The following is a 55,762-nucleotide window of genomic DNA, read 5'->3' on the forward strand; positions in this document are numbered from 1 at the left end:
ACCGTTCCGTCGCCCTGATGAGCGACTTCGCCATCGGCGCCAACATCGACGACAAGCACTACTTCGGCGTGAACTGGGAGCGCGACCTGCCGCTGCCGGAAGTCGCCGACCTGCGCAATGTGGTCGCCGGCGACCCGAGCCCGGACGGCAAGGGCACCCTGGTGATCAAGCGCGGCATCGAAGTGGGCCACATCTTCCAGCTGGGCACCAAGTACAGCGAAGCCATGAAGCTGAGCGTGCTGAGCGAGCAAGGCAAGCCGGTGACCCTGATCATGGGCTGCTACGGCATCGGCGTATCCCGCGTGGTGGCTGCAGCTATCGAGCAGAACTATGACGAGCGCGGCATCCTCTGGCCGGAAGCCCTGGCGCCCTTCCAGGTCGCCCTGGTGCCGCTCAAGTACGAGACCCCGGCCGTCAAGGAAGCGACCGACAAGCTCTACGCTGAACTGCGCGCTGCAGGCGTCGACGTGCTGCTGGATGACCGTGACAAGAAGACCAGCCCCGGCGTGAAGTTCGCCGACATGGAGCTGATCGGCATTCCGCACCGCATCGTGGTGAGCGAGCGTGGCCTGGCCGAAGGCAACCTGGAATACAAGAACCGCCGCGAGACCGACAACCAGGCTGTAGCGGTCACTGAGGTTCTGTCCTTCATCACTGCCCGCGTGAATCGCTGATCGAGAAAATGTCCAAGCGCAGTTCCCATTACCTGGCCGGCGCCGCCTTGTGCGGCGCCCTCTTCGTCAGCGGTTGTGCCAACCATTTGCCGCAACGCAGCGAGCACGAGGAGCGAGTCGAGCGCAAATTGCTCAATCACAGCCTGCAGATCGAGGTGGGTGATCCCCAGGTCCTGGAACTGCCGCAGCGACGCGTCCGCATCAACGAGCAGAAGACCTTCGAAGTCACCGAGTTCGAGGTCAGCCGTCACTACGACCGCTACACCCCCTACCAGCCCTGGCGGGAACTCTACGAGGTTCCGCTGGGTGCGGTAGCAGTGGTCGCTGGCGTCGGCGCCAATGTGCTCAATGTGGTACTGCTCGGCAGCCTGCCAGACACCGCCACCAAGGACTGGATCAGCTATGGCTTCGCCGGCCTCAACCCGGCAATGAACGTCGAGTCCAACGGCCGTTCCGAACAGAACCTGGCCAGCCTCGACGAGAAGCAGATGGACAAGCGCATGGAATACTCCAGCACGCCCTGGGCGGAGCGTCCGGTGCTGGTCAAGCTGGGCAACCATACCCATGAGCTGCTCACCGATCGCAATGGCATCCTGCGTCTCAATCTGCTGGACGGCCCCTTTGCCGATCAGGACGTCAGCCGCATCGGCAAGTTGCAGCTGAGCGTCGAGGATCCCACGGACAGCGCTCGAGCCGACGCCACCCTGGGCATCAGCCACACCCTGCGCGGAAAGCTGGCGGAAGCCCATTCGCTGATCTTCGAAGACCTGGAGGACGATGAAGTCCCGCAGTGGGTCCATCGCGTCAAGCGCCTGTCGGAACTAGGCCTGGAAGAAGAAGCCAGCGAACTGGAGCAGAGCCTGATCGAGCTGACCCGCAACGATCCGGAACTGCAGCAGGAGTTTCTCCAGTCGCTGATGAAGGATGCCGGGCGCCTGGCAGCCGACCCGGGCGATTCAGACTGAGTGGAGCCGGGAGCGAGCGCGTCTCGCTCCCACCTCGCGGCATCAGCGCCGCACGATGAAGCCGGTAATTCCCTGCAGCGGTTGCTCCTGAAGCTCAACGCCGGTCACCTTCGCCTCGGCAGGCCCCTGTTCAAGCCAGCCGGCCAATTCGCGCACAGCGTCTTCCTCGCCCTCCAGAAGTACCTCGACCCGGCCATCCGCCAGGTTGCGTACCCAGCCATCCAGATCCAGGCGGTCGGCCTGTTCCTGGGTTGACTGGCGGTAATAGACACCCTGGACCTTGCCACTCACGTAGCCGTGCAGACAGATTCTCGCCATACCCCTAGCCCCCCTTGCGCAGTTCTTCGAGGCGGGCGGTCAGGCCGGCGGCGGTTTGCTCACCCATCAGGCGCTCCCGCAGTTTCCCCTGGGCATCGATGATGTAAGTGACAGGCAATGCCTCGCTCCTGGGCAGGTCGTATCGCTTGGAGGGGTCCTCCGCCAGTACGGTGAACTGGATGCCCATCTTCTGCGTGGCCTGGCCAAGCTCATTGCCCTGCAGTCCGTCGAAATTGACGCCAAGCACTTTCACGCCCTTGCCCTTCTGTTGCTCTGCGAAGGCGTTCAGTTCAGGGATTTCCGTGCGGCAGGGCGCGCACCATTCGGCCCAGTAATTGATGACCAGCCACTGGCCTTCGAGGCGCTCAACCGTTACCTTCTGTCCATGCTGATCGACGCCCACGTCGTCCGAGCAGCTGGCCAGGAGCAGGCCGGCCCCCATCAGAGCGAACACCCCTATTACAGCCTGGAGTCGCGATCCCATGCATTCGGTCCTCGTGTACGCGGGGTTGATATGACGCTGGATGCCTTGCGCTTGGAAGTGCCGGACATCCTGGAAGAGAACAGCACTCCACTGGCAAGCGTGCCGACGCTCCTCGCACAAGCGCGCCAACTCCCTCAGGATAGTGCCCTGCAGCAGGTCCTGGCTCATGTGTTCAGGTTCAACCGCAGCGCTCTGACCTTACTCGAAAGGCAGCGCGTGCTGCAAAGTTTCAGCGAGGAGTTCCGCCACTACGCCCAGGCTGCTCAGGACCGGGCGGTGCCATCCGACCTCTTCGTCAAGCTCTGCGACGAACTGGCCTGCGGCTTCAAACGCCTGTTGCTGCAGATTCTCCAGGGTCACCAACCGTCACGCCCGCACCTGGCCTGGTGCCTGTACATGGCCCAGCACTTCCTCGCCCAGACCCAGTTGCGCCACTACCAGCTCTATCAGGAGCCAGACCCAGGGCTCTGGCGCGACAGCCATCTGCTGTACTGGATCGGCGAGCACCAGCAGTGCCTGGACGAACTGGTTGCCGCCGCCTTCCGCCCCACGCCGGCCAATACTCTGCGGGGGCTCTACCAGCAGATGCTGTTGCTTGCCCTGAGCAATCCCTTCCACCTGAGCGAAGGCGAATGCCCGCTTCTCTTCGGCGCCCTGGCGCCGATCGCCGGCCTTGCGCGGCTGCTGCCGTGGGACGAGGACGACGAGAACGGCAGCCCGACCGTCGACCTGACCGAGTCCCAGCCCTGTCTGCCGCTGGAGCAGCACCCCGATGGCGCCAATACCTACCTGCGCCGCTTTGAATTGGGTGCCCTGCTGATCGCCCTGCATGAACCCTCGCCCCTGCGCAGCGAGAGCGAGCACGAGCTCCTGGAGAGGGTCCGCCAACACTGGCTGGGACGACAGCAACGCCGCCACCCCCGTACCGAACAGTCCGGAAGCTGCCAGCTGGTGGTGGGCCTGAGCTCCATCCATGCTGACCTACTGACGCAACACCCAGGTCGCAGCGGCGCGCAGATGCTCGATGCCAGCCCGGGCGGCGCCCGCCTGCTCTGCCATGACAACCTCGCGAACCAGTTACCGGTGGGTCAACTGGTGCTGGTGCAGACCCAGAGCACGCCGGTCCTCGCGCTGGTGCGCTGGCGTTACCAGAACACCGAGGGCCTGCACCTCGGCGTGCGCTACCTCAAGGGCCTGCCCCGCCCGGTCTGGCTGCGCCGAGCCCCCAGCGCCCAGACACACCCCGGCGTCCTGCAAAGCACGCCCGAGCCCGGCAATGGCTGGCATCACGGTCTCTGGCTACCGGGCAAGCAGTTCGTTGAAGGGGAAAATCTCTGGCTGCAACTGGCCAGCGTCCACAATCAGGCCATCGTCCCGCTACCGGCCCCCAACCTCCGCACCTCATTGGTGGCTCGCTATCCCCTGCAGCTTGCCTGAGTGGTCAAACTGCGAGGCGGGTCACGCCAGCCGGCGGCCAAGGCGCACAGTTCGCATGGGATTGGCTGCTTATAATTGAATACCACCGGTACGAACGTACCCTTTCCAGCCTGGATGCCCCATGCAACAGCACGACAGCCTGATCGGCCCGGTTCCTGCCCGTGTCGTCGAAGTCGCCCGCTCCACCCTCACTGCCTTCGACGGTCGGGTGGCGGACTTCAATGTGGCGGCCTGGCTGCACCTGCCCGGCATGACGGATCTGCCCGTGTCACTGATGGTGGCCTACATGGATGGCAGCCAGCGCCGCGAGGTTGCGGTGGATCACGGCAAGCTCAACCCCAAGGGCAAGATCCTGCTGTCGGGCGTCGCCCGCTTGCCGTTCAAGCAAAAGATCGAACAAATGCAGGTGCGCCTGCGCTCTGCCGTTCCGATCAAGGGGCTGCTGGTGGAAGAACTCTTCGTGCAAGCGGTGGAGCTGGCCGAGCAGGCCAATCGCCAAGTCCGCGCCTGAAACCGGTTTCAGCCAGGTAGAGCGCGATTGCCCTCAAGGGCCGGCCGCTCGGATTCGTCCTGCTCTTCTTGCACAGTCAGCGGGGCCAGGGATTCTGGCCAGTGACGGAATTTCAGCCCGGTCACCCGGTTCAATCCCTCCAGCGCCCGTTGCGGTGCGCGCTCGTGCAAATGAATCAGCTTGTCTTTCGCGGTACCCATCGCTTCCATCCCCTGGCCATCGTTTTGATGGCCTCTTCCTTGTCAGTGCCATAAACATGCCAATCACTGCGGCCTGCCGTTGCATGGACCGCAGCAGGGTTCGCCTGGTTCACTCACCGGCTGACTGACAATTTTCGTCAGTCGTTTCCCGGCTTGAGCCATTGCGCCAGGCTGCCGCCGAACAAGGCTTGCTGCTCTTCCTGAAGCAACTCCAGCGCCTTGCGCAGTGGCGGATACCACGCTTCGTCCAGATGCTCGGGCAACTGCCCCAGCCGTGGCAGCGGCCAGGGCATATGGACGAGCAATTGATGGAAACTGTAGCCGCTCAGATCACGACAGAGCACCCAGGAACCTCCACTGGCACGGCAGACCAGGTGCTGGCTTTCCAGCAGTTCCAGCATTTCCAGCCACTCATCCTCCGGCAGGTGCCAGCCGGCCCGCTGCACGTCCAGGTGGCGCACCGGCATGCCGCGCATCTGGCGGTCGTGGAACACCCGTAGGATGCCCAGCAGCACCAGCAGGCGGGGCAGCGCGCGGCGACGCCAGTGCCAGGGTGTGGAAAGGTTGCACACCAGTTCGGCGCCGAACAGCACGATCACCCAGGACAGGTAGATCCACAGCAGAAACAGCGGCACCGTCGCGAAGGCGCCATAAATCAGCTGGTAGCCGGGGAAGAAGCTGACATAGAGGCCGAACAGTGCCTTGGCCGCCTCGAACAGCAATGCGGTGAAGACGCCACCTGCCAGGGCATGGCGCACCGGCACCCGCGCATTGGGCACCGCCGCATAGATCAGAGTGAAAGCCGCGATGCTGGAAAACAGAGGCGTGAAGCTGAGCAGGGTCTTGGCGCCAATCAGCGCATCCAGGCCGGAAATCAGCGATAGCGAGGTGATGTAGGTGCTGACGGCGAAACCGGCGCCCAAGAGCAGCGGACCGAGACTGAGGATCGCCCAGTAGAGCAGGAAGCTGGAGACGCCCCGGCGCGGCTGACGCACCCGCCAGATGGTGTTGAAGGCCTTTTCGATGGTCACCAGCATCATGAAGGCGGTCACCACCAGAAGGCCGACACCGACCCACGTCAGGTGCCGCGCCTGCACCGTGAAGCCACGCAGGTACTCCTGCAGGGTTTCCCCGGTGGACGGGACGAAGTTGTGGAAGATGAAGCTCTGGATCTGCTCGCCCGTGCCCTGGAAAGCCGGTATGGCCGAGAGCATAGTGAAGGTCACCGTCATCATCGGCACCACGGCGAACAGGCTGGTGTAGGTCAGGGCCGCAGCGCTATTGGTGCCACGATCGGCAATGAACCGCTGTAGCAGGAAGCGCCAGAATTCGACGACGTCGGTGAGGCGTTGGCGCATTCCATCTCCTTGATTCTGATCGACCCGGCCCGGCTCAGCAGACCGCAAGCGCGGCGCACGGTTCAGGCGGGCACCACGACGCGGTTAGAATAGCTGCCTCGACCAAGCCCATGCGACCCCCGACATGACTGAACTGACCCTCTACCACAACCCGCGCTGCTCCAAGTCCCGTGGTGCCCTGGAACTGCTGGAAGCCCGCGGCCTGGCCCCCACCATCGTGCGCTACCTTGAAACCCCGCCCAGTGCCGCCGAACTGCGGGACCTGCTGGCCAAGCTGGGGCTGACCGCCCGCCAGCTGCTGCGCACCGGCGAAGACGAGTACAAGGCCCTTGGCCTGGACGACGCCAGCCTCTCGGAAGAGCAACTGATCGCCGCCATGACCGCCCACCCCAAGCTGATCGAACGTCCCATCCTGATCGTCGGTGACAAGGCCGTGGTCGGTCGTCCGCCGGAGAAGGTACTGGAGATCCTGCCTTGAGCGCGCCCTACATCCTGGTCCTCTACTACAGCCGCCACGGCGCCACCGCCGAAATGGCCCGGCAGATCGCCCGTGGCGTCGAGCTGACCGGCCTTGAAGCGCGCCTGCGCACAGTGCCGGCGGTGTCGACCGAATGCGAAGCAGTCGCCCCGGACATCCCCGCCGATGGTGCCCTCTACGCGACCCTGGACGACCTGCGCCACTGCGCCGGCCTGGTCATGGGCAGCCCCACCCGCTTCGGCAACATGGCCGCGCCCCTGAAGTACTTCCTCGACGGCACCAGCAGCCTCTGGCTCACCGGCGAACTGGTGGGCAAGCCAGCCGCGGTATTCACCTCCACCGCCAGCCTGCATGGCGGCCAGGAGACCACCCTGCTGTCGATGCTGCTGCCGCTGATGCACCACGGCATGCTGGTCACCGGCCTGCCCTACAGCGAACCGGCACTGCTGGAAACCCGCGGCGGCGGCACGCCCTATGGCGCCAGCCACCACGCTGGCGCCGATGGCAAGCGTCCGCTGGACGAACACGAGATTGCCCTGTGCCGCGCACTGGGCCAGCGCCTGGCGCAAACCGCCCAACGCCTGGAGGCCCCGCGTGGCTAAAGAACCCAAGAAACTGCCGGAACTGGACTGGCTGGCGCCGCGCATGTCGGTCAGCCGGGTCGTCAGCCTGGCGAGCTTCATCGCCCTGGCCGTGCTGCTGACGGTAAATACCCTGTTCTTCGCCGACCTCCACGGCGCACGAACCTGGGTGGTCCTGGCCATCCTGCTGGTCCCCCTGGCGCTGCTCGCCCCCGGCATGATCCTCGGCAACGCCCGCGCGCACGCCTGGGCGTGCTTTGTGGTGAACCTCTACTTCATCCAGGGCGTCCTCGCCGCCATCGACCCCGCGCGTAGCCTGTTCGGCTGGCTGGAAGCCGGCCTCAGCCTGCTGCTGTTCTGCGCGGCGCTGCTCTATACGCGCTGGCGCTTCCAGTACAACCGCAAGCTCGCCGGGGAGTGATTCCCGCCCAGCAATGAAAAAGCCCGGACTTCGATCCGGGCTTTTTCATTGGGCGACTGACTGGAAATGCGGGCTACCAGCCGAAAATTTCCTTGAGGAACGGAATGGTCAGCTTGCGCTGAGCCTGGAGCGAGGCCTGATCGAGGATGTCCAGCAGGTCGAACAGCAGGTTCATGCTGCGCGGACCACGGGTGAGGATGAAGCGCCCCACTTCGTCGGTCAGGTGCAGGCCACGACGCGACGCACGCAGTTGCAGGGCGCGGAGCTTGTCCTCGTCGGACAGCGCGTGCAGCTGGAACACCAGCGCCAGGGTCAGGCGAGACTTCAGGTCAGGCAGCTTGATCCCGAGTTCGCGAGGCGACTTGCTGGCCGAAAGCAGCAGTTTGCGACCAGCATCGCGCAGGCGGTTGAACAGGTGGAACAGCCCTTCCTCCCACTCCGGGCGCCCTGCCAAGGCATGCAGGTCGTCCAGGCACACCAGCTCGCACTGCTCCAGGTTGTCGAAGACTTCCGGGCCGTAGTGCACCAGTTCGTCCATGGGCAGGTAGATGGCCTGCTCGTCGCGCTGCTCGAAACGCAGGCAAGCGGCCTGGAGCAGGTGGCTGCGTCCCGCACCCTCACCGCCCCAGAGGTAGATCAGGCTCTCGGTCCAGCCGGCATCGGGCTCGCACAGGCGCTCGACATAGCCGAGGGCCGCGGCGTTGGCGCCGGGATAGAAGTTGGCGAAGGTGGCGTCGTCACGCAGACGCACACTCAGGGGAAGCTGGATCGGTGTCATGCCGTACTGGGAGGGTCGTCGGGACCGCTACTCGACTGTCCGTAAAGGTCGGAAAGTTTATAGAAATCATGCGCATGGCGCAGCAAAACCATGATGATCGCTGCCACAGGCAAGGCCAACAGCACGCCGGTGAAGCCAAACAGCTGGCCGCCAGCAAGTATCGCAAAGATCACCGCCACTGGGTGAAGTCCAATGCGATCGCCCACCAGGAGCGGGGTGAGCAGCATGCCTTCGAGCAACTGCCCCGCACTGAACACGGCTACGACGCCGATCAGCGGATAGAGTTCGAAACCGCCGAACTGAAAGAGCGCAGCAACCAGTGCGGCACCAAAACCAACCACGAAGCCCATGTACGGCACGATGCTGGCCAGCCCCGCCAGCAGGCCGATCAGCAAGCCCAGGTCCAGCCCTACCAGCATCAGGCCAACGGCGTAGATCAACCCCAGCGCCAGCATCACCAGCAACTGGCCACGCAGGAAGGCGCCCAGCACTTCATGGCACTCCCCCACCAGCCCGACCACATAGGATTCGCGGTTGCGCGGCAGCAGGCCACGGAGTTTGGCCACCATCAGGTCCCAGTCACGCAGCAGGTAGAAGCCCACCACGGGGATCAGCAACAGGTTGCCCAACCAGCCCAGCAGCGCCAGGCCGGATGCTGTGACACTCGCCAGCAGGGTGCCGGCGATATCGGTGGTCTGGCCGAGATGGCCGGTGATCACCGCCTTGAGCCTGTCGACGCGCCAGAAGTCACCGGGTAGGCCAATTTGCGCCTGGGCCCAGGGCAGCGCGCTTTGCTGCAACCAGTCGAGCATCTGCGGCGCCACTTCGTAGAGGCGGAACAGTTGGCGGCCGAGCATGGGCAGCAGCACCAGCAGCAGCGCCAGGAGGATCAGGCCGAACAAACCGAATACCAGCACCACGCCCCAGGTGCGCGACAAGCCCAGCCGCTCCAGGCGGTCCACCAGGGGGTCGCCAAGGTAGGCGAGCAGCATACCCACCAGAAAGGGCGAGAGAACGGGATGCAGCTGATAGATCAGCCACCCCAGAAACAGGAAGCCGCCCAGCCAGAGCCAGCGGCGCGAATCGGTCATGTCAGGCCCTCATTCTTGCGTAGCGATATTTCCGTCCCCAATCCCAGACGTACTGGGCCCCACTGCACAACGTCACCACCATCACCAGCCAGCTCAGCGGCCAGCACAGCGACGCCAGGGCCGGCAACAGGCTCAGTTCCAGCAGCAGGCAGAGGACCAGCAGCATCTGCAGCAGCGTAGTCAACTTGCCCAGCCGGCTCGGTGAGAACTCCGCCGGTCCGGCCATCACGCGAAATAGTCCGGCTCCCAGCAGGATCACCAGGTCGCGCAGGAACACCACAAGCGTCAGCCACAGCGGCAGTACCTGGGTAATGGTCAGGCAGATGAAGCTGGTCACCAGCAAAAGCTTGTCAGCCAGGGGGTCGAACAGCGAACCGAAGCGGCTGATCCAGCCGAAACGCCGGGCAAGGAAACCGTCCAGGGCATCGGAGCCTCCTGCGATGGCAAACAGCACCAGCGCCTGGCCATACCGATCGGACAGCAGCAGCCCGGCAATGGGAAAAACCAGTGCCAGGCGCAGCAGAGTCAACAGGTTGGGCAACTGGTGCATGGCATCCCCGTTTCGGGTAGGCCGCCAGTTTACGCCCGCTACCAGCGGAAACGCAGCACGTTGTTGCGCGGCACTACCTGGGGCGCCGGAGCGGCCTGGGGATCAGCGGCAGGAGCCGGAGCGGCCGGGGCCTCGGGCGGCGCCTCCTGGAGCCCGGCCAGGGCCAGTTGGGCGCGCAGCTGTTCGGGGCTGGCGTTGACCTGGTACTCCAGGCGGTCACCCTCGACCTTGAGCAGGCGGGCACCGAAGGGTTCCAGCAGGCGCGACAGCTCGGCATAGCGGGCCAGATTGGCGCCCTGCACTTCCAGCTCCAGGTTCTGTCCAGCGCCGGGTGCCACCACGAAGCGCGTTGCCAGGCGCTGGCTCACCGCAGACATCACGGCATCAGCCAGCGCAGCGTTGTCTGCGCCTTCAGCGGTGCCCTGCTCGCGGCTGTCGCCCAGCCACAGGCGCCATTGCGCCTGCCACTTGCCGTCGGCCTCGCTGGCATCAACCGCCAGCAGGGCGTCAGCGCCGTAGCGCTCGGAAGCCTGGGTCAGCGCACCGGGTTGGGCGGACGTCAGTTGCTCGGGCGTCGCCAGCAACTGCTCATTGAGGTCCGCGATCGGCAGACGCAGCGGCAGGCCGCGGTTCTGTGCCGCCTGACGCAGAGGCGTCGCGGCTTCCTGGCCGTCGCCCACCAGATTGTTGCTGCCCTCACCGGAATGGTTCAGCCACCAGGCCAGGATGGCCGGGCGATTGGGGCTCCACAGCGGGATACCGGCCTGGCGCAGGGTGCGCTCGGTGGTGATGGGGTCGAAGTCCACCACCAGCACCTGCCCTTCATAGCCGTACTGGCTGATGAGCTGCTGCGGGTCCTTGCGCACCGCTTCCAGAGCTGGGCTCTGGGCGGCCTTGGCGTCCCCGGACAGGCGCAGCACCAGGGTTTCCAGGGCGCGCACCAGGGCCTGGCTGCGCTCCTCCGGCTGCTGCGAAGTGACAGGTTCACGAACCTGATAGAGGTTGTTGACCGTCTCGGCCTGGACCGAAAGGCCGAACAACGTCAGGCAGAGCAGTACAGCTTGAGCGAGCAGGCGCATGGCGGAATCTCTGTAAGAAAACAGGTGCAGCATAGGCCGCAATCGAAGGGCTATACCTTAATCAGCCGTCTGCCCCGGGGCAACGCGCGCGTTTTCTGGTTCTTTTCACCGGGGCCGACCGCTGCCGATGGCCGCTACCGGGCAAGCCTGATAAAATCGCGCGCCTTCGCAAACCGGCAGCCAGACTTGCCGGTCGATCCTCGAATTTCCCCCTATAGGCCTGGATTTATGAGCAAGCAACCCTCCCTGAGCTACAAGGACGCCGGTGTAGACATCGACGCTGGTGAAGCCCTGGTCGAACGCATCAAAGGCGTGGCCAAGCGCACCGCGCGCCCGGAAGTGATGGGCGGCCTGGGTGGCTTCGGCGCCCTCTGCGAGATCCCGGCCGGCTACAAGCAGCCGGTCCTGGTGTCCGGCACCGACGGCGTCGGCACCAAGCTGCGTCTGGCACTGAACCTGAACAAGCACGACAGCATCGGCCAGGATCTGGTCGCCATGTGCGTGAACGACCTGGTAGTCTGCGGCGCCGAGCCGCTGTTCTTCCTCGACTACTACGCCACCGGCAAGCTCAATGTTGACGTGGCCGCCACTGTGGTCACCGGCATCGGCGCCGGCTGCGAACTGGCCGGCTGCTCCCTGGTGGGCGGCGAGACTGCCGAAATGCCCGGCATGTACGAAGGCGAAGACTACGACCTGGCCGGCTTCTGTGTCGGCGTAGTGGAAAAAGCCGAGATCATCGACGGTTCCAAAGTTCGTACCGGCGACACCCTGATTGCCCTGCCCTCCTCCGGTCCGCACTCCAACGGCTACTCGCTGATCCGCAAGATCATCGAAGTCAGCGGCGTCGATATCGAGCAGGTCCAACTCGACGGCAAGCCCCTGGCCGATTTGCTGATGGCCCCGACCCGCATCTACGTCAAGCCGCTGCTGCAGCTGATCAAGGAAACCGGCGCGGTGAAGGCCATGGCCCACATCACTGGCGGCGGCCTGCTGGACAACATCCCGCGCGTCCTGCCGGACAACGCCCAGGCCGTGATCGATGTCGCCAGCTGGCAGCGTCCGGCGGTCTTCGACTGGCTGCAGGAACAAGGCAACGTCGACGAAACCGAAATGCACCGCGTACTGAACTGCGGCGTGGGCATGGTCATCTGCGTTGCACCTGAGCAGGCCGAAGCCGCGCTCAAGGTCCTGCGCGCCGCTGGCGAGCAGCCCTGGGTCATCGGTGAAATCGCCGCGGCCGCCGAAGGTGCCCAGCGCGTCGTACTGAACAATCTGAAGAGCCACTGATGGCTGCACGCTGTGATGTGGTGGTGCTGATCTCCGGCTCCGGCAGCAACCTGCAGGCGCTGATCGACAGCATCACCGGCGACGACCATCCGGCCCGTATCAGCGCGGTGATTTCCAACCGTGCTGATGCCTTCGGGCTGGAGCGGGCCCGGAAGGCTGGCATCGATACCCGCGTACTGGACCACAAGGCCTACGCCGATCGCGAGGCCTTCGACGCCGCCCTGATCGAAGTCATTGATGCCTACAAACCACAACTGGTGGTGTTGGCGGGATTCATGCGAATCCTCACGCCCGGCTTCGTGCGCCACTATCAGGGGCGCCTGCTGAACATTCATCCCTCGCTGTTGCCGAAGTACAAGGGCCTGCACACCCACCAGCGCGCGCTGGAAGCCGGCGATTCCGAGCATGGCTGCAGCGTGCACTTCGTCACCGAAGAACTCGATGGCGGCCCTCTGGTGGTACAGGCCTTGATCCCGGTAGAGTCGGACGACACGCCGGAAAGCCTGGCACAGCGGGTTCATGTACAGGAACACCGCATTTATCCGCTGGCCATGCGCTGGTTTGCCGAAGGCAGACTGCGTCTGGGCCAGAACGGCGCCGAACTGGATGGACAAGCGTTGCCCCCTTCGGGGCAACAACTGCGTAACTAGGAGATTCGCCAATGCGTCGTGCCTTGTTGTTGCTCCTCGCCCTTTTCACCCTGCCCACTGTCGCGGCCGAGCTGAAACCCTTCGAGGCCAGCTACACCGCCGACTGGAAACAGCTGCCCGTCAGCGGCACTGCCGGTCGCAGCCTCAAACAGCTCGACAATGGCCGTTGGGAACTGGACTTCGAAGCCTCCATGCTGGTGGCCAGCCTGAGCGAAGTGAGCACCTTCCGCGTCGAGAGCAATGCCTTCCTGCCCCTGACCTACCGCTTCAGCCGTAGCGGCCTGGGCAAGAGCAAGCAGGTGGAGTTCGATTTCGACTGGGCCCAGAAGCAGATCATCGGCAATGACCGCGGCAACCAGGTGCGTCTGCCCCTGAACCGCGGCATGCAAGACAAATCCACCTACCAGCTGGTGCTCCAGCATGACGTCGCTGACGGCAAGAAGAGCATGAGCTACCAGGTGATCGACGGCGACGAGGTCGAGACCTATGACTTCCGTGTGCTGGGCGAGGAGCGCGTGCGCACCAAGGCCGGCCTGGTGGATGCCATCAAGGTCGAGCGCGTGCGCGATCCCACCCAGAGCAGCCGCAAGACCGTGCTCTGGTTCGCCAAGGACTGGGACTTCCTGCTGGTCCGCCTGCACCAGGTGGAGAAGGACGGCAAGGAATACCAGATCATGCTCAAAGAGGGCTCGGTGAACGGCAAGCCAGTGCAGGGCCTGCCGGAGTAACACCTCCCCCCACGAAGAACCGGGCCCAGCGCCCGGTTTTTTGTGCCCGCAGGAAAGCCTGCCGAACCAAGGTGGGGCCCCGGATAGGCGAAACAGGCTGATACTTGAGAGAAGGCCAGGGCACGCCGACAACGCCTATGCTGAACATCCGACACGCCGCAGAGGAAACCGCCATGTCTGAGGAATACCTGCCGCTTTCCTGCGACCTCTACGACTACATCGAGATCGCCTGCCTGCATCGCTACCAACTGCATATCGAACTGGCCGGCGGCGCCCGCCTCGATGCCCGAGCCATGACCACCCTGACGACGCCGGACAAGGAGGAGTTCCTCATTGTGCAGAACGAGGGCGGCCAGGAGCGCCTGCGGCTGGACCAGATCACGGCTATCACGCCACTGACGGAAGGGGCCAGTTTCGGGCGGGTGCTGCTGGGAAATCAGATCTGCTGAGTGCCCGGAGTGCATCTGGGCTGTAGGGGCGAATTCATTCGCCATGCAGGACGAAGTCCTGCCATAGGCTGCTACAGGACTCTCAGGGACACCCAAAAGAAAACCGGGCCAAGGCCCGGTTTCTTTACATCACCACATCAGGTCGTCCGGCACCTTGTAGGCCGCGTACGGATCGTCGGCATCCGGCTCTTCCACCTGGGTATTGAGCAACACGACGCGACGGGGATCGCGCTCCTGGATGCGCAGGGCCGCATCACGCGGAATCACCTCGTAGCCGCCACCGTGGCGGACGATGGCGAGGGAGCCGCGGCTCAACTTGTCGCGCATCATGGCGTTGACGGCCAGGCGCTTGACCTTCTTCTCGTCGACGAAGTTGTAGTAGTCGTCCGTGGTCAGCTTCGGCAGACGGGAGCTTTCGATCAGTTGCTTGATCTGCGCAGCCCGGGCCTTCTGGTCAGCCTTTTCCTGCTGCTGACGGTTCAGCTCCTGGTCGCGGGAGGCCTTCTCGGCCTGGGCCTGCAAGGCTGCCTGACGCAGGCTGTCATCCTTCTCGACCTGGTTTTTCTTCTCCAGGCGCTGTTGTTTCTGCTGTTGCTTGCCGGCCTGCTTGACCTGCTTTTCGTTCACCAGCCCGGCTTTCAGCAGCTGGTCGCGGAGGGAAAGGCTCATAAAGGAATTCAGTCTCTCGAATTTTCAGGCTGTTGAACATCTACCTGCTAGCAGCCAAGGCTGAGTTTTTCTTGCTTCTTGGCTTCGCCCCAGAGGGCATCCAGTTCTTCCAGGGTGCAATCTTCAATGGGACGGCCCGCTTCGCGCAATGCCTGTTCGATAAAGCGGAAGCGCCGCTCGAACTTGCCATTGGCGCCGCGTAACGCGGTTTCCGGATCGACCTTGAGGTGGCGGGCCAGGTTGACCACCACGAACAGCAGGTCACCCACCTCATCGGCGATGGCCTGCGGGTCGTTCTCGCTCATGGCCTCCAGCACCTCGTCCAGCTCCTCGCGCAGCTTGTCGATCACAGGCAACGCCTCGGGCCAGTCGAAGCCCACCTGGGCGGCACGCTTCTGCAGCTTGGCGGCTCGGCTCAAGGCCGGCAGCGCCGTGGGCACGTCGTCCAGCAGGGAAAGCTGCTCGGGCGCGGCTGCCTTTTCGGCACGCTCCTCGGCCTTGATCTCCTCCCAGCGCTGCTTGATCGCGGCTTCTTCCAGGCGGGCCATGTCCGGGGCGCCGTAGAGGTCGCCGTCGGGAAAGACATGGGGATGGCGGCGGACCAGCTTGCGGGTGATGGCATCCACCACGCCGGCAAACTCGAAGCGCCCCTCCTCCTTCGCCAGCTGGCTGTAATACACCACCTGGAACAACAGGTCGCCGAGCTCACCGGGCAGATGGTCGAAGTCGCCCCGCTCGATGGCGTCGGCCACCTCGTAGGCTTCCTCGATCGTGTGCGGGACGATGCTGGCGTAGTCCTGCTTGAGATCCCAGGGGCAGCCGTACTGCGGGTCGCGCAAGCGGGCCATGAGGTGCAGCAGGTCGTTGAGTTGGTACATGACGGAATCCTGTAGGGATCATCAGTAGGTTGGTGCAGAGCGGAGCGAAGCCCAACATGGGCGTTGGGCCTCGCAGGCTCGGACCAACCTACATCAAGCAGCCCGGTTGCGGCGGGCTTCGATGATATTCGGCAGCTGGGAAATCCTGGCCAACAGGCGGCCCAGCGCATCCAGACCAGGGATTTCGATGGTCAGCAACATGGCGGCGGTGTTGTCTTCCTTGTTCGAGCGGGTGTTCACCGCCAGCACGTTGATGCGCTCGTTGAGCAGCACCTGGGAGACGTCACGCAGCAGGCCGGAACGGTCGTAGGCGCGGATGATGATGTCCACCGGATAGGTCTGCACCGGCACCGGCCCCCAGCTGACCTGGATCATCCGCTCCGGCTCGCGGCCGGCCAGTTGCAGCGCCGAAGGGCAGTCCTGGCGGTGGATGCTGACGCCACGGCCGAGGGTGATGTAACCCACGATAGGGTCTCCCGGCAGCGGTTGGCAGCAGCCGGCCATCTGCGTGAGCAGGTTGCCCACGCCCTGGATCTGCACGTCGCCGCGCTTGCCCGGCTTGTAGTGGGAGGCCTTGCGCGGGATCAGCTCCAACTGCTCGCTGTGACCGCGCTCCGGCTCCACCAGCGCCTGGGCGCAATTGACCACATGGGCCAGGCGCAGGTCGCCGGCGCCCAGAGCCGCGTGCATGTCTTCGGCAGTGCGCAGGTTGCACTTCTCGGCCAGTCTCTCGAAATCCACCGGCGGCAACGCCAGGCGCGACAGTTCGCGCTCGAGCATGGCCTTGCCGGCGGCGACGTTCTGGTCGCGGGCCTGCAGCTTGAACCAGTGGACGATCTTCGCCCGCGCCCTGGAGGTGGTGATGTAGCCCAGGTTCGGGTTGAGCCAGTCGCGGCTGGGCGCGCCCTGCTTGCCAGTGATGATCTCCACCTGCTCGCCGGTCTGCAGCCCATAGTTCAGCGGCACGATGCGGCCGTTGACCTTGGCGCCCCGGCAGTTGTGGCCGATCTCGGTATGCACGCGATAGGCGAAGTCCAGCGGCGTGGCGCCCTTGGGCAGGTCGATGGCGTGGCCATCGGGGGTGAAGACGTAGACCCGGTCGGGCTCGATATCCACCCGCAACTGCTCGGCCAGGCCGCCGATATCGCCCAGTTCCTCGTGCCATTCGAGCACCTGGCGCAGCCAGGCGATCTTTTCTTCGTAATGGTCGGAGCTCGACTTGACGTCGGTGCCCTTGTAGCGCCAGTGGGCGCAGACCCCGAGTTCGGCTTCCTCGTGCATGGCGTGGGTGCGGATCTGCACCTCCAGCACCTTGCCGTCCGGACCGATCACCGCCGTGTGCAGGGAGCGGTAGCCGTTCTCCTTGGGGTTGGCGATGTAGTCGTCGAATTCCTTGGGAATGTGCCGCCAGAGGGTGTGCACGATACCCAGCGCGGTATAGCAATCACGCAACTCGGGCACCAGCACCCGTACCGCGCGCACGTCGTAGATCTGGCTGAACTGCAGGCCCTTGCGCTGCATCTTCCGCCAGATGGAATAGATGTGCTTGGCGCGGCCGCTGATGTCGGCCTTGACGCCGGTTGCTGCCAGTTCCTCGCGCAGCTGCTTCATCACGTCGGCGATGTACTGCTCGCGGTCGAGGCGGCGCTCGTGGAGCAGCTTGGCGATCTGCTTGTACTGGTCCGGCTCCAGGTAGCGGAAGGACAGGTCCTCCAGCTCCCATTTGATATGACCGATACCGAGGCGGTGGGCGAGAGGCGCGTAGATGTCGAACACCTCGCGGGCCACGCGGTGGCGCTTCTCCTCGTCGGCGTTCTTCACTTCACGGATGGCGCAGGTACGCTCGGCCAGCTTGATCAGGGCGACGCGCACGTCGTCGACCATGGCCACCAGCATCTTGCGCAGGTTCTCCACCTGCGCCTGGGTGCCCAGGACCATGGAATGGCGGGGATTGAGACTGGCACTGATGGCGGCCATGCGCAGCACGCCTTCGATCAGCCTGGCCACCACCGCGCCGAAGCGCTGCTGCACGGCTTGCAGCTGGATCTTGCCCTCGCGCACGCCGCGGTAGATCACCGCGGCTACCAGGGATTCCTGATCCAGCTTCAGGTCCGCGAGGATCTCGGCGATCTCGAGGCCCGTCTGGAAACTGGAATTACCCTCGGCCCAGCTGTTCTTCGCAGCGATGGCCTGTTGCTCGGCGTCGCGGGCGAACTCGCATGCCTCTTTGAGTACCGCGCGATCGAGCACCGGGTCGAGGCTGATGACATGGTCCAGCCACGCCTCGAGGTTGATGCTGCCGTCTGTATTGACCGGCTGTTGCGCTCTCACCTGTACCATCTTGCCTACCTTCCCTACGACGTGAACCCCTCACGTCGAATTGTCGCCAGCCTCTGTCGTGCCGGTCGGATTACGCGGGCTTCCTAGCCCGCCTCGAATAACGCCATGGCCTCGACATGGGCCGTCTGAGGAAACATGTCGAGAATCCCGGCCTTCTTCAGCTGGTATCCCTGCTTGACCAGTTCGGCACTGTCACGCGCCAGGGTCGACGGGTTGCAGGATACATAGACCACTCGTTTTGCACCGGTTGCAGCAATCTGCCGAACGGCTTCGAATGCGCCGTCACGCGGCGGATCGAGCAACACGGCATCGAAACCCTGCCGGGCCCAGGGCGCATCGGCCAAGGGGTTCGACAGGTCGGCCTGGAAGAAGTGCACATTATCCAGGCCATTGGCGGCGGCATTGCCGCGCGCCCGTTGCACCATGGCCTCGACACCTTCCACCGCCACCACCTCGCGCACCTGGCGCGCCAGCGGCAGGGCGAAGTTGCCGAGCCCGCAGAACAGATCCAGCACCCGCTCGCCCGGCTGCGGTTTCATCCAGTCTAGCGCCTGCGCCACCATCGCCTCGTTGACCGCCTCATTCACCTGAACGAAGTCACCGGGGCGATATTCAAGCTCCAGACTCCACTGCTCCAGGCGAAAGCCGAGGCGCGCGCCCGGCTGATCCGGATGGGGTTCGCCTTCGCCGTGCAGCCAGAGCTGAGCCTGGTGCGCCGCGCAGAATTCGCGCAGGCGCTGCAGGTCGGCCTCGCCCAGGGGCTGGGTATGACGCAGCAGCAATGCCGACGCGGTGCCGTGGAACAACTCCACGTGGCCAACTACCTGCGGCTTTTCCATCCCCTTGAGCACGTGAGGCAACGCACGCATCAACGACTGCAAGGGCTGTACCAGCACCAGGCAATCCTTGATCCCCACAATCGCCTGGCTGGAAGCCGCGCGGAAGCCGACGTCCAGCTGACGCGCCTTGACGTCCCAGCGCACAGCGATGCGAGCACGGCGCCGATAACCGAAATCGGTCCCCACAAGTGGGGCCACCCATTCCTGCGGCTGGAGGTCGGCGACGCGCGCCAGCTGCTCGGCCAGGGTGCGCTGTTTCAGGGCAAGTTGCTCGACATGGGGCAGGTGCTGCAGGGTGCAGCCACCGCATTGGCCGGCATGGGCGCAGGGCGGCACCAGACGTATCGGGCTGGCACTCAGCACGCGCTCGGCACGGGCTTCCACCACCTGGCTGCGGGCGGCAAGAACACGGGCCTCCACCTCTTCCTCGGGCAGCGCCCCGGCAACGAACCAGGTGCGTCCTTCGATGAAAGCGATGCCGCGTCCGTCGTTGGCCAGGCGCTCGATGACCAGCCGCTGCTTCTTGCCTACGGGAACTTGCGGGGTCCGCGCTCCGCCGCTGGGCTGGAAGCGCAGACCGGTGTTACGCCGGGACATGGTGAACGCTCTGAAGAGATCGTGACGAGCGGCCCGAGAGCAAGGCGGACGGAGCGCAGCGACGAGACATATCGTTTGAATAGGCAAGGAGCGAGCACCGCCCAACGCAGCTATCGAGACGCACAGTAGATATCTTCACAGCCGTTCAGGGTCTTCGTAGATGCCGGTAGAGAGATAACGGTCGCCACGGTCGCAGATGATCGCCACCATCACAGCGTTCTCCACTTCGCGGGACAGGCGCAGCATGGCCGCGACCGCACCACCGGAGGAAACGCCGCAGAAGATGCCTTCTTCGCGGGCCAGGCGGCGCATGGTGTCCTCGGCTTCGATCTGGGCCATGTCGACCACGCGATCGACGCGCTCGGCCTGGTAGATCTTCGGCAGGTATTCCTGCGGCCAGCGGCGGATGCCGGGGATGGCCGATCCTTCCTGCGGTTGCAGGCCGACGATCTGGATCGCCGGGTTCTGCTCCTTGAGGTAGCGCGACACACCCATGATGGTGCCGGTGGTCCCCATGGAGCTGACGAAATGGGTGATGGTGCCCTGGGTCTGCTGCCAGATTTCCGGGCCGGTGCCGACGTAGTGGGCTTCGGGGTTGTCGCCGTTGGCGAACTGGTCCAGCACCTTGCCACGGCCGCCGCGCTGCAGGCTTTCAGCCAGGTCGCGAGCACCTTCCATGCCTTCTTCGCGGCTGACCAGAATCAGCTCGGCGCCGTAGGCGGTCATGGCGGCCTTGCGTTCGGCGCTCATGTTGTCCGGCATGATCAGCATCATCTTGTAGCCCTTGATGGCTGCTGCCATGGCCAGGGCGATGCCGGTGTTGCCGGAAGTGGCCTCGATCAGGGTGTCACCGGGCTGGATATCACCGCGCAGTTCGGCGCGAGTGATCATCGACAGGGCCGGGCGATCCTTGACCGAACCGGCGGGGTTGTTGCCTTCAAGCTTGACCAGGAGGGTGTTGCTGGTTTCGCCAGCCAGCCGCTGCAAACGCACCAGCGGGGTGTGGCCGATGCAATCGGCGATTGTGGGGTACTGCAGAGTCATGGCGGGTTTCGCAATCCAGACGCAGGGGGTGCATATGATAGCGGCAAACCGCGCAACACCATATGGCGCGAGCGTTTCGGCTTATGGCGTGCAGCTATAACGATGTAGCGGAAATGCATTTCCCCGCCACCTGCGCACCAGTCGGCCCTGGGAAGCTCCGAATCCTGGGGATAGGAATGAAGCCACCGCGATTCCGACGAGCCCGCCCGGCCGCTGCCGATGTACAGCGTTAATGGAAATAAATACTATTCGCCTCCACTCCACTCCAACCAACCCCGGTAGACCGCCATGCTCCTGCACATTCCCGGAATCTTCACGACGGAAGAGGCAACGCGAATCCGCGAAGCACTGGAGCAGGCCGAATGGGGGGACGGTAAGGTCACCGCCGGCTATCAGTCGGCCAAGACCAAGAACAACCAGCAACTGGCGGAAAGCGACCCACTGGCCCGCGAAATCAGTACCGCCATGCTGCAACGTCTGTGGAACAACCCGCTGTTCATCTCCGCGGTACTGCCGAACAAGGTCTACCCGCCCCTGTTCAACCGCTACAGCGGTGGCGGCGCGTTCGGTTACCACATCGACAATGCCGTGCGTGCCATCAAGGGCAGCCCCGAGCAGGTGCGCACCGATGTCTCCGCCACCCTGTTCTTCAGCGAACCGGAGTCGTACGACGGTGGCGACCTGGTGATCCAGGACACCTACGGCGAACACCGCGTGAAGCTGGCCGCCGGCGACCTGGTGGTCTATCCCGCCAGCAGCCTTCACCAGGTGGAACCGGTCACACGGGGCGCTCGCCTGGCGTCCTTCTTCTGGATCCAGAGCATGATCCGCGAAGACAGCCAGCGCGCCCTGCTGTTCGACATGGATCAGGCAATCCAGAGCCTGGCCCGCGACGTTCCGGACCACCCTGCCCTGGTCCGGCTCACTGGCAACTATCACAACCTGCTGCGACGCTGGGCCGAGGTCTAGGCAGCGCAGCTCCTGTTCAAGCCCCGGACGCGAGTCAGGCTCCTGGCCCGGGCCGCCAGGGCGGCAGGACGTCCATGAGAATCAGATCGAAGCCTTCCTCACGGAGCAGCCCCAGGCCTTCTTCGCCTTGCTGGCGCAGCGCGACGTCAAGACCGCCGCTCTGAAGACGCTCATGCTGATGGAAAGCCAGCAACGGCTCGTCCTCGACGGCAGGGATGCGCACGAGGGCCAAGGAAGTGGCCAGCATGGAAATCACCGGTAAATGAAAAGGATTGTCGAGTACGAACTTCGACAAAACTGCCGGAAGATTCCCATCCAATGAGCCGCTACACTGCGCGGAAAACCCATGGGGAGGACGGGCGTGTACAAGGATCTGGGCATCAAGGGCCGCGTGCTCATGCTGACGCTGCTGCCCACCAGCCTGCTGGCATTGGTACTGGGCGGCTATTTCACCTGGGTACAACAGGCCGATATGCAGGCTCAGCTGCTGCAGCGTGGCCAGATGATCGCCGAGCACCTGGCGCCACTCGCCGCCCCCGCCCTGATCCGCGGCGACGCGGTGCTGCTGGAGCGTATCGCCGACCACGCTCTGGACCAGGCCGACGTGCGCGCGGTGAGCTTCATCGGCGCCGACCACAAGCGTCTCGCCCACGCCGGGCCGCGCATGCTCAATGAAAGCCCCGATGGCGAGGGCAACAACCTGGCGCTCAAGAGCAACACCGAAGCCACCCGCTTCCTGCAACCGGTGTTCGAACGCCACCGGGTGCTTTCCGGCGACAAGGCGAAGCTGCCCAATGACGACCTGCTGGGCTGGGTGGAACTGGAGATGTCCCACCAGGGCACCTTGTTGCGCGGCTACCGTAGCCTGCTGGCCAGCCTGCTGCTGATCACCACCGGCCTGGGCGTCACGGCGCTGCTGGCCCTGCGCATGAGTCGGGCGATCAACGATCCGCTGCGGCGCATCAAGCAGGGCGTAGCGCTGCTCAAGGAAGGCCGCCTGGAAACCCGCCTGCCCCCGCTGGGCAGCCATGAACTGGACGAGCTGGCCTCGGGCATCAACCGCATGGCCGAAGCCCTGCAAACCGCCCAGGAAGAGTTGCAGCACAACATCGACCAGGCCACCGAGGACGTGCGCCAGAACCTCGAAACCATCGAGATCCAGAACATCGAACTGGACCTGGCGCGCAAGGAGGCCCTGGAGGCCAGCCGCATCAAGTCCGAATTCCTCGCCAACATGAGCCACGAGATCCGCACCCCGCTCAATGGAATCCTCGGCTTCACCAACCTGCTGAAGAAAAGCGACCTCACCACGCGCCAGCAGGACTACCTGAACACCATCGAGAAGTCCGCCGACAGCCTGCTCGGCATCATCAACGAGGTGCTCGACTTCTCGAAGATCGAGGCCGGCAAGCTGGTGCTGGAAAGCATCCCCTTCAACCTCCGCGACCTGATCCAGGACACCCTCACCATCCTCGCTCCGGCGGCCCACGAGAAGCGCCTGGAGCTGGTCAGCCTGGTCTACCGCGACACCCCGCTGCAGCTCATGGGCGACCCGATGCGCCTCAAGCAGGTACTGACCAACCTGGTGAGCAACGCCATCAAGTTCACCCGCGAAGGCACCATCGCCGTGCGCGCCATGCTCGAGGACGACAGCGACGACGAACTGGCGCAGCTGCGCATCAGCGTGCAGGACACCGGCATCGGCCTGACCGACGGCGATCTGCGCGCCCTGTTCCAGGCCTTCACCCAGGCCGACAACTCCCTCTCCCGCCAGGCGGGCGGAACCGGCCTCGGGCTGGTGATCTCCAAGCGCCTGATCGAACAGATGGGCGGCGAAATCGGCGTCAGCAGCACGCCAGGCGTCGGCTCGGAATTCTGGATCACCCTCAGCCTGCCGAAATCCCTGGACGAGATCGAAGACAGCGCGCAGCCCTACCTGGAAGGCCGCCGCGTGGCGGTGCTCGAACCCCAGGAGCTGACGCGGCAGGCCCTGCGCCACCAGTTGGAAGACAGTGGCCTGGAAGTGCTCGACTTCCCCAGCATCGGCAACCTGGTGGACGAAGTCGCCGCTCACCGCCTTGGCAATCGCCCCATCGGCCTCGCGGTCATTGGCGCGGACGTCCAGGCGCTCTCGCCGGAGCAGCTCAGCCAGCGCGTCTGGGAGCTGGAACAGCTTGGCTGCAAGAGCCTGGTGCTCTGCCCCACCACCGAACAGGCCCTTTACCACCGCGCCCTGCCAGAAGCCCACAGCCAGCTTCAGGCCAAGCCTGCTTGCACACGCAAACTGCAACAGGCGCTCGGCGGGCTGATCAGCCCACGTCCAATCCGCGTCGATCCGCCGCAAACACAAAGCAGCCGCGCGCCGCGCGTGCTCTGCGTCGACGACAACCCGGCGAACCTGCTGCTGGTGCAGACCCTGCTGACCGACATGGGCGCCGAGGTGCGTGCCGTCGACAGCGGCTTCGACGCCATCGAGGCGGTGCAGCGCGAGCGTTTCGACCTGGTGCTGATGGACGTGCAGATGCCCGGCATGGACGGCACCCAGGCCACCGAGGCGATACGCCGCTGGGAGAACGAGCAGCGCATCGACCCGGTTCCCATCGTCGCCCTCACCGCCCACGCCCTGGCGAACGAGAAGCGCGCCCTGCTCCAGGGCGGTATGGACGATTACCTGACCAAGCCCATCGGCGAACGCCAGTTGACCCAGGTGGTGCTCAAGTGGACCGGCCTCAGCCTCGGCGGCCAGCCGGTACAACGTCAGGGATCGGGATGGGAAAGCCGGGACGACAACGGCCTGGAAGTGCTAGACCCCGAAGAGGGGCTGCGCCTGGCAGCCGGCAAGGCTGACCTCGCCGCCGACATGCTGTCGATGCTGCTGGCTTCCCTCGACGCCGACCGCGAAGCCATCCGGTTTGCTGCCCGCAGCGGCGACCGAAGCACCCTGCTGGAACGGGTCCACCGCTTGCACGGAGCCACCCGCTACTGCGGCGTTCCGCAACTGCGCGCCGCCTGCCAGCGCAGTGAAACCTTGCTCAAGCAGAACGACCCGGCCGCCTCGCAGGCCCTCGAAGAACTGGATGCGGCCATCGCCCGCCTGTCCGAAGTGGCGCGGATGGAGGCCTGATCCGGGACAACGTGAAGTGGCCAGACGCCAGCTATGCTGCTGAACAACCAAGGAGAATCCATGCGCACCATTCTGTTCAGCAGCCAGGCCTATGACCGCGAGAGCTTCCTCGGCGCCAGTCCCACCTTCGAGCTGCACTTCCAACAGGCACGCCTGACCCTCGATACCACCGCCCTGGCCAATGGCTTCGACGTGGTTTGCGCCTTCATCAATGACGACCTGTCCGCCCCGGTGCTGGAGCGTCTGGCCAACGGCGGAACCCGATTGATCGCCCTGCGTTCGGCCGGCTACAACCATGTCGACCTGGCAGCAGCCAAGCGCCTTGGCCTGACCGTGGTGCGGGTTCCGGCCTACTCGCCCCATGCGGTGGCCGAACATGCGGTGGCCCTGATCCTGGCCCTCAACCGCCGCCTGCACCGCGCCTACAACCGCACCCGCGAAGGCGACTTCACCCTCCACGGCCTCACCGGTTTCGACCTGGTGGGCAAGACCGTGGGCGTAGTTGGTACCGGACAGATCGGCGCGACCTTCGCCCGCATCATGGCCGGCTTCGGCTGTGGCCTGCTGGCCTTCGACCCACAGCGTAACCCCAGTGTCGAAGCGCTGGGCGCGGTCTATGTCGACCTGCCGGAACTGCTGGCCGACAGCGACATCATCAGCCTGCACTGCCCGCTCAACGAAGCCACCCGCCATCTGATCAATACCCAGAGCCTGGAGCGAATGAAGCCCGGTTCCATGCTGATCAACACCGGGCGTGGCGCGCTGGTGGATACGCCAGCTCTGATCGACGCGCTCAAGTCCGGCCAGCTCGGCTACCTGGGCCTGGATGTCTATGAAGAAGAAGCCAACCTGTTCTTCGAAGACCGTTCCGATCTACCGCTACAGGACGACGTACTCGCTCGGCTACTGACCTTCCCCAACGTGATCATCACCGCCCACCAGGCCTTCCTCACTCGCGAGGCCCTGGCCGCCATCGCCCGCACCACCCTGGACAACATCGCCGCCTGGGCCGCCGGGCGGCCGTGCAATCAGGTGGATGCCTAGGCCATGTTAGGATGCGCGCCCTAGCCGGAGGACCTATGGCCGAACACGATTTTCGCTACAACCTGCTCAACCCCGCCCACACCCTGAACGAATGCCGCGCCCTCTCCCCGGGCCTCTATCAGGTCACGGGCACCGGCGGCTCGATTCAAACCGGCGACACCCTGCTGGTGACCCTCAAGGGCAGCCGCGACCTCAGCATGCGTCTCACCGTGGACAAGGTGCGCCACCTGATCAACCCGCCCGGCCAATGGCTGGCGGTGGCCAAGGGCCCGGCCTTCAAGGAACTCGCTATCCACAACTGGCACGTCGACTGCGACGCCTGCGGCAAGCGCCTGGACTTCGAATTCGCCGTCGACAGCGGCCTCGGCAAACAGGCCCAGGCACCGGCCGCCGAGGCGCGCATCGCGGAACTGGGATGGCGCAATCACGCAGGCAAGCACTTCTGCCCGAATTGTCGTCAGGAGGACACCCAATGACCCGGAACACCCTGCTGCTGGCCGTTCTGGCCGCCGCCATCACCGGCTGCGCCAGCGATCGTCCGCAACTGGAAACCGGCACGACCTACCAGGTGGAATGGATCGGCGAGCGCCCGCTGATTGATAACAGTCACCTGACCATCACCCTGGGCGATGACAACCGCGCCTATGGCAACGCCGGCTGCAACCACTGGTTCGCTTCCTACACGATGGAAGGCGACAAGCTGACCTTCGGCGCCGCCGGCAGCACGCGCAAGATGTGCGCGCCCGCGCTGATGGAACAGGAACAACGCTTCCTCGACGCCCTGGGCAAGGTGCAGCGCTGGGACATTTCCCCCATCGACCAGCTCCGACTGTGGCCGGCCGAGGGCAAGGCGATCCGGCTGTGGCCGGTGGAAGGCTGAAACAATCCGCCTTTCTCCTCTTTGTGGGAGCGAATTCATTCGCGAAACGAACCCACGGGCCGCTCCGCAGCCCTTCGCGAATGAATTCGCTCCTACAAAAAAGCAGGCCGTGCCTTAGAAGAGGTTGAGCTGCTCGACTGCGCCACGCAGGTCCTGCAAACGCACCCCTACCCCGATCAACCGCACCGGCTTGTCGCCACGGGCGAACGCCGCGCTGAGCAATTGCCGGTAACTGTCCAGGTCGCGGCGGGCGCCGGCCTGTTCCAGGGTGGTCTGGGTGAAGTCGTGGAACTTCAGTTTCACGAAGGGCTTGTCTGACTTATAGCTGCTGTCCAGGCGCGCCATGCGCCCACGCAGCTCATCCAGTAGTGCCGGCAGTTGCTCCAGGCAGGCATCCAGATTGGGCAGGTCCTGGTCGTAGGTGTTTTCCACGCTGATGGACTGCCGCCTGCTGTCCACCTGCACGATACGGTCATCCTGGCCACGAGCCAGGTTATAGAGCCGCTCGCCGAAACTGCCGAACTCCCGCGCCAGCGCCAGCTTGTTCCAGTCGCGCAGGTCGGCGCAGGTACGTATGCCGAGGCGCGCCATCTTCTCCGCCGTCACCTTGCCCACGCCGTGCAGCTTGCTCACCGGCAGTGCGGCGACGAACTCATCCACCTGGTCCGGCGTGACCACGAACATCCCGTCCGGCTTGCGCCAGTCGCTGGCGATCTTGGCGATGAACTTGTTCGGCGCCACCCCGGCAGACACCGTGATATGCAACTCGGAGGCGACGCGCCGACGAATTTCCTGGGCGATGCGCGTGGCGCTGCCGTTGAAATGCGGGCTGTCGGAAACGTCCAGGTAGGCCTCGTCGAGGGACAGCGGTTCGATGATCTCGGTGAAGTCGCGGAATATCTGATGGATCTGCCGCGACACCGCCTTGTACACATCCATGCGCGGCCGGACGATGGTCAGGTCCGGACACAGCTTGACCGCCGTCCGCATCGGCATCGCCGAGCGCACACCGTAGGCACGGGCATCGTAGTTGCAGGTCGCCACGACCCCACGCTTGTCCGGCGAGCCGCCAACCGCCAGGGGTTTACCCGCCAGCGACGGGTCGTCGCGCATCTCGATGGCGGCGTAGAAGCAGTCGCAGTCAATGTGGATGATCTTTCGTTGCGGCATGGTGATCGGTGGTGCGAGGGCGGTTCGGATAGCAGGCGATGATACCGCAGCCCGAGCCCTCTCCAGCCGCTCTAGCACACGTCCGGGCAGCGCCCCTTCACCTCACCCGATTGCTAAATATTTGAGGGAAAAAGAATTTTTCTGCGAAATCGTTTGACAGCCCCTCGCAGAACTGTAGAATTGCCGCCGCGGGATGGAGCAGTCTGGTAGCTCGTCGGGCTCATAACCCGAAGGTCGTTGGTTCAAATCCAGCTCCCGCAACCAACATTAGAAAAAGGCCACTCTTCGGAGTGGCCTTTTTCGTTTGGGTCGAAATAAGTATTTGATTTAAATGAAAGAAATCGTTTGACAGCCCTCCGCAGAACTGTAGAATTGCCGCCGCGGGATGGAGCAGTCTGGTAGCTCGTCGGGCTCATAACCCGAAGGTCGTTGGTTCAAATCCAGCTCCCGCAACCAGTTTCCAAAAAGGCCACTCTTCGGAGTGGCCTTTTTCGTTTCCGCCTCCCTCCTCCGTCCGTCAAGGCTGCTCGTCAGTCCCCCATCCGGAAAAGTCCCGACTTCTATACTTGAAGCGCACCTGTCCACCTGGTGGAGGTTCGACATGTCCGGTTACTGCGCCTCCAGTGAGGAAGTCGAATACCTGAACCGCGCGCTGCGTACGCTGAGCGGATGCAATCGAGCCCTGTTGCGCGCCGAAGACCCGTGCTTCCTGTTCAAGGAAATCTGCCGGGTGGTGGTGGAGGAAGGCGGCTATCGCATGGCCTGGGTGGGACGCGCCGAACATGACGAAGCACAATCGGTGACGCCCCTGGCTCACGTTGGACTCGACAAGGCGTATGTCGATTCGCTCAACATCACCTGGGCCGATCGCGAACGCGGACGCGGCACCACCGGTACCGCCATCCGCACCGGTGTCCCGACCATCACGCGCAATATCCTCACAGACCCCAGGCTCAGCCCCTGGCGGGAGAGCGCCATCACCCACGGCATTGCCTCGGTCCTGTCCCTGCCCCTGCGGGTAGACGGCGAGATCTTCGGCGCCCTGGCCATCTGCGCCAAGGAGCCCGATGCCTTCGGTGAACGGGAACTGGCACTGCTCAGTGAAGCCGCCGACGACATGGCCTTCGGCCTCCAGGCCCTACGCATCAAGGCCCGACGCCGGCAGGCCGAGCAGCAGGTGGAAGCCCTCAACCGCGCCCTGGCCACCCGGGTCGCGGTCAACCATGCAGTGATCCATGCCACCAGCGAAACACCGCTGCTGACGGAAATCTGCCGGGTCCTTGTGGATGAATGCGGCTATCGCCAGGCCTGGGTCGACTACCGCCAGGACGACCCGGTGCGCCCATACAAGGTGATGGCCTGCAACGCGGCCGATGGCATCTGCCAGGGGTGGGGCGCGGGCGGCCATGACGGCAGCTTCCATGGCCAGCTGGAAGCCGCCTTGCAGGCGGGCGACCCGCTGGTACTGCGTGACCTGCTCAACGACCCCGAAGCCGCGCTCCATGAAGAAGCCCGTGAATATGGCTTCGCGTCGGCGTTGGCCCTGCCCCTCAAGGTGGAAGACACGCTCATCGGTATGCTGGTGATCATGGCCGAGCGCGCCGATGCATTCGATGAGAAGGAAGTTGAACTGCTGCTGGCCACGGCCCATGACCTGGGCTTCGGCATCTCCACCCTGCGCACCCGCGCCCGTGCGGTGGAAGCCGAGTCGACCATCCGCCGCATGGCCTATGAAGACGCATTGACCGGCCTGCCCAACCGCGTACGCCTGCGCGAACTGCTCGATACCGCCATCGCCAATGCCCGCCAGGAGCGCCGCCCCTTCGGCCTGCTGCACCTGGAGATCGCCCGCAACCAGGAAATCAACGAAACCCTCGGCTATCGAGAAGGCGACCGTCTTCAGATCGAAATCGCCTCCCGCCTGAAGCAGGTGGTGGGGGCGGAACGCACGGTGGCGCGAATGGGCGAATGTGAATTCGCCGTGCTCATGCCCAACGGCGGCGCCGAGCACGCTTCGCAACTGGCCAAGCAAATACTCATGGCGCTCTACGACCCGGTCGAACTCTCCGGCCTCTATCTGGAAGCGCGGGCCAGTATCGGCATCGCCCTCTACCCCGGCCACGGCACGGCTCCGGAAGCCCTGATCCGTCGCTCCGGCAGCGCGATGGAACAGGCCAAGCGCTCCAATACCGGCTTCGCGGTGTTCCAGGGTGGTCTCGACCAGGAATGCGCCCAGCACCTGACGCTGATGGGCGACCTACGCCGAGCCATCGACCGCAACGAACTGCTGCTCTACTACCAACCCAAGGTAGAGATCGCCAGCAATCGCGTGTGCGGCACCGAGGCGCTGGTGCGCTGGCGCCATCCCCAACACGGCATGCTGCCGCCCGACGAGTTCGTGCGCCTGGCCGAGAACACCGGCCTTATAACCCCACTGACCCTCTGGGTGCTGGATACCGCGCTGGGCCAGCGTTATGCCTGGCATGAAGAGGGAGATGAGCGCCCCATTTCGGTCAATCTCTCGGCCCACGACCTGCGCGACCCGCGGCTGCTGGAACGCATCCAGGGTTCCTTCGCCACCTGGGGCGCCAAACCCCACTGGATCGAGTTCGAACTGACCGAAAGCGCGCTGATGGAAGATCCGGTGGCCTCGCAGCAGACCCTGTCGGCACTCAAGGACCTGGATGCCCACCTGACCATCGACGACTTCGGCACCGGCTATTCGTCCCTCGCATACCTGCAACGGCTGCCGGTGGACTCGCTGAAGATCGACCAGTCCTTCGTCAGCGGTATGACCACCAACGCGGGGTCGGCGAAGATCGTCCGCTCCATCATCGAACTGGCCCACAACCTGGACCTGACGGTGGTGGCCGAAGGGGTGGAGGACCAGTTGACCTTCAACCAGCTCGGCCAATACGGCTGCGACATCGCCCAGGGCTACAAGATCAGTCAGCCGATTCCAGCCGAACAGTTCCGCGATTGGGAGACCCGCTCGGTCTGGCACTGACCGGCGGGCCGTCGCGCGGCAAATTGCCGCCCTCCCCTGACGCTCCCCGACTTCCCGCAGCGGCGGGACTCCCTGCTCGCCTAGACTTGCCGGTGCACCCGGCCGTTTTACGCGCTAGACCATCGAAAGGCCGGCGAAGAAAAAGTTCTGCCAGACACTTGGAACTTGCTGTCGGCGCCCACACTCAGTGGCGCACATTGCCCAGAGGTGCTCGATGCGCGCCAACACCCCGCCAGTGGAAAAGCCGGCCAACGGCCAACTCAACGAAGAATCCGCCCAGATCCGCTGGCTCGACAGCCTTACAGCCTATCGGCAGTGGATCGTCATCGCCTTCACCCTGCTGGTGTTCATCCTCGGCCTGCTGGCGTGCTGGCACCTGTTGCGGGAACTCGACCCGGACGCACTGCGCTCCGCCATTGCCGATGTACCCGGCACCAGCCTGCTGCTGGCCCTGGGCGCCACCGCTGTCAGCTTCATCGCCTACGTAGGCTACGAGTGGTCCGGCTGCCGTTTCGCCGGTGTGCACCTGCCCTTGCAGCGCATGGCGCTGGGCAGCTTCTGCGCGTCGGGCGTGGGCAACGCCGTCGGCCTGTCGATGCTCACCGGCGGCTCTGTACGTTTTCGCCTGTACGGGCGCGACAACCTCGGCGCTGGCGACATCGCCCGCATCACCCTGTTCGCCAGCCTCTCCCTGGGCTCGGCGCTCCCGCCGCTGGCGGCGCTGGCCGCCCTGAGTGCCCCGGCCGCCGCCTCGATCGCCCTGGGCCTGCCGGAAAGCCTGGTGATCTTCATGGCCGTGGGCGTGCTGCTGGCCGGAGCCGCACTGGTCTTCTGGATCTCGCGCCAGCGCGCTCCCGAACCACCGGTGCCCGGCTGCATCGACATCCGCCTGGGCAACCGCAGCGTGCGCCTGCCCGGCCTGCGCCTGTCAGCGCTGCAACTGCTGATCACGGTAGTGGACGTCTGCGCCGCCGCCTGCGTGCTCTACGTACTGTTGCCAGACGCGCCGCCGCTCGGCGCCTTCCTGCTGGTCTACATGCTGGCCCTGGCCGCTGGCGTACTCAGCCACGTTCCAGGCGGGGTCGGCGTGTTCGAAGCCGTCCTGCTGGCGGCCTTCGCCGGCCAATTGGGCGCTGCCCCCCTGGCGGCCGCCCTGTTGCTCTACCGCCTGATCTACGTCGGCCTGCCACTGGTGCTGGCCTGCCTGCTGTTGCTGGCCAATGAGGCGCAGCGCCTGTTCCCCGCCGGCCGCCAGGCATTGCGCGCCGCCTCCGGCCTGGCCGCGCCGGTACTGTCGCTGCTGGTGTTCCTGTCCGGTGTGGTGCTGCTGTTCTCCGGCGTCACCCCGGCGGTGGACACCCGCCTGGAACACCTGAGTTTCCTGATCCCCCATCGCCTGATCGACGCCTCGCACCTGGCCGCCAGCCTGGTCGGGGTGCTCTGCCTGCTGCTGGCCCACGGGTTGCGCCATCGCCTGTCGGCGGCCTGGGCGCTGACCGTGGTGCTGCTGCTGACCGGCGCCGGCCTGTCCCTGCTCAAGGGCTTCGACTGGGAAGAAGCCAGCCTGCTGAGCATGACCGCCGTACTGCTGGCGATATTCCGTGCGGCGTTCTATCGCCCCAGCCGCCTGCTGGAGATGCCCTTCTCGCCGATCAACCTGGCGGCCAGCGCCTGCGTGCTGATCGCGGCCCTCTGGCTGATGTTCTTCGCCTTCCAGGACGTGCCCTACGACCATGAACTCTGGTGGCAATTCGCGGTGGACGGCGACGCGCCGCGCGCCCTGCGCGCCTCCCTGGCCAGCGGCCTGCTGCTGGCCGGCATCGCCCTGGCCTGGCTGCTGCGACCGGTGCCGCCGACCATCCACGAGCCGACCGATGAAGAGCTGGAGCGCGCCGCCGAGGTGATCCGCAGCTCCGACCAGCCCGATGGCGGCCTGGTGCTGACCGGCGACAAGGCCCTGCTCTTCCATCCCCAGGGCGACGCCTTCCTCATGTATGCCCGCCGTGGCCGCAGCCTGGTGGCGCTGTTCGACCCCATCGGCCCGTCCCACCGCCGCGCCGAGCTGATCTGGCAGTTCCGTGACCTCTGCGACCATCACCACGCCCGGCCGGTGTTCTACCAGGTACGTGCGGAGAACCTGCCCTATTACATGGACATCGGCCTGTCCGCCCTGAAGCTCGGCGAGGAAGCACGGGTCGACCTGCCCCGCTTCGACCTCGACGCCAAGAACAAGGCCATGAAGGACCTGCGCTACACCTTGAGCCGCGGCCAACGCGACGGGCTCAGCCTGCAGATCTATGAAGTCGGAACTGCGCCCCTGGAGCAGTTGCAGGCCATTTCCGACGCCTGGATGCAGGGCAAGCAGGCACGGGAGAAAGGCTTCTCCCTCGGCCGCTTCGACCCGGACTACCTGAAGCATTTCCGTATCGCCACCATCCAGTTCGAGGGCAAGCCGGTGGCCTTCGCCAACCTGCTGGAAACCGAAGGCAACACCCTGTCCAGCATCGATCTGATGCGCGTGCATCCTCACGCACCGAAGCTGACCATGGAATTCCTGATGCTCAGCCTGCTGCTGCACTACAAGGAACGTGGCCACGCCCGCTTCAGCCTGGGCATGGTGCCGCTCGCCGGCCTGCAACCCCGTCGTGGTGCGCCCTTGACCCAGCGCCTCGGCGCGCTGGTGTTCCGCCGCGGAGAGCAGTTCTATAACTTCCAGGGACTGCGCCGCTTCAAGGAGAAATTCCAGCCCGAGTGGGAGCCGCGCTACATGGCCGTGCCCGCCGGCCTCGACCCTCTGGTGGCGCTGGCCGACACCGCCGCGCTGATCGCCGGCGGCTTCACCGGCCTGGTCAAACGCTGAGGTGCACATGCTCAAACGCAACTGGCGACACCTGCTGCTGATCCTGATCGTCCTGCTGGTGGGCGCGATCCTGCTGTTCTGGAGCCGTCCCACGCCCCAGGCAAAGCTGGAAAGCCTGAAGGCTTCTGACGGCAGCCCCATGACCCTTGCCAACCCTGCCGGAGCCGTTCAACACCGTGTGCTCCTGCTGGCCAGCGGCGAGCAGCGCCTGGCCGACGCCGACCTGCTGGCCCTGGCCCGCAGCAGCAATGCCCGCCTGCTACAGCTGGACCTGCCGGCCTCGGACTGCACGGCGCAACAGGAACGCCTGCAACAAGCCCGCGAGACCCTGGACGGCGAACCGACGCTGGTGGCGGGTATCGGCGCTGGGGCCTCTTTCGCCTGGCGCTGGCTGGCCGGGCAAGGCAATGACAACGTCCAGGCCTTGTCCATCGACTTCAGCCTGGACACCCCGGACTGCCCCGCTGCCTTGCCGCAAAAGGCGCCCCACGGCCACTGGCTGGCCGCCTGGAACGACAACCCGGACGACCCCAGCGCTGCCTTCGCGCGCAATCAGTCCAATGCCGAAACCCTGATCAGCGACTACGACACCAGCCTCACGCAACTGCTGCAGCAACGCCTGCAAAGCCTGCTGCAAGGCCAGGGCGAGCCGCTGCCGGTGGTGGAAGTGCCCGCCACCCACTCCACCGGGACCGTCACCCTGTTCTATTCCGGCGATGGCGGCTGGCGCGATCTCGACCGCGCGGTGGCCGACGAGATGGCCAAGCGCGACTACCCGGTAGTGGGCATCGACGCGCTTCGCTACTTCTGGCAGCACAAGAACCCCGAACAGGGTGCCGCCGACCTCAGCCGTCTGATGAAGGAATACCGCGAAAAGTGGGGCGCCAAGCGTTTCGTGCTGGCGGGCTACTCCTTCGGCGCCGACGTGCTGCCGGCGTTCTACAACCGGCTACCCAAGGCCGACCAGGACCAGGTGGACGCCATTCTCCTGCTGGCGCTCGCCCGCAGTGGCAGCTTCGAGATCGAGGTACAGGGCTGGCTCGGCAAGGCCGGCCAGGAAGCCGCCACCGGTCCGGAATTGGCGAAGCTGCCGGCAAGCAAGGTGCTTTGCGTGTTCGGCAAGGAAGAAATCAGCGAGAGCGGCTGCACCCAGCCGGGCGCCGTCGGGGAAAATCTCGAACTGCCGGGAGGACACCATTACGACGAAAACTACCCGGCATTGGCGGAGAAACTGCTGGCAGCGGTTGCGAAACGCCAGGAGTCCATTGCAAAGGATTGATCCAGGTTCAGATTCGCTTAAGGCAACGCGGTTATCCTGCCCGACCGTTTCGCCTTAAGACGAGAAAGAGGTACCTGATGAGTCTCAAGAACGCGCCTTCCCGCTATGGGAGCCTGTCCATCGCCCTGCACTGGCTGATGCTGGTACTGATCGCAGCGGTTTACGCCTGCATCGAACTCAAGGGCAACTTTCCTAAAGGCAGCGAAACCCGCGACCTGCTCAAGCAATGGCACTTCATGCTCGGCATGGCAGTGTTCTTCCTGGTCTGGCTGCGCCTGATCGGCCGCATGATCTCCCCCACCCCGGCCATCCAGCCCGCCCCGACGAGCTTGCAGAACCTTGTGGCCAAGTTCATGCACCTGGCGCTCTACGCCCTGATGATCGGCACGCCCCTGGCCGGCTGGCTGATTCTCAGCGCCGCTGGCAAGACCGTTCCCTTCTTCGGCCTGGAACTGCCAGGGCTGATCGGCCCGAACAAGGAACTGGCCGGAGAAATCAAGGAACTCCACGAACTGGCGGGCACCGCCGGCTACTGGCTGATCGGTCTGCACGCCGTTGCAGCGCTGTTCCACCACTACGTGAGCCGCGACAACACCCTGGTGCGGATGCTGCCGGGCAAGAGCTGATAGCTGTTACCCCGTAGGGTGTGCCGCGCGCACTGGAACCACCACTCGGCGTTCCGGTGCGCATGGCGCACCCTACTTGTATATTCAGCCCCTAAATCTCCACCTGCGTCCCCAGTTCGATCACCCGGTTCAGCGGCAGGTTGAAGTATTTCAGGTTGCTGTTGGCGTTCTTCAGCAGGAAAGCGAATAGCGCCTCGCGCCAGCGCGCCATGCCAATGCGCTTGGTGGGGATCACCGTCTCGCGGCTGAGGAAGTAGGTGGTACTCATCGGGCTGAAGTCCAGCTCATTGAGGTGGCAGAGCTTCAGCGCTGCCGGCACGTCAGGCTCCTCGATGAAGCCGAAGTGCAGGATCACCCGGAAGAATCCATCCCCGTAGGCATCCACCTCGAAACGCCGTTCCGCCGGAATCCGCGGCGTGTCTTCACTCACCACCGTCAGTAGCACCACCTGCTCGTGCAGCACCTGGTTATGCAACAGGTTGTGCAACAGGGCATGGGGCACGGCGTCGGTACGGGCGGTAAGGAATACGGCCGTACCCTGCACCCGATGCGGCGGCTGCGAACGGATGCTGCTGATGAACAACGGCAGCGGCAGCGCGGTTTCGTCCAGGCGATCCACCACAATCTGCTTGCCACGCTTCCAGGTGGTCATCAGGACGAACAGCGCCGTACCGGCCACCACCGGGAAGGCACCACCCTGGAAGATCTTCGGCACGTTGGCGGTGAAGAACAGGCTATCGACGAAGAGAAACCCCAGCAGTACCGGCACGGCCAGCCACCATGGGGTTTTCCACAGCAGCAGCATGACCACCGACACCAGCAGGGTGGTGATCAACATGGTGCCGGTCACCGCCACCCCATAGGCCGATGCCAGCGCGCCGGACGACTCGAAGCCCAGTACCAGCAGCACCACGCCCACCATCAGCGCCCAGTTAACCGCACCGATGTAGATCTGCCCCTGCTCCTGCTGGGAGGTGTGCTGCACGAACATGCGCGGGATGTAGCCCAGCTGCATGGCCTGGTGGGTCAGCGAAAAAGCGCCGGAAATCACTGCCTGGGACGCGATTACCGTGGCCAGGGTGGCCAGCAGCACCATGGGCAGCAGCGCCCAGCCCGGTGACAGTAGATAGAAGGGGTTACGCGCGGCAGCGGGGTCGGCGAGGATGGCCGCCCCCTGACCGAAGTAGTTCAGCACCAGCCCCGGCAGCACCAGGAAGAACCAGGCACGGGCGATGGGTTTACGGCCGAAGTGGCCCATGTCGGCGTAGAGCGCCTCGGCACCGGTCAGGGCCAGCACAACCGCCCCGAGGATGACCACACCCACGGTCGGATGGGTGATGAAGAAGTGCACGCACCACCAGGGATTCATCGCCTTCAGCACCTCCGGCTGCTGGACGATGCCGTAGATCCCCAGGGCACCGAGCACGCTGAACCAGAGCACCATGATCGGCCCGAAGAGAATGCCGATACGCGCCGTGCCGTGCTTCTGGATCAAGAACAACCCCACCAGCACGATCAGCGACAACGGCACCACCCAGTGGCTGATGCCATCGAACGCAAGGTCCAGGCCTTCGACGGCGGAGAGCACCGAAATCGCCGGGGTGATCATGCTGTCGCCGTAGAACAGTGCCGTACCGAACAGGCCGAGCAGCACGACCACCGACCTCAGCTTCGGGTAGGACCTGGAAGCGCGCTGGGCCAGCGCGGTCAGTGCCATGGCGCCGCCTTCGCCTTCGTTGTCGGCACGCAACACGAACAGCATGTACTTGATCGACACCACCCAGATCAGCGACCAGAAGATCAGCGACAACACCCCCAGAACCCCGTCGTGGTTGACCTGGACGCCGTACTGGGGGGAGAAGACTTCCTTCAGGGTGTACAGCGGGCTGGTGCCGATATCGCCGTAGACCACCCCGGCGGCGGCTATCAGAAGGCCAAGCCCGGTGGTCGAATGCCCCTCATGCTGATGGGCGGAGTGGGTGACGCTTTCGCTCATCTGAACCTTCCTGCTCATGACTGTTGGTGCGCATCGTCTGATAAGCCATCCTGGCAACGAGAAGCATCCCGCATCCGCTCCGCCAGCTTCCTACAGGCTAGCTGCGAAATGACAACAGATGAGGGTGGAAATGGCTGACGCCTGCCGCTAGAATTGCGCACTTTTTGATCAGAGGCGCCCTCCCGAGCGCCCATCGAGGTTAGCCGCAATGTCCACCGCCACCCCCAAAGTCGGATTCGTCAGCCTGGGTTGCCCATAGGCCACATTCTCTATACAGATATTTCGGGCACAAAAAAAGGCCCGGTGCCACAGGGAGAACCCCATGGCACCGGGCCTTTACTCATTGGATTGCAGGGCGTTCGCGGATCTAGCGAGTCAGTCCTGAATCGTCAGAACCATTCCTGTCGCGACTACCTTGAACTCCCGCTGAGATAGCTTGTTTACAGCGCCGCCATACTGGAGCTGATAGCGCTTCATTCCCTCGATCCGCTCGCACGAACCGTCAAGATTCCTGATTTCGGTGACTTCCTGATACTCCTGGATCGCGTAATCCAAAAGGTCAGGCCCGACAATCACAAACTGCCGAACAAATACTTCTGCCATCAGTGACCCTCCTTGTGGTATCGGAGGAGCGTACTTGTTACCAGGTGGCCACTCAATACAACCAGCGCACAAGCGTCACTACCACATCAGGGCTCACTCCCCCTCACGCGGTCATAGGCCAACTCACAGGCCCGCCCCGCTACTCCCCTTCGGTCGGCTTCAGCAGCATAGAGTCGAGCAGCCTCTCCAATCCGGCTGAGCAGGTCGGCTCGCATTCGGGCTTCGTCTTCGGCTGCCTGGCTGAGTTGGGCAGTGACGGAATTGCCGCAGGCGCGGCTCCTTCGCTCGGCTTCCTCGAATCGCTGCTGCAGCCGGTCGAGAGCATCACCAGCCCGAGCAGCATCAGCCCGAGCCACTTCCAGTTCCCCTTCCGCTTCATTCCCCACCTCATCCACCACCTTCTGGCGGCGCTGTTCCTCGGCTCTCGCCCGCGCATCCGTCCGGCGGTCGCGCTCGGCAACCTCCAGGCGGTAATCGCTGAGCCCCTTCTCCGCCTCAACCTTGCCGGTGTTCGCGGTGGCAACATCGGCCTGCAGGTCAGCAACCCGCAGCTGCTGGCCACCGCCCACCAAGAGCAGCGCCAGCGCCCACCAGAGCCAGGCCGAATTCAACTTCGTCCACCCCATCATTTGCTCCAATCTAAGCTGTGGCTTCGATTGTTACGGCACGGCAGTCAGAAGAGCCGAAAACGAAGCCATGGTTTCGACTCAAGGCACATCCTTGAAGAAGACGTGCCGGCCGATCTTCGCCGTGCGCTTCGCCAGCGGCGCCCAGGCCGGCGCCTTGGGCATGGTGGTGGCGTAGTAGTGGGTAGCCTGGCCAGTGGGGTCAGGCTGACGCCCCTCGATCACGGCGACCGCTGCCTCCCGGGCCCGCATGTATTCGCTGGCCGGGATCTGCTTCTCGCCCCGCAGGTAAGCGGAGTTCGGATCGTTCTTGTTCCAGCAGCTGAACTGCCAGGGTGCCCGGCACACACCTTCATACCCCTCGCCCCACCAGTCCGGCTTGCCGTCCTTGCCCAGGTCCATCTCGACGCGGTTGCGGATGGTCCAGCCCACGGCTACCTGCCCGGCTATGCCCTCTCCTCGTGCCTCGCCCCAGATCGTGCGGGCGAGCACATCTATATCGCGCTCTCGTTGCGACATGTGGTTTCTCCAGAAATGAAAAACCCCGCCGAAGCGGGGTCGGGGATGGGTCACTGCCGGTAGCGCGCCGCGCCGAACAGGCGCACACCAGCCCACATCAACCAAGAACGCCAGCGGGAATGGCCGCTGGAGCGCAAGGCATTGAGAAAGACTCCGTCAGCCGCCGCGCGGGGCAACGAGCCAGAGTGGTACAGGTGGTCGTGCAGCACAGCAGCCGCGTGGCCATACGCGCCAAGCAGCAGGAATGCCAAGGGCAGACGCGGGACCGAGGCGAAATCAGTCTCAAACCCGGCCGGCACCACCAGCAGGCCATGACCAGCGTCCAGATATGAAAATGGCGCCAGGAGGCGCCATTTCTTGCGGTCGTGCTGCAGTTCGACCTGTAGCGGGAACGGGAATCTATCCATTGGGCCAACCCTCCTCTAGCAGGTCCTCGGTGAAGGTTCCGGCCGCCAGCTCAGCCAGCAGTGCCGCCTCCCGGTCAAAGCAGGCCTGCACATGGGCGCGCACCGCGCGAGCCACAGCGATCACCTGTTGGGCGGTGAGGTCAACGAATCCGTCTTCCGCCTTCCAGCGCAGGACGTAACCGGGGTCAAGCATCGCCTCGACTGCCGCACCATTGATCAACAGCTTGCTGCGGTCGTCGGTGTTGATGCGCATGCTGTTGACGGAAATCCCGCCGACCTCAGCCATATAGCGGCGGGCGGCGATGCGCGAAGCGCTCCTATCCCTTTCATCGGCCAGAGGATCATAGGCCAACAGCGCGGCCTCCAGCGGCGCCTGCTCAACGTCATCGACGTAGAGAAACTCGCCGTCAAACCGGATAGCTTCGTCGCCGGTCGATCCAGCCTGACGCGCGATAGACACAAAGTTGAGAACTTCGGTGCAGGGTACTTTGGCCATATCAGTCCACCTTGAAGCCGTAGAAGCGCGAAGTCCCGGCAGCGCCGTATACGTCACGCGCGCCGGAGGTCGTATCGAGTCGCCCGTAAATCTCGAGTGTGTCGCCGGCCGCCACATCGATAAACGTGATACCGGAGGGGCCGCCTGTGTTGGGCCGCCCCGCGGGCGCGTGGCCGATATTGCCGACCTGCGACCCGTTCTTGTACAGCCGGATCGATATCACGTCGTCGGACGCGGTGCCCTGAAACACCAGGGAAGCCCCGAATACCCATTTACCCGCCCCGTTTGCCGGCACGGTGAACACTGACGTGGCGGGGTTGTAGCCACCACCAAAATCGAAATCTTCCGTTTCGAACGTGATTTTCGTGGAGGTGCCGTTGGCAATGGACTGCACCGCGGAAACCTTGCTCGCCGAGAACTCCAGTACCGCACGGTCACCGCGCGCCAGTACCGTCCAAGCGCTGCCGTCGCAATACAGGATAACGGTCTCATTCGCAGCCATCTTGCGCGTGGTCGCGCCGTTGATGGTCTCAACGCCGTTGGGGTCGAGCGTGACAATCTTGGTCAAGGCTGGCGACATACGCAGGCCGATGAACTTGCCCGCGTTGCCCGCCACCGCCGGCAACCCCACGGTGTAATCGGCGCTCGTACCGGTGCAGACGTGCAGCTTGCCGAAGGCCGTCGACGTCAGTGTGGTCGCCGCGCTGATGCCCACCTCGGCATTGACCAGGGTGGCGAGTATGTCGCCGGCCGCCCCGCCTCCGCCCGACGCAGCGATGGTTAGCGTGTTCGCCGCATCGTTGTAGGTCAGCGTGATGTTGGTGCCAGCAACCAGAAGGGATGCCACGCGATCATCAACTGCTTCGCTGAAGTCGCTGATGGTCGAGGCGACTTGCGTGCCGGTATGGTTCGCCCGGCTCTTCAGGTTGGCGTCGGTATCGTTCGCCGTCGCTCCGGTGGCCACCCCATCCAGCTTGGCCTTGTCCGCCGCGCTCATGAAGCCGGCCACCACAGTGGTAGCCAGGGCATGCACGCTGCCGCCCTGGCCAAAGTGGTCGTTGAGCTGTCGTTGAATCTTGCCGAACGCCTGCTGCACCGTGTCGGTGCTGACGATGGCGCCACCTGTGGCCAGGCTCAGGCCGCTGAGCACGGTCGCCAGAACCCGAGCGGTGGTGAAGTAGAGGTTGCTCGCGCCCTCTACCAGCTCGTCGGTATTGCTGTTCTTGGTCGCGCCAGTGGCCACCCCCGCCAGCTTGTCCTGCTCCGCATCGGTGAAGCCGTTGGTGTCCGGGTTTGACTCATACAGCGTCTTGACCTGAGCGGCGGTCAGTGGCGCACCACTACCCGACAGCACCCACTCCAGATCGCTGACGTCCCAGATGTACCGTAGGGTGTCGACGCCCTCTCCCGCGTCCACGTCGGCATAGTCACCAGCTGCCGCCGTGGGCAGGGCGGCCTCCAGGGCCGCGAGACTAGCGAACACACCCTTGAAGTGACTCGACTCCAACCCTGCGAGCTTGGCCTTTTCGGCGCTGGTGAAGTTCTCCTGGCTCAGGCCCTTGCCGGCTTCCTTGTCGACCTTGCCGGCCAGGCCAGCAGCCAGGTCGGACGGCTGCACAGCGGCGTCCGCCTTCGCGCCCTGCTCTGCCGTGGCCGCGCCGACATCACCCGGGGTGGCCGGAATGAACGGCTTGTCTTGCAGGTCGGGGTAGCTGCCGCTGGTGGCCACCGGGGCGAGATCGCCAGGCTGCACGGCGCTATCAGCCTTGGCGCCCTGGGCGGACGTCGCCTTGCCGGCAAGCGCGGCGACCAGGTCGTCCTGATCGAGCAGAGTGCCGCCGATGGTGCCCCACACGGTCGGTGCTGCTGGGATGGCGCCGGCATCGCTGGTGTTGCCGTCGCTGTAGGTGATGATCAGGTGGCCACTGCCATTGACGGCCACGCCGGTGATGCTGCGGCCGTCATCGCCGGCCGGACCCTGGAACGGAACGCCATCGGTCCAGCCGCCCGGCGCACCTTCGCGCAGATACAGCAGACCGTTGTCGAGGGCCAGGTAGGCGAAGTTCACGTCCTCGTCGTCGTACTGGTCGCGCTCAGCCAGGGGGCCGAGAGCATCCACCTTGAACGCGGGACCCATGGGGCCGGGCACGCCCTGACCGCCAGCGGTGAGGACCCAGGCACCCTCACAGGTGGCGCTCGGCGCGGCGCCCACCGGATAGACCTTGGCCTGACCGGTGAAGGCGCGGTAGTTCTCTCCGTTGGGGAAAGCCAGATCGAGGTACCAGACGCCCTCCTTCCAGGTCAGGGCAGTGGTCTGCTCGTCCGTCAGCTCCACCTCCACCCAGCCGCCGGCATGGACAGTCGGCACCACGCTAAGCAGCACGGCACCGGACGCATCCAGCACCTTCAGGGTGGCGACTACGCCGGACAGGCTCACCGGCAGGTAGTAGCTCAGCTCACCGCCCTTGGGCAGCAGGCCTGTGGCGGCCAATGGGTTGATGTCCAGGTGCTGGGCATCCACCACCTGGGCCAGGTGCGGCAGCGCGCGGGGGAATTCCTTGTTCAGCGCCGGGAAGCCGGCGACACCACGCACCCACACCGGCCAGTCGGTCGGCAGGCCGTGCTCGACGGTCAGGCGCACGGGCGAGGTGCTGGCGATGGCGGTGATCGGTCGATACGCCAGCTCCGGCTGCATGATGCGCAGGATCTGGCGGAAGGTCGCGCCCTGAATGACGGGCAGGTCTAGGCGGGCCGGCTGCATGGCTGGCTGCTCCTTGAAGTCAGAGTGGCGTTACAGGGCTTTGATGAACTCGTTGCGGCCGCCGAGCGGCAGCGCGAAGTGCGTGCTCATGTTGAAATCCGGGGTATAGGCGGCCAGGTAGCCGCCGCTTCCCGCGACCAGGGCGCGGCCTCCGCCGGCCAGCACCCGCTTGGGCGCCGGCGCGCTCTCGCTGGGGAAGTTCCAGACGAGGCCTTCCCAGCGCTCGCCATCCTCGGACGTGTAGACGCTGGGGTGCGTAGCTGCGAGGACAAAGACCCCATCCCCGAAGGCCAGGTGCAGCGCGCCCACCGGAGCCGGCCCCACCACTTCCCAGGCTTTGCCGTCCCGCGAGACGTGCACCCGCGCGGAGTCCACCGCGACAAACCGGCCATTGCCAAAGGCCAGCGCCGTGGGGCGACCCATCACGTCGAAGTGCGTGGTCCAGGTGATCGCATCCGGACTGGTCATGGTGATGGAGCTAGTGGTGGTCAGCACCCAGGTCCCAGCCCCATAGGCCAGCAAGGCCGAGCCCCCGCCGCTTACTGTCGCCTGGGTCCAGGTCACCCCATCCGCGCTGCTGGCACAGATGTTTCCGAAGATGACGGCGAAGCGACCGCCGCCGAACGCGGCGACACCGGCCGCGCTGGACACACCACTGAGGGTGATCAAGGTCCAAGTCTCGCCGTCGGCGCTGGTCATGATGCGGCCGGAAGTACACCCCACCACGAACAGGCCATTGCCGTAGACGGCCGAGATCGCCGGGGTGGGGACCGCCAACTCCACTCCGGCCCAGTTCACTGCGTCGGTGCTGACAACCAGGTCGCCGGCCGTGGAGACCGCCACGTACTTGCCCGCGCCGTAGGCGATGGCGCTGATATCCGACGCGCCCGCCACGTTGACGCGCCGCGCCCAGGTGCCTCCCGCCGGGCGGAAGTAGTAGGTGCCATTGCCCCCGCCCAGCACCTCCAGCGCGCCGTCGCTGAAGTAGGTCAGGACATCCTGGTTGTAGGGGAGCGGGTTGGTGAACGCCGTCCACGTCACGCCATCGGTCGATTCCCGCACGCTGGGCCCGGACAGCAGCACGCGACCGCCGCTGGCGGCGAAGGCGTCGTGGAAACCGAGCCCCGGGTTGTTGCTGGTCCAGGTGCTTCCGTCGCTACTGGTGTACGCCAGCGAGGTGTCGTAGGTGACGAAGCCGCCGGCCACCGCCCCCACCGCATTGAGGGTCTCCGTGGTGCCGGAAGTCCCCAGGGTCCAGGTCAGGCCATCGGTGCTGTAGGCGACCTTCCCCGAGGCGCCAACGATGACGAACCGGCTCACGCTGTAGGCCACGCCATTGATGGCACTGGTGCCGAATTGGCTGGTCCGCAGGGTCCAGTTGATGCCGTCAGGGCTGGTGGCCAGCTTGCCGGAGTCCCCGACCGCGACAAACAGCCCGGCCGCAAAGGTCACGCTGCGCACCGTCGAGCCGGAGAATGGCGAGGTGGCCAGGGTCCAGGTCAGGCCGTCGGCGCTGTAGGCAATCCGGCCGGAGAGGCCCACCGCCACGAATACCCCGGCGCCGAACGCCAGGCCGTTAACCTGGACACTGGTACTGGAGGCATCAACCAGGGTGACCGACGCCCAGGTAGCGCCACCGTCTGCACTGCGTACCAACTGGAACGAGCCGACGAAACTGAGCAGGTAGACGCTGCCGCCCTTGCAGATAGGGCCCGGCGTGCCGGTCCCTTGCGGACGCAGTGCAGAGGAGCGGCGCAGCCGGGCTAGGCGGTCACCCAGCAGGGCATGCAGAGCCGGATAGGTACCCTTCGGCTTAGCGCTGCCGTCGGCCGCCAGCCAGGTCGCGCCTGGGTCACGCGACGACACCAGACGATCGCCGATCTGGGCGCCGCCACTGCTGGTCTGCCCCAGGCCAGCCAGACCACCGGCCGTCACGCGGATGCTGACGCGGGTATCCGCGAGCCAAGGCCGGGCCACGCTGACTTCCTGGTTTCGCTCGATGGTCAGCGTTCCGGCGACATTGGCCGTGACCTTGACGATCTCCCAGTCAATCTCCCGACCCGTAGAGTCCACCTCGCTGAGGGTCAGCAGGTAATGGTCGCCAGACCCCAGCCCCGTCAGCTTGGCCGCTTCACCGGCATCGACAAACATCGACACTGCCTCTGCCGTTATGGGCGCGAGCAAGGTCGTCGACCAGTTATTCAAAAATTTCAGCATGCAAGCTCCCTACCCGGCGCCAGGGCTCCGGGTTGATGAAGGTCTGTGGTCAGGTCCAGCTGATGGGGTCGGCCGAGGCAATCACCGCCTCGCCCGTCAGGGGGTTGAACGAGCCATACGGTCGGTAGGTGTACCAGGGCGAAGTGTCGTCGGTGTCCGCGCTGGTTTCCGATACGCCCGGCACCAGGGAATCCCCAGGCGAAAGCGCATCGCTCCAGTTCATGGTGCCGAGGGCCACCCCAAAGCCAGCCGGGCGCCGCGTGATGAGCCCGACCAGGTTGTTCGCCCAGCGCTTGAAGGCGATGTTGTAACCGCCCGTCTCTACCGGCACGTAGTTCAGGGTGAAGTCCGCATCGGCGGCGCTGTAGGTGGTGATGTCCACCGCGTCGGTACCCTCGCCGCCCGCCACGCTGTCGTGTCGTTCGGTAAACCAGCCAAACGTGGTGCCGCTGGTATCCGTTGTTTTCTCGCTCACCTCGACCCGGCTGCCCGGGAGGCCGGTCGCGGAGTAACTCGTCTCGATCGAGACCGACTGCGAACCGGAGACTTCCACCTCGCGCGTGCCGACGCGCAGGCGGAACAGGGCCGAAATCGTCTGCGATGAAGAGCGCGAGCGGGTCACCGCGTGCTGCTCAATCATGGTGGCGCCGCCCAAGACGCACACGCCGTCGCCATTGATGTTGGACTGCCGGAGCACATCCCGGCCGCTGTACTCGATCTCCGGTTCCGGCGCGCTGGCGGTGCAGCTCTTCTCAATGTCCAGCAGCGCTTCCTCGATCTCCCCCGCGGCGTTGAACCACATCGCCATGATGCGGCCGATCAGGGTCAGCGCATTGGTACCGCTGATAACCTTGTAACCGGTACCTGATGGCGCCGGCACCAAGTCGGTGGTGTAGGTGGTGATAGTGTCCAAGTAACCGGTACAGCTCGGCGGCGCGCCCGCCCGGGTGTCCTCGGTCGATTCGCTGGTCGACACTTCCAGCTCGACATAGCTGACGCTGGCCGCGTTGTTGACCGCCACGGTGCCGTTGGTTTGCGCGGCCGTGCGCAGGGCCGTCAGGCTGGCCGAGAAATCCACGCCTGGCGTACCGCTGAGGGTCAGCTGCAGAAAGCCCTTGGTGCCCTCCTGCGCGGCATCCAGGTAGAGCCGGACGATGGCCTGGGAGCCATCGGGCTTGATCGCCTCGACCTTGCCCCGCCGCTCTTCGCTCGACAACCAGCTGGGCTGGCCCATGGCCGCCGTGCTGATCGTGCGGGAATAGCTATGGCTGGCCGCCGGGGCGCCGAACACCCCGAAGCGGCGCATCTCCAAGGGGATAGTCAGCCCGTCGGCGCTGGTCCATTGATACTCACCCAGCGCGCATGCCATCCAACGGCTACCGTCAGGAGCCGCGTAGATCCAGCCATCCACTTCCTTGCTGTGCAGATAGGTCTTGGCCGCGGCGGTGTCACTGGCTCCGGCCAGTAGCGCCTTGTTCAGCCAGGTCCGCCCAGCAGCGGCATCATCCGCCAGTTCCTCCGTCGAGCGCTCCACCGCCGGCACGCCGGGCATGCGCACCAGGTGCGTGGTTCCGGCATTGTTCGTCAGCCACATGGCGCGGTTGTCTGGATAGAGATCGCGGCGGGCACCGTCGGGCTGTGGCCAGGGCCGGTTCTCGCCATTGGGCAGGGTCAGATGGCCGCCCTCTACCCGGCCGTGCCAGGGGCAGCCCCAGACTGGAGCCGTCATGGCGCCACCGGGTTGGCCAGGTTGAGCGCCCCCTCGGTGCCGTCGGCGTCTACCAGATGGATCGTCTTTGGCGCAGGGATCATGAGAATGCCGTCACTGCTCCACAGGCCCGTTGGCCAGTACTCACGCGCGGCGAATGACGGCTCGGTTAGTGGCCAGGCGACACCGCCACCACCGCCACCAATCTTGGGCTTGTTGGGGTCCCAGGTACCTCGCCCCGTCGTCTCCGGACGCCCGCCCGTGACTTCGCGCGGCGCCAGGACCTGGTTACCGCGCGGAGTTGTCTCCAACGCATTCAGATCCTGCTTCAGCGTGGTACCGCGCCGCTGACGCTCCAGTGACGCCCCCAAGTTCCGTCGATCCTCCTGGGAGGTACTAGCACGTCCGACACGGATGGCTTCCGCAGATGCTCGACGGCCCGCTCCGGCGGTAGCCGCTCGGGACGCACTGATCCCCGCACCGGTTTCGGCGCGTTCTTCGGCAAGGGTCATGGCTATAACTCCAGCAGGTCGTTGGGAATCTGGACGCGGTAGGTCTGCGCCACGCTGACGGGGTACTCGTCCATGTGCGTGGCCGGAATCTCAGGCATCTTGAAATCAAACCTTCGCGGGAAAAGCTCCAGGTCTGGGTTGATGTCCAAGTCGTTCTCGTCGTAGTTCCCAGAAAATCCCTTCAGGGCATCGTCGTAGATCGGGCTTTCATTGCGTCCGCCCAACTGGGTCGGCAGCTCGATCTCCGCCGGCGGCGTACCGGGCGGCGTGCTGGCCGGAATGGCCGGCGGGGTCAGCGGGTCGCTGTCGGCACCACCACCCTGGCTGACGGCCAGTTGAAAGGTCGTCAGGCAGGCTCCGCTGTCCAGGTCCAACTCATCGAGGATGCTGAACACCTTGGCCTTGCACACGATGGGATGGCTTAGGATCACATCGTCCACCTGCACCGTATGCTCCAGGCGAATACCCAGCCCATCCATGGTGGGCAGCTGGAAGGCGAAGCGATTTCCGCGGTGCTTATCCCAGATCGAAGTGCTGGCCATGGCCAGCAGGCAGCCGATGGCCTCACCACGGCGCGTCTCGCTGCGCACGTCCACGACAAAATCACCCAGAGCGTCCTCGACGGCGTCTGCCTCCGGCGCCGTATAGCTGGCACTGAGAAAGGCCTGTTCCCGGTCACTTTCGGTATCCAACGCCACGCGGTCGCGACCGATCACCTCGCCAGCCTGGGCCACGCTGGCCGGCGCCTCCACCCGCAGTTTGTACTGTTCGGTCACCCGTTGCGCCCAGCGATAAGCACTGGTCCAGGTCGCGCGTAGCAGCAGGTCAGGGTATTCGTTGCGCCAGCCCGCCGGCGGAGTGCAATAGACCCCGCTTGGCGGCAGGCGCAACCAGAAGGCTCCGTCCAACAAGCTGGTATAACCAGCACTCTCGTTAGCATCCTGAACCATGCTGATGTCCGGCAACTCGGTGGAGTCATGCCGCCAGATGCAGAAGCCCGACTCGATGGAATCCCCGGCGATATCCGGGTGCCGCCAGGAAAACGCCTGATGGCGCTCCCGCAGGCGGATAAAGCGGTAGTCCGCTTCGATTTCCACCACATTGACCCGCTCAGTCAGCTCCGCCGGCAGCCAGTCGATGCTGCGGAACATCACCGTGCCCGGAGGAATAAGCCAGTCGGGCACCGTCTTCGCCGCCCAGGACGTCACCTGCAGGGCACCTTCGACGTTGCGCTGCAAGCTGGCCGCCCGGGTACTCATCCGCTCCATGGCGTAATCCCAGCGGGAACGACCCGCCACGGGCTCGAACACATCCGGCGACCACTGGCCACCAACCAACGCATCAATGGCGGTGATCGACATCGGTTCGACCATCTCGTGCAACTGATCACTGCATTCGCAGGACAGCACCCGGTTCTGCAGGTTGAACAGAGGACGCTCGATCTTCCCGCGAAAACGCAGGACTTGGGTGATCTCACTGGCCGTGATGACCTGGTAGTGAAGCTCCACTTCCTTGCCAATGTACTCGGCCGGATTCACTGGGCCCGCGCCCAGCAGCAGGCTGAAGTCAGCCAGGCAACGGGCGCCCTCCTGACGCTCAATACGGATCAAGCCGGTCAACAGATCGGTGGTATCGACACCGTCCAGCAGTAGCAGCACGCCCCATACAGCTGAGAACACCGGAGCGACCACAGACGGCTCCGTGCGAGATCCACTCGTCGAACCATTCAGCTCAACGGCGTTGAGCTCAGCGCCATTGAGTTCCATCAGACCTCCCGTGCGGTGAACGTCCAGCTATAGGGGAATGCGCCCTGCTGAATGGCCTCCACCGGAGGCCTGCAGCGGACCATGAAACTGGGCATCCACGACACGCGATAACCCAGGGCGCCCGCGACGGGCGTAATCGTGAAGCTGTTACCAGCCATGGCGACGGGCGTCGGAATCTCCCGGTTGCCCACCCTAGCCGTGGCCCAGGGTGCTTGGTCCGGGCGAATCGTCCCTGGAATCACGCCGGTCAGGATGGCGGTACTGAGGGTCCGCGCCGCCGTGCAACGCAGTTCCAGCGGCTGGTCATAGTCTAGGCCGTCAAAGCCAAGGCCCATCAGCCCGGATCCGCTGATGGTGATCAGTGCCTTGCGGAAGTGCACCATCACCACCAGCGCCCCTCCGGAGCGCCGCCCCTCAGCCACGCCCTCCTCGTCCTGGTCGTAGCTGTGATCCGGAAAGCCACCACTGGCCAGCGGGGCGATGGGGATTCCCCCTAGCATTACCTCGACCATCAGGACCTCCGACGGCGGTGTTTACGCGCTTCGTTGCGCAGGATGTCGTCCCAGGTCTGACCGGCAGCCTCCAGCGAGTAGGAGCGCCCGCCACCCAGGTCCAGCACGATGGTGCCTTTGCTGCCGACGCCAATGGCGGATGCCGCCTCGGCAAACGAGCCGCTGGCCAGATCGGGCGACCGCATGCCCGCCAGGCGCTGCATCAGATTGCGCGAGGCATCGGTGGTGAAGACTTCCTCGCCCCCCCGGAACTTCAGCAGTTCCGGGCCGTTCTCGCCCACCCAGGCCATGCCCGGCGGCGCGCTGCGGGTACCGGTGGCAAAGCCCCGCGTCGTCGTGGACCCGGCAGACGACGCAGCCACGTCATCCGTCGAGGGCACCTTCACCGTGGCGGTGAAGGTCAGCATCGGCGACAGCTTCGCGGCCAGATCCTCGAACTGCTTGGTAATCGCTGCGACCTGATCCGGCGGCAGGTTGATACTGATGTCGGTCTTCTTGACCGCCTCGATCTCTGCCTTCAGTTGCTTCACCGACTCGGTGGTGTGCGCAACCGATTCCTGCGCGCGGGCCAGTTGGATCTGGTCAGCCGCCTGCTCAATGCTTTGCAGCTCTTTCACGAACCCCGCGAAGCCGAGGGTGTTGGCGCCGGCATCCTGCAGCGATTGAATGATTTCCAGAGCGGCCTGCGCCTTGCGCTTGGCCTCGTCGACGTTGCCCGCCTGCTGCGCCTGGCGCGCCTGCACCTTAAGGGTCTGGGCCTGCCCGTAGCTCGGATCACCAGAGGCGCCCGCCTCCAGCTTGGCCAAGGCATCCTTGTAGCGTTTGGCGGTGTCGACCTGGGCCTGCTTCGCCTTTTCCAGCTCGGCATTGGCCTTGGTCTGAGCCGACACCTGGGCCTTCAGCGATTCCTGGGCGTCCTTGACCAGCTGCTTCTGGGTGTCCTTCAAGTCATTCATGTGGGCGGCGGCGGATTCCGCCGTCTTGCCCATGCCACTGACTGTGGCGTCGAACGAAGCCAGCAGGCGCTGGTTCTGTTCGATTTGGGCCTCCTGCCCAAAGTCGCCATTCCACAGTTTCTCCAGCCGCCTGCCGGCGTTGTCGGCGGTGTCGACCATATCGTCGAACGACTGACTGGCGATCTCCGAGGCGCCCTTGAAGTCACCCCGCACTACCGCCGCCACTACCGCCGCCATCGCGCCAATCTGGTCACCGATGCTCTTGAACACCGCGACCACGACCACACCGACCGAGGTCAGCAGCTTGAGGCCAGTGCCGAGGAAGTTCGCTGTCTCGCCAGCGCTCCGCGCATCCTTGGAGAAGTCCAGCAACAGGCCGGTGACGTCGTTGAGGGCGGGCACCAGGTTTGCCGCCACCCGAAGGCCGGCCCCTTCCGAGGAAGCGGCCAGCACATCCATGCTGTCGTTGAACTCGCCGGATGCGGCGTAGGCCGAGTCGTCCAGTACCAACCCCAGCTCACGCGCTTGCTGGGTCAGCTCGCCGATACCAGCCGAGCCCTTGTTCAGCAAGGGCAGCAGCTTAGCGCCCTGCTTGCCGAACAACTCGATGGCCAGGGCAGTCTTCTGGGCACCGTCCGGCAGCTCGGCGAAACGGTCAGCGATCTCCAGCAACAGCTGGGAGGAACCTTTGACGCTGCCGTCCGCGTTGCGAATGGAGACGCCAATGGAGTCAAAGGCCTCAGCCTGAGCCTTGCCACCCTCGGCGGCCTTGACCACGTTCTGGTTGAACTTGATCAGGGTCGCGGCCAGCGCCTCGCCCTCGATGCTGGCGAACTTGGCGGCGTACTGCAGGCCGGCAAATTCGCTGGCGGCCATGCCGACTCGCTCGGCCAGTTCGCCGGTCATGTCGATGGCGTCGATACTGGTCCGTACCCACTCGCTGAGGGCAGCGACCGAGATCGCGCCGGCCAGCACCGCGCCTGCAGCCTTAGCCGTGGCGGTGAGTTTCTTGAGTTGGCCGTCAGCCTCGTCGAAGGCCTTCTTCGACTTGTTGATACCCTCAATCACCAGCTGGGTTACTACTTTCCCGAAAGCCATCAGCTGAACTCCTGAAGCATCTTGCGGAACGCCTTCTCGGTCGCCTTAGCACCGCGAGCCACCAGAAGAGCCAGACGGGCCCGGCCGCGCTCGGCGTTGCTTATAGCGTCGAGGAAGGCCTCGATCTGAGGCAGGGTGTAATCCTGGACATCACCCCAGGCATGACCAGCGCTGATCAGTTGCTGGGCGGCGTCGGCCCATCCAGTGCGCTTCTCGCTGCCACCAGGGCCTGGCCGAAAAAACTGGAATTGACCCGGACCACGTAGATCATCAGCTGCACCGCAGCGGGTGCTGGCAGGCGGCGGAGCGACCACCAGCTCAGGCTGGTGCACTCACGCAGGACCAGACCCAGCGCCCCGGACCGCTTGGCGTAGGCATAGATTTCTTCCGCGCTGAAGTTGCCCAACATGGCCAGCAGTTGGATGGACGCTTCGCCAAACTGCTCGAAGTGGCGCAGCTTGACCGGGAGGATGTGGACGGGACGACGCCCCACCATCACCACTTCGGGTTTGGGAAAGAGGATCTGGAGATCGCTCATCGGGACTCCTGAAAACAAAAAACCCGCCGAAGCGGGTTTGATTGAAAGAGAAACTTCAATTGCAAGGAACTGGCACCTTCCGAATTCCAGCTCTTCCGACTGGCCGGCCATCCTTGTCCATTCGCGTATAGCTGTATCGCTGCTCCACCCACTTCACGCAGGGCTGATTGGCGTTCTGGCGCACCACGCCACCGCGCGGCGCTGGAGGCTGTTCGGCCACCTCCTGCGATGCTGGCTGGGCAGGGGCCGCGCGCCGCACCGGCCGAGACTCCTTCTTGATATAGGTCTTGCTCGGGTCGGCCAGCTTGACCGCCGGGCCTTCGCCACTGGGGCGAGGGCTCGCCTTGACGTCGTGCTGCTCGCCGACCAAGCCGGCCGGGCATTCGTTCTGGGCGTAGGTGATCTTGCCGGCGGCGTCGACGCACTTGACCACAGTTGCCGCCGAGGCCGAGGCACTGCCGAGCAGAGCGGCAGCGAGGATCCAAAGGCGCATGGGGCTCCCTCCCTGGATGTGGGTAAACAGGGAATGTATCCCCCAGGACACATTCCTGCCACCCGTACCAGGATCAGGCTGCCGACTTGTTCTCGACTTCCCACTGCCACATGGCCGCTTCGCCCTCATCGACAATGTTCGGGTCAGCCAGCAGGCGGATCTGAATCGGGATCACGCCGAACTCGGCGCCCTGGTTCAGGGGGATGCCACCGTTCAGGGCAATCTTGCAGTAGAAGCACTGGATACGGCGCTTCTCGTTGTTGCCACCCTCGTTCACCTGGCCAACCAGCACACGGTAGAACTTCTGGCCAGTGGTGAAGGGTTTGATTACGTCCACCGTGGGGTAGCTGTAGCTGACCTTGATCGGCAGCTTCTTATCCTCGGCAACCACGGCAGCAATGGCCGTGGCCAGCGGGCCACCCGGCAGGATGCGGATCCCCATGGGCGACACCGCATAGTCCACGTTGCGGGTATAGGTCGTGGTGCCGCCGTCGTTGGTGACCTCGGTCACTTCGAGCGGAATGTGCGCCAGCATGATGATGCGGTCGATACGGGCGTCATGCGCCTCGTCCGTAACGGTACCGGCGGGCACCTGGGTTACCGAGCCATACATGGCGATCGCTGCAGCGGCTGGGCTGAAGCTCACGGCCTCGCCGTTGAACACGATCTCGCTGGTGGAGGTCACGCTATCCAGGGGCGGCAAGCCGATGCGGGTCGGGTCAGGGATGGTGATCTCGGTCGTGGTTGGTTCAGCGGCCATGTTCTGCAGCTTGAACACTTCCTCGAAGTTCCAGCCCGGCCACAGGGCCACGCCGACCGGGCCGCGGAACAGCTGGGTGTAGTTCATGATGCTCATGGGGTTCTCCTGGCCGGCGGCCTTCAGTTGTAGTTCTCGACGTAGGTCACGCCGATACTGGTGATGATGGAGCGCGTGGTCAGGCCCCCATCGGGATAGGTGAATTCCGCCTCGTCCTCGTCGTCGACCAGGCCGGGCAACTTGTCTTCCAGGTCCACTCGACCGAAGCCCAGGGCGCGCAGGACATCAACACCTGCGCGGTCAACCTCGTCGTCATCGGTTCGACCCGCAAACACGATCTCGATGGCAAGCGTGCGCAGCCGCGTGGCCTCAAAACCCGCCGTACTGGTCCGGCGGTCGCTGACTACCCGCACCATGGCGTAGGGCTTGGGCGGATTTTCGGGGACCTTCTCATGTCGGAAGTAGATCGCCTTCAATTCGATGCTGTAACCGTTGTCAGGCCGAATGCATTCCAGGCGCTCCCGCAATTGCCGGGTCACCTTGCTGGCGTTGCTCATTGGGATCTCCTGGGTTTACCCCTTGGCCAGGGCAGCGCGCACGCGGCGCTCGAACTCCTGCTGCAACAGGGCGTTGATCAGGCGAATACGCTGGACAGTGGTGAGTTGCTTGAAGTAGTACGCCAGCGAGGGGCCGACTGCCCGCTCCGGCGCTTTCAGCACATCGGTGTACGTCTTGGAACTGCCATCCTTGCGGGTGGCGGTCTTTGATCGACGGCTACGAAGCGGCAGGCGTCCAGCGCTTTCCGGGTTCACGAACCCGGCCGCTACCTTCCGGCCACCGAAGTCCGGCACGAACAGGCGCCCACGGGTCTTGCTGTTGGGGACATGCTGCCAGGACCAGCCCTTACGCTCGTCCACGTAGACGCCCGCGCCAGACGGAATGATCCGGGCATTGAGTCGGCGGGTACCGGCCAGCTTGACCTTCATCTTCTGGTTCAGCCATGAACGATTCGGGAACAGGCTGACCAGGTCTTTCATGTACAGCCCCTTTCGCGCCGAGCGAGCCGTGGTGTTCAGCGAACCGCGCAGGATGGGCTCCACGGCCTTTCCCTGAGCAGCAAGCCGGGCCCGGGCAAGTGCAACCCCGACCACAGCTACCTGGAGTCTCATTCCACGCGCTCCAGCCAAAGACCTCGCACTACACCGTCGTCGGCGTCCTTGGCGAGAGCCATTACGTTGTACAGCTCACCCTCTACCAGCAACTGGTCGTCGGCCTCTACGCGCCCCGCCTCGATCAAGGCCACTTCGGCATATGTCCGCAGCACCACATCCTGCTCATGGTCACTGCGATACGGCACATCGTGACGAAGGAACACCTGGCACTCGCGCGACATCATGCCTTCCCGCCGCGCCTCGCCACGGAAACCAACCATTTCCTCGCACGACATCACCAACTCGGCTCGGTCACCCCGGAAGTCACGAACGCTGGTGATATGGAACAGGCGGCCACCATGGATTAGATACCGCCCCGGCACGAAGCAGGGGCTGAAGCGGGCACGGACCTCAACCAGAGCCGCCACCCGCAGACCTGCAGCCGCCCGGACATCAGCGGACTCCTTGGTCCGAATGCCGACCCACCGCTGACCGATGGTCTCAGGCAGTAGATCTGCCGACAAGGCAAGCACCGTGGCCCGCTTGTTCAACTCACCAGAGCGCATGTCAGAACCTCGGAGGGACTTCGATTTCGGCCAGCAGTGCGTCGGTAAACCCCGATGGCAGCTCAGCCAGACTCGTTCCGTTAACCATTGTTTCCCGGTGTTCGTGAGCGGTGGCCGCGTGCATCAGCAGCCAGAGCTTCACGCCCGGATGAGCGGCCGGGTCATACGCAGCCTTGTAACGAATCCGCAGGACACCCGCCGGGCGCCCATTGGGGAAATGCAGGAAGCTCTCCCGCTGGCCACGCTCAAGGCGGTAGGCGTCGGCCAGATCCTCGGTCGTGCCGTCGCCCAGCACGCGCTTGACCGACACCACCTCGCCCGCCTGCCCGACATCGAGGGCATGGCCCGAGCCGTAGGACTCAGGCCACTCCTCCTCATACTCGGCCGGACGAATCGCCGCTCCGGTGCGAGCCTCAGCCTGGGCCGTCACGCCGGGGATGATGACCTGCTCGACCAACTCACGCTGCAGATCCTCGACCTCGGCCTGGCATTGCCGGGCCACGTCCTCCAGGGTGATCACCGGATCACCCTGGTAAGCGATTCGCCGGGCCATGGTCAGGGCTTCTCGTCTTCGTCACCGCCGCCGTCGTTGCCGGCATTGGGATCGTTGTCGTCGCCGGAACCCTCGTTGGCGTTCTGATCTTCGTCACCAGAGCCACCGTCATTGGTGCCGGCAGGCGGTGTCGCCTGACCAGCGGACTTGGCCGCCGGTTTC

At 64.7% G+C, this 55,762-nt stretch carries 56 protein-coding genes and 2 tRNA genes (2 of these 58 running past the window's edge); 22 read left to right on the top strand and 36 right to left on the bottom strand.

The annotated features are described in order from the left end of the window. Both E8E91_RS19315 and E8E91_RS19320 read left to right on the top strand, forming a co-directional pair. Positions 1-674, top strand: partial view of a proline--tRNA ligase gene (locus E8E91_RS19315; protein WP_280377898.1) — the end only. 1,042 nt of this gene lie to the left of the window's left edge; only the last 674 of its 1,716 coding nucleotides appear in the window; its start codon lies beyond the left edge, outside the window; its stop codon occupies positions 672-674. An 8-nt stretch (positions 675-682) separates the two neighbouring features. Then, positions 683-1,639, top strand: a complete 957-nt coding sequence (locus E8E91_RS19320) for a hypothetical protein (protein WP_280377900.1) — start codon at positions 683-685, stop codon at positions 1,637-1,639. A gap of 42 nt (positions 1,640-1,681) precedes the next feature. On the opposite strand, the gene E8E91_RS19325 is transcribed toward E8E91_RS19320, so the two are convergent. Together E8E91_RS19325 and E8E91_RS19330 are read right to left on the bottom strand one after the other, a co-directional pair. After that, complete coding sequence (locus E8E91_RS19325) at positions 1,682-1,957, bottom strand: acylphosphatase (RefSeq protein WP_280377903.1); 276 nt, start codon at positions 1,955-1,957, stop codon at positions 1,682-1,684. A gap of 4 nt (positions 1,958-1,961) precedes the next feature. Then, positions 1,962-2,441, bottom strand: a complete 480-nt coding sequence (locus tag E8E91_RS19330; protein WP_280377905.1) for a TlpA disulfide reductase family protein — start codon at positions 2,439-2,441, stop codon at positions 1,962-1,964. 30 nt (positions 2,442-2,471) lie between these two features. Between E8E91_RS19330 and E8E91_RS19335 the strand changes: the two genes are divergently transcribed. Both E8E91_RS19335 and E8E91_RS19340 read left to right on the top strand, forming a co-directional pair. Next, the gene (locus E8E91_RS19335; protein WP_280377907.1) at positions 2,472-3,878 is read left to right on the top strand and encodes a PilZ domain-containing protein; all 1,407 of its coding nucleotides are present in this window, start codon (positions 2,472-2,474) and stop codon (positions 3,876-3,878) included. A 121-nt stretch (positions 3,879-3,999) separates the two neighbouring features. Beyond that, positions 4,000-4,389 carry a hypothetical protein gene (locus E8E91_RS19340; protein ID WP_280377909.1) on the top strand — a complete coding sequence of 130 codons (390 nt, stop codon included), beginning with the start codon at positions 4,000-4,002 and terminating at the stop codon, positions 4,387-4,389. 8 nt (positions 4,390-4,397) lie between these two features. On the opposite strand, the gene E8E91_RS19345 is transcribed toward E8E91_RS19340, so the two are convergent. Then, positions 4,398-4,598, bottom strand: coding sequence for a hypothetical protein (locus E8E91_RS19345; RefSeq protein ID WP_348532222.1), 201 nt, complete (start codon positions 4,596-4,598; stop codon positions 4,398-4,400). A gap of 128 nt (positions 4,599-4,726) precedes the next feature. Then, the gene (locus E8E91_RS19350; protein ID WP_280368343.1) at positions 4,727-5,947 is read right to left on the bottom strand and encodes a YihY family inner membrane protein; all 1,221 of its coding nucleotides are present in this window, start codon (positions 5,945-5,947) and stop codon (positions 4,727-4,729) included. Positions 5,948-6,071: 124 nt separating this feature from the next. On the opposite strand from E8E91_RS19350, the gene arsC reads away from it, so the two are divergent. From arsC to E8E91_RS19365, 3 genes are read left to right on the top strand one after another with little or no spacing between them, the layout of a single operon-like run. Then, a complete protein-coding gene (gene arsC / locus E8E91_RS19355) occupies positions 6,072-6,425 on the top strand; it encodes an arsenate reductase (glutaredoxin) (protein ID WP_190831188.1) in 354 nt (117 codons plus the stop codon). Further along, a complete protein-coding gene (wrbA, locus tag E8E91_RS19360) occupies positions 6,422-7,027 on the top strand; it encodes an NAD(P)H:quinone oxidoreductase (protein WP_280368339.1) in 606 nt (201 codons plus the stop codon). The genes arsC and wrbA overlap by 4 nt, the downstream gene beginning before the upstream one ends. After that, positions 7,020-7,427, top strand: a complete 408-nt coding sequence (locus tag E8E91_RS19365; RefSeq protein WP_280368337.1) for a DUF2069 domain-containing protein — start codon at positions 7,020-7,022, stop codon at positions 7,425-7,427. The genes wrbA and E8E91_RS19365 overlap by 8 nt, the downstream gene beginning before the upstream one ends. Positions 7,428-7,500: 73 nt before the next feature. Here the strand turns inward: E8E91_RS19365 and hda are convergent, their stop codons facing one another. The 4 genes from hda to E8E91_RS19385 are packed head-to-tail and all read right to left on the bottom strand — an operon-like array spanning position 7,501 to position 10,925. Further along, complete coding sequence (gene hda, locus E8E91_RS19370) at positions 7,501-8,205, bottom strand: DnaA regulatory inactivator Hda (protein WP_028627573.1); 705 nt, start codon at positions 8,203-8,205, stop codon at positions 7,501-7,503. Beyond that, complete coding sequence (locus tag E8E91_RS19375; protein WP_280377911.1) at positions 8,202-9,296, bottom strand: AI-2E family transporter; 1,095 nt, start codon at positions 9,294-9,296, stop codon at positions 8,202-8,204. Before E8E91_RS19375 ends, hda begins: the two co-directional genes overlap by 4 nt. A gap of 1 nt (position 9,297) precedes the next feature. Beyond that, positions 9,298-9,846, bottom strand: coding sequence for a CDP-alcohol phosphatidyltransferase family protein (locus tag E8E91_RS19380; protein ID WP_280377914.1), 549 nt, complete (start codon positions 9,844-9,846; stop codon positions 9,298-9,300). Between the two features lie 38 nt (positions 9,847-9,884). Continuing rightward, positions 9,885-10,925 (bottom strand): DUF2066 domain-containing protein, encoded by a 1,041-nt coding sequence (locus E8E91_RS19385; RefSeq protein WP_280377916.1) that lies wholly within the window; start codon positions 10,923-10,925, stop codon positions 9,885-9,887. A 228-nt stretch (positions 10,926-11,153) separates the two neighbouring features. Here E8E91_RS19385 and purM point away from each other — a divergent pair, with 228 nt between their 5' ends. The 4 genes from purM (at position 11,154) to E8E91_RS19405 (ending at position 14,039) form a co-directional block, all read left to right on the top strand. After that, positions 11,154-12,212: a phosphoribosylformylglycinamidine cyclo-ligase gene (purM, locus tag E8E91_RS19390; RefSeq protein WP_271472149.1), complete on the top strand. Its 1,059-nt coding sequence runs from the start codon at positions 11,154-11,156 to the stop codon at positions 12,210-12,212. Further along, complete coding sequence (gene purN / locus E8E91_RS19395; protein ID WP_280377918.1) at positions 12,212-12,862, top strand: phosphoribosylglycinamide formyltransferase; 651 nt, start codon at positions 12,212-12,214, stop codon at positions 12,860-12,862. Before purM ends, purN begins: the two co-directional genes overlap by 1 nt. Positions 12,863-12,873: 11 nt before the next feature. Next, positions 12,874-13,590: a DUF3108 domain-containing protein gene (locus tag E8E91_RS19400; RefSeq protein WP_280377921.1), complete on the top strand. Its 717-nt coding sequence runs from the start codon at positions 12,874-12,876 to the stop codon at positions 13,588-13,590. A 173-nt stretch (positions 13,591-13,763) separates the two neighbouring features. Continuing rightward, positions 13,764-14,039, top strand: a complete 276-nt coding sequence (locus E8E91_RS19405) for a Rho-binding antiterminator (protein ID WP_151138908.1) — start codon at positions 13,764-13,766, stop codon at positions 14,037-14,039. 129 nt (positions 14,040-14,168) lie between these two features. Here the strand turns inward: E8E91_RS19405 and E8E91_RS19410 are convergent, their stop codons facing one another. The 5 genes from E8E91_RS19410 to cysM all read right to left on the bottom strand — a co-directional run bounded on the left by E8E91_RS19410 (position 14,169) and on the right by cysM (position 20,406). Next, entirely contained in the window at positions 14,169-14,708 is a 540-nt protein-coding gene (locus E8E91_RS19410; protein WP_280368324.1) for a DUF2058 domain-containing protein, read from the bottom strand. A 47-nt stretch (positions 14,709-14,755) separates the two neighbouring features. Beyond that, on the bottom strand, positions 14,756-15,586 hold the full coding sequence (mazG, locus tag E8E91_RS19415; protein WP_280377923.1) for a nucleoside triphosphate pyrophosphohydrolase: 831 nt from the start codon (positions 15,584-15,586) through the stop codon (positions 14,756-14,758). A 93-nt stretch (positions 15,587-15,679) separates the two neighbouring features. Continuing rightward, on the bottom strand, positions 15,680-17,926 hold the full coding sequence (gene relA, locus E8E91_RS19420; RefSeq protein ID WP_280377925.1) for a GTP diphosphokinase: 2,247 nt from the start codon (positions 17,924-17,926) through the stop codon (positions 15,680-15,682). Positions 17,927-18,009: 83 nt separating this feature from the next. Next, positions 18,010-19,362: a 23S rRNA (uracil(1939)-C(5))-methyltransferase RlmD gene (gene rlmD, locus E8E91_RS19425; protein ID WP_280377927.1), complete on the bottom strand. Its 1,353-nt coding sequence runs from the start codon at positions 19,360-19,362 to the stop codon at positions 18,010-18,012. Positions 19,363-19,497: 135 nt separating this feature from the next. After that, entirely contained in the window at positions 19,498-20,406 is a 909-nt protein-coding gene (cysM, locus tag E8E91_RS19430) for a cysteine synthase CysM (protein WP_280377928.1), read from the bottom strand. A gap of 288 nt (positions 20,407-20,694) precedes the next feature. Between cysM and E8E91_RS19435 the strand changes: the two genes are divergently transcribed. Further along, on the top strand, positions 20,695-21,375 hold the full coding sequence (locus E8E91_RS19435; protein ID WP_280377930.1) for a Fe2+-dependent dioxygenase: 681 nt from the start codon (positions 20,695-20,697) through the stop codon (positions 21,373-21,375). A gap of 34 nt (positions 21,376-21,409) precedes the next feature. Here the strand turns inward: E8E91_RS19435 and E8E91_RS19440 are convergent, their stop codons facing one another. Continuing rightward, a complete protein-coding gene (locus tag E8E91_RS19440) occupies positions 21,410-21,622 on the bottom strand; it encodes a hypothetical protein (protein ID WP_280377932.1) in 213 nt (70 codons plus the stop codon). A gap of 114 nt (positions 21,623-21,736) precedes the next feature. Between E8E91_RS19440 and E8E91_RS19445 the strand changes: the two genes are divergently transcribed. The 4 genes from E8E91_RS19445 to E8E91_RS19460 are packed head-to-tail and all read left to right on the top strand — an operon-like array spanning position 21,737 to position 26,423. After that, positions 21,737-24,499 carry a response regulator gene (locus tag E8E91_RS19445; RefSeq protein WP_280377934.1) on the top strand — a complete coding sequence of 921 codons (2,763 nt, stop codon included), beginning with the start codon at positions 21,737-21,739 and terminating at the stop codon, positions 24,497-24,499. A gap of 60 nt (positions 24,500-24,559) precedes the next feature. Further along, positions 24,560-25,543, top strand: a complete 984-nt coding sequence (locus E8E91_RS19450; RefSeq protein WP_280377936.1) for a 2-hydroxyacid dehydrogenase — start codon at positions 24,560-24,562, stop codon at positions 25,541-25,543. Positions 25,544-25,578: 35 nt separating this feature from the next. Then, entirely contained in the window at positions 25,579-26,019 is a 441-nt protein-coding gene (locus E8E91_RS19455) for a hypothetical protein (RefSeq protein WP_280377938.1), read from the top strand. After that, positions 26,016-26,423 carry an META domain-containing protein gene (locus tag E8E91_RS19460; RefSeq protein WP_280377940.1) on the top strand — a complete coding sequence of 136 codons (408 nt, stop codon included), beginning with the start codon at positions 26,016-26,018 and terminating at the stop codon, positions 26,421-26,423. The genes E8E91_RS19455 and E8E91_RS19460 overlap by 4 nt, the downstream gene beginning before the upstream one ends. A gap of 114 nt (positions 26,424-26,537) precedes the next feature. On the opposite strand, the gene dinB is transcribed toward E8E91_RS19460, so the two are convergent. Next, on the bottom strand, positions 26,538-27,593 hold the full coding sequence (gene dinB / locus E8E91_RS19465; protein ID WP_280377942.1) for a DNA polymerase IV: 1,056 nt from the start codon (positions 27,591-27,593) through the stop codon (positions 26,538-26,540). A 187-nt stretch (positions 27,594-27,780) separates the two neighbouring features. Between dinB and E8E91_RS19470 the strand changes: the two genes are divergently transcribed. The 6 genes from E8E91_RS19470 to E8E91_RS19495 all read left to right on the top strand — a co-directional run bounded on the left by E8E91_RS19470 (position 27,781) and on the right by E8E91_RS19495 (position 35,365). Continuing rightward, positions 27,781-27,857 (top strand) — tRNA-Met (locus tag E8E91_RS19470). 115 nt (positions 27,858-27,972) lie between these two features. After that, a tRNA-Met gene (locus E8E91_RS19475) sits at positions 27,973-28,049 on the top strand. Positions 28,050-28,194: 145 nt separating this feature from the next. Next, positions 28,195-30,600 (top strand): EAL domain-containing protein, encoded by a 2,406-nt coding sequence (locus E8E91_RS19480; RefSeq protein WP_280377944.1) that lies wholly within the window; start codon positions 28,195-28,197, stop codon positions 30,598-30,600. Positions 30,601-30,814: 214 nt separating this feature from the next. Further along, positions 30,815-33,460 (top strand): bifunctional lysylphosphatidylglycerol flippase/synthetase MprF, encoded by a 2,646-nt coding sequence (gene mprF / locus E8E91_RS19485; RefSeq protein WP_280377947.1) that lies wholly within the window; start codon positions 30,815-30,817, stop codon positions 33,458-33,460. A 7-nt stretch (positions 33,461-33,467) separates the two neighbouring features. Further along, the gene (locus E8E91_RS19490) at positions 33,468-34,739 is read left to right on the top strand and encodes an AcvB/VirJ family lysyl-phosphatidylglycerol hydrolase (RefSeq protein ID WP_280377950.1); all 1,272 of its coding nucleotides are present in this window, start codon (positions 33,468-33,470) and stop codon (positions 34,737-34,739) included. A 77-nt stretch (positions 34,740-34,816) separates the two neighbouring features. Continuing rightward, the gene (locus E8E91_RS19495) at positions 34,817-35,365 is read left to right on the top strand and encodes a cytochrome b (RefSeq protein ID WP_280377953.1); all 549 of its coding nucleotides are present in this window, start codon (positions 34,817-34,819) and stop codon (positions 35,363-35,365) included. 91 nt (positions 35,366-35,456) lie between these two features. On the opposite strand, the gene E8E91_RS19500 is transcribed toward E8E91_RS19495, so the two are convergent. From E8E91_RS19500 to E8E91_RS19600, 21 genes are all read right to left on the bottom strand, one after another. After that, the gene (locus E8E91_RS19500) at positions 35,457-37,361 is read right to left on the bottom strand and encodes a potassium transporter Kup (RefSeq protein WP_280377956.1); all 1,905 of its coding nucleotides are present in this window, start codon (positions 37,359-37,361) and stop codon (positions 35,457-35,459) included. Positions 37,362-37,736: 375 nt separating this feature from the next. Continuing rightward, positions 37,737-37,964, bottom strand: a complete 228-nt coding sequence (locus E8E91_RS19505; protein ID WP_280377959.1) for a hypothetical protein — start codon at positions 37,962-37,964, stop codon at positions 37,737-37,739. Between the two features lie 86 nt (positions 37,965-38,050). Next, on the bottom strand, positions 38,051-38,590 hold the full coding sequence (locus E8E91_RS19510) for a DUF2514 family protein (RefSeq protein WP_280377961.1): 540 nt from the start codon (positions 38,588-38,590) through the stop codon (positions 38,051-38,053). An 81-nt stretch (positions 38,591-38,671) separates the two neighbouring features. Next, positions 38,672-39,109 (bottom strand): cell wall hydrolase, encoded by a 438-nt coding sequence (locus E8E91_RS19515; protein WP_280377962.1) that lies wholly within the window; start codon positions 39,107-39,109, stop codon positions 38,672-38,674. 50 nt (positions 39,110-39,159) lie between these two features. Next, positions 39,160-39,516, bottom strand: coding sequence for a DUF1353 domain-containing protein (locus tag E8E91_RS19520; protein WP_280377964.1), 357 nt, complete (start codon positions 39,514-39,516; stop codon positions 39,160-39,162). Next, positions 39,509-40,012: a DUF4376 domain-containing protein gene (locus E8E91_RS19525; protein WP_280377965.1), complete on the bottom strand. Its 504-nt coding sequence runs from the start codon at positions 40,010-40,012 to the stop codon at positions 39,509-39,511. The genes E8E91_RS19520 and E8E91_RS19525 overlap by 8 nt, the downstream gene beginning before the upstream one ends. Before the next feature lies 1 nt (position 40,013). Next, positions 40,014-42,773 (bottom strand): hypothetical protein, encoded by a 2,760-nt coding sequence (locus E8E91_RS19530; protein ID WP_280377967.1) that lies wholly within the window; start codon positions 42,771-42,773, stop codon positions 40,014-40,016. 30 nt (positions 42,774-42,803) lie between these two features. After that, positions 42,804-44,924: a hypothetical protein gene (locus E8E91_RS19535; RefSeq protein WP_280377970.1), complete on the bottom strand. Its 2,121-nt coding sequence runs from the start codon at positions 44,922-44,924 to the stop codon at positions 42,804-42,806. Between the two features lie 115 nt (positions 44,925-45,039). After that, positions 45,040-46,719: a hypothetical protein gene (locus E8E91_RS19540; protein ID WP_280377973.1), complete on the bottom strand. Its 1,680-nt coding sequence runs from the start codon at positions 46,717-46,719 to the stop codon at positions 45,040-45,042. Continuing rightward, the gene (locus tag E8E91_RS19545) at positions 46,716-47,009 is read right to left on the bottom strand and encodes a hypothetical protein (RefSeq protein WP_280377976.1); all 294 of its coding nucleotides are present in this window, start codon (positions 47,007-47,009) and stop codon (positions 46,716-46,718) included. Before E8E91_RS19545 ends, E8E91_RS19540 begins: the two co-directional genes overlap by 4 nt. 203 nt (positions 47,010-47,212) lie before the next feature. Further along, positions 47,213-48,976 (bottom strand): hypothetical protein, encoded by a 1,764-nt coding sequence (locus E8E91_RS19550; protein ID WP_280377978.1) that lies wholly within the window; start codon positions 48,974-48,976, stop codon positions 47,213-47,215. After that, positions 48,976-49,488 carry a hypothetical protein gene (locus E8E91_RS19555; protein ID WP_280377980.1) on the bottom strand — a complete coding sequence of 171 codons (513 nt, stop codon included), beginning with the start codon at positions 49,486-49,488 and terminating at the stop codon, positions 48,976-48,978. The genes E8E91_RS19550 and E8E91_RS19555 overlap by 1 nt, the downstream gene beginning before the upstream one ends. Beyond that, positions 49,488-51,542 (bottom strand): hypothetical protein, encoded by a 2,055-nt coding sequence (locus tag E8E91_RS19560; protein WP_280377983.1) that lies wholly within the window; start codon positions 51,540-51,542, stop codon positions 49,488-49,490. The genes E8E91_RS19555 and E8E91_RS19560 overlap by 1 nt, the downstream gene beginning before the upstream one ends. 175 nt (positions 51,543-51,717) lie before the next feature. Further along, positions 51,718-52,080 (bottom strand): hypothetical protein, encoded by a 363-nt coding sequence (locus tag E8E91_RS19565; protein ID WP_280377986.1) that lies wholly within the window; start codon positions 52,078-52,080, stop codon positions 51,718-51,720. A 55-nt stretch (positions 52,081-52,135) separates the two neighbouring features. Further along, positions 52,136-52,573 carry a hypothetical protein gene (locus E8E91_RS19570; protein WP_280377989.1) on the bottom strand — a complete coding sequence of 146 codons (438 nt, stop codon included), beginning with the start codon at positions 52,571-52,573 and terminating at the stop codon, positions 52,136-52,138. Positions 52,574-52,646: 73 nt separating this feature from the next. After that, entirely contained in the window at positions 52,647-53,429 is a 783-nt protein-coding gene (locus E8E91_RS19575; protein WP_280377993.1) for a hypothetical protein, read from the bottom strand. A 23-nt stretch (positions 53,430-53,452) separates the two neighbouring features. Then, entirely contained in the window at positions 53,453-53,887 is a 435-nt protein-coding gene (locus E8E91_RS19580) for a hypothetical protein (RefSeq protein WP_280377995.1), read from the bottom strand. A 15-nt stretch (positions 53,888-53,902) separates the two neighbouring features. Further along, on the bottom strand, positions 53,903-54,367 hold the full coding sequence (locus tag E8E91_RS19585) for a hypothetical protein (RefSeq protein ID WP_280377997.1): 465 nt from the start codon (positions 54,365-54,367) through the stop codon (positions 53,903-53,905). A 128-nt stretch (positions 54,368-54,495) separates the two neighbouring features. Next, the gene (locus tag E8E91_RS19590) at positions 54,496-55,014 is read right to left on the bottom strand and encodes a hypothetical protein (protein WP_280378221.1); all 519 of its coding nucleotides are present in this window, start codon (positions 55,012-55,014) and stop codon (positions 54,496-54,498) included. Positions 55,015-55,048: 34 nt separating this feature from the next. Further along, entirely contained in the window at positions 55,049-55,600 is a 552-nt protein-coding gene (locus E8E91_RS19595; protein ID WP_280377999.1) for a hypothetical protein, read from the bottom strand. Between the two features lie 2 nt (positions 55,601-55,602). Beyond that, on the bottom strand, positions 55,603-55,762 hold the 3' portion of the coding sequence (locus E8E91_RS19600; protein ID WP_280378002.1) for a hypothetical protein. It continues 155 nt past the right edge of the window; 160 of the gene's 315 nt are visible here — the last part of the coding sequence; its start codon lies beyond the right edge, outside the window; the stop codon is at positions 55,603-55,605.

The organism is Pseudomonas sp. BN515 (assembly GCF_029873155.1).
Taxonomy (GTDB): domain Bacteria; phylum Pseudomonadota; class Gammaproteobacteria; order Pseudomonadales; family Pseudomonadaceae; genus Metapseudomonas.

Excerpts from the sequence above, each read along its gene's own strand:
- E8E91_RS19320 (WP_280377900.1), top strand. The coding sequence starts at position 683 with ATGTCCAAGCGCAGTTCCCATTACCTGGCCGGCGCCGCCTTGTGCGGC.
- E8E91_RS19325 (WP_280377903.1), bottom strand. The coding sequence starts at position 1,957 with ATGGCGAGAATCTGTCTGCACGGCTACGTGAGTGGCAAGGTCCAGGGT.
- E8E91_RS19330 (WP_280377905.1), bottom strand. The coding sequence starts at position 2,441 with ATGGGATCGCGACTCCAGGCTGTAATAGGGGTGTTCGCTCTGATGGGG.
- E8E91_RS19335 (WP_280377907.1), top strand. The coding sequence starts at position 2,472 with ATGACGCTGGATGCCTTGCGCTTGGAAGTGCCGGACATCCTGGAAGAG.
- E8E91_RS19340 (WP_280377909.1), top strand. The coding sequence starts at position 4,000 with ATGCAACAGCACGACAGCCTGATCGGCCCGGTTCCTGCCCGTGTCGTC.
- E8E91_RS19345 (WP_348532222.1), bottom strand. The coding sequence starts at position 4,598 with ATGGAAGCGATGGGTACCGCGAAAGACAAGCTGATTCATTTGCACGAG.
- E8E91_RS19350 (WP_280368343.1), bottom strand. The coding sequence starts at position 5,947 with ATGCGCCAACGCCTCACCGACGTCGTCGAATTCTGGCGCTTCCTGCTA.
- arsC (WP_190831188.1), top strand. The coding sequence starts at position 6,072 with ATGACTGAACTGACCCTCTACCACAACCCGCGCTGCTCCAAGTCCCGT.
- hda (WP_028627573.1), bottom strand. The coding sequence starts at position 8,205 with ATGACACCGATCCAGCTTCCCCTGAGTGTGCGTCTGCGTGACGACGCC.
- E8E91_RS19375 (WP_280377911.1), bottom strand. The coding sequence starts at position 9,296 with ATGACCGATTCGCGCCGCTGGCTCTGGCTGGGCGGCTTCCTGTTTCTG.
- E8E91_RS19380 (WP_280377914.1), bottom strand. The coding sequence starts at position 9,846 with ATGCACCAGTTGCCCAACCTGTTGACTCTGCTGCGCCTGGCACTGGTT.
- E8E91_RS19385 (WP_280377916.1), bottom strand. The coding sequence starts at position 10,925 with ATGCGCCTGCTCGCTCAAGCTGTACTGCTCTGCCTGACGTTGTTCGGC.
- purM (WP_271472149.1), top strand. The coding sequence starts at position 11,154 with ATGAGCAAGCAACCCTCCCTGAGCTACAAGGACGCCGGTGTAGACATC.
- purN (WP_280377918.1), top strand. The coding sequence starts at position 12,212 with ATGGCTGCACGCTGTGATGTGGTGGTGCTGATCTCCGGCTCCGGCAGC.
- E8E91_RS19400 (WP_280377921.1), top strand. The coding sequence starts at position 12,874 with ATGCGTCGTGCCTTGTTGTTGCTCCTCGCCCTTTTCACCCTGCCCACT.
- E8E91_RS19405 (WP_151138908.1), top strand. The coding sequence starts at position 13,764 with ATGTCTGAGGAATACCTGCCGCTTTCCTGCGACCTCTACGACTACATC.
- E8E91_RS19410 (WP_280368324.1), bottom strand. The coding sequence starts at position 14,708 with ATGAGCCTTTCCCTCCGCGACCAGCTGCTGAAAGCCGGGCTGGTGAAC.
- mazG (WP_280377923.1), bottom strand. The coding sequence starts at position 15,586 with ATGTACCAACTCAACGACCTGCTGCACCTCATGGCCCGCTTGCGCGAC.
- relA (WP_280377925.1), bottom strand. The coding sequence starts at position 17,926 with ATGGTACAGGTGAGAGCGCAACAGCCGGTCAATACAGACGGCAGCATC.
- rlmD (WP_280377927.1), bottom strand. The coding sequence starts at position 19,362 with ATGTCCCGGCGTAACACCGGTCTGCGCTTCCAGCCCAGCGGCGGAGCG.
- cysM (WP_280377928.1), bottom strand. The coding sequence starts at position 20,406 with ATGACTCTGCAGTACCCCACAATCGCCGATTGCATCGGCCACACCCCG.
- E8E91_RS19435 (WP_280377930.1), top strand. The coding sequence starts at position 20,695 with ATGCTCCTGCACATTCCCGGAATCTTCACGACGGAAGAGGCAACGCGA.
- E8E91_RS19440 (WP_280377932.1), bottom strand. The coding sequence starts at position 21,622 with ATGCTGGCCACTTCCTTGGCCCTCGTGCGCATCCCTGCCGTCGAGGAC.
- E8E91_RS19450 (WP_280377936.1), top strand. The coding sequence starts at position 24,560 with ATGCGCACCATTCTGTTCAGCAGCCAGGCCTATGACCGCGAGAGCTTC.
- E8E91_RS19455 (WP_280377938.1), top strand. The coding sequence starts at position 25,579 with ATGGCCGAACACGATTTTCGCTACAACCTGCTCAACCCCGCCCACACC.
- E8E91_RS19460 (WP_280377940.1), top strand. The coding sequence starts at position 26,016 with ATGACCCGGAACACCCTGCTGCTGGCCGTTCTGGCCGCCGCCATCACC.
- dinB (WP_280377942.1), bottom strand. The coding sequence starts at position 27,593 with ATGCCGCAACGAAAGATCATCCACATTGACTGCGACTGCTTCTACGCC.
- E8E91_RS19480 (WP_280377944.1), top strand. The coding sequence starts at position 28,195 with ATGTCCGGTTACTGCGCCTCCAGTGAGGAAGTCGAATACCTGAACCGC.
- mprF (WP_280377947.1), top strand. The coding sequence starts at position 30,815 with ATGCGCGCCAACACCCCGCCAGTGGAAAAGCCGGCCAACGGCCAACTC.
- E8E91_RS19490 (WP_280377950.1), top strand. The coding sequence starts at position 33,468 with ATGCTCAAACGCAACTGGCGACACCTGCTGCTGATCCTGATCGTCCTG.
- E8E91_RS19495 (WP_280377953.1), top strand. The coding sequence starts at position 34,817 with ATGAGTCTCAAGAACGCGCCTTCCCGCTATGGGAGCCTGTCCATCGCC.
- E8E91_RS19500 (WP_280377956.1), bottom strand. The coding sequence starts at position 37,361 with ATGAGCGAAAGCGTCACCCACTCCGCCCATCAGCATGAGGGGCATTCG.
- E8E91_RS19505 (WP_280377959.1), bottom strand. The coding sequence starts at position 37,964 with ATGGCAGAAGTATTTGTTCGGCAGTTTGTGATTGTCGGGCCTGACCTT.
- E8E91_RS19510 (WP_280377961.1), bottom strand. The coding sequence starts at position 38,590 with ATGGGGTGGACGAAGTTGAATTCGGCCTGGCTCTGGTGGGCGCTGGCG.
- E8E91_RS19515 (WP_280377962.1), bottom strand. The coding sequence starts at position 39,109 with ATGTCGCAACGAGAGCGCGATATAGATGTGCTCGCCCGCACGATCTGG.
- E8E91_RS19520 (WP_280377964.1), bottom strand. The coding sequence starts at position 39,516 with ATGGATAGATTCCCGTTCCCGCTACAGGTCGAACTGCAGCACGACCGC.
- E8E91_RS19525 (WP_280377965.1), bottom strand. The coding sequence starts at position 40,012 with ATGGCCAAAGTACCCTGCACCGAAGTTCTCAACTTTGTGTCTATCGCG.
- E8E91_RS19530 (WP_280377967.1), bottom strand. The coding sequence starts at position 42,773 with ATGCAGCCGGCCCGCCTAGACCTGCCCGTCATTCAGGGCGCGACCTTC.
- E8E91_RS19535 (WP_280377970.1), bottom strand. The coding sequence starts at position 44,924 with ATGTTTGTCGATGCCGGTGAAGCGGCCAAGCTGACGGGGCTGGGGTCT.
- E8E91_RS19540 (WP_280377973.1), bottom strand. The coding sequence starts at position 46,719 with ATGACGGCTCCAGTCTGGGGCTGCCCCTGGCACGGCCGGGTAGAGGGC.
- E8E91_RS19550 (WP_280377978.1), bottom strand. The coding sequence starts at position 48,976 with ATGGAACTCAATGGCGCTGAGCTCAACGCCGTTGAGCTGAATGGTTCG.
- E8E91_RS19555 (WP_280377980.1), bottom strand. The coding sequence starts at position 49,488 with ATGGTCGAGGTAATGCTAGGGGGAATCCCCATCGCCCCGCTGGCCAGT.
- E8E91_RS19560 (WP_280377983.1), bottom strand. The coding sequence starts at position 51,542 with ATGGCTTTCGGGAAAGTAGTAACCCAGCTGGTGATTGAGGGTATCAAC.
- E8E91_RS19565 (WP_280377986.1), bottom strand. The coding sequence starts at position 52,080 with ATGAGCGATCTCCAGATCCTCTTTCCCAAACCCGAAGTGGTGATGGTG.
- E8E91_RS19570 (WP_280377989.1), bottom strand. The coding sequence starts at position 52,573 with ATGCGCCTTTGGATCCTCGCTGCCGCTCTGCTCGGCAGTGCCTCGGCC.
- E8E91_RS19575 (WP_280377993.1), bottom strand. The coding sequence starts at position 53,429 with ATGAGCATCATGAACTACACCCAGCTGTTCCGCGGCCCGGTCGGCGTG.
- E8E91_RS19580 (WP_280377995.1), bottom strand. The coding sequence starts at position 53,887 with ATGAGCAACGCCAGCAAGGTGACCCGGCAATTGCGGGAGCGCCTGGAA.
- E8E91_RS19585 (WP_280377997.1), bottom strand. The coding sequence starts at position 54,367 with ATGAAAGACCTGGTCAGCCTGTTCCCGAATCGTTCATGGCTGAACCAG.
- E8E91_RS19595 (WP_280377999.1), bottom strand. The coding sequence starts at position 55,600 with ATGGCCCGGCGAATCGCTTACCAGGGTGATCCGGTGATCACCCTGGAG.